The sequence below is a fragment of the Paenibacillus sp. J45TS6 genome (assembly GCF_018403285.1).
Lineage (GTDB): Bacteria > Bacillota > Bacilli > Paenibacillales > Paenibacillaceae > Paenibacillus.
In genome coordinates this window covers 230,685-273,720 of the sequence record NZ_BOSJ01000007.1, presented here as the reverse complement: position 1 = coordinate 273,720, position 43,036 = coordinate 230,685, and the positions used below count along the sequence as shown (strand labels likewise).

Annotated in this window: 41 protein-coding genes; 7 read left to right on the top strand and 34 right to left on the bottom strand. The window is 42.2% G+C overall.

Annotated features, from left to right (window positions below; translation table 11 throughout):
- Positions 1–457: 457 nt before the first annotated feature.
- The 6 genes from KJS58_RS13205 to KJS58_RS13180 all read right to left on the bottom strand — a co-directional run bounded on the left by KJS58_RS13205 (position 458) and on the right by KJS58_RS13180 (position 7,088).
- Positions 458–2,647, bottom strand: coding sequence for an alpha-galactosidase (locus tag KJS58_RS13205; RefSeq protein WP_213532947.1), 2,190 nt, complete (start codon positions 2,645–2,647; stop codon positions 458–460).
- A 236-nt stretch (positions 2,648–2,883) separates the two neighbouring features.
- On the bottom strand, positions 2,884–3,234 hold the full coding sequence (locus tag KJS58_RS13200; protein WP_160032284.1) for a type II toxin-antitoxin system PemK/MazF family toxin: 351 nt from the start codon (positions 3,232–3,234) through the stop codon (positions 2,884–2,886).
- A 3-nt stretch (positions 3,235–3,237) separates the two neighbouring features.
- Positions 3,238–3,519, bottom strand: coding sequence for a CopG family ribbon-helix-helix protein (locus KJS58_RS13195; protein WP_160032285.1), 282 nt, complete (start codon positions 3,517–3,519; stop codon positions 3,238–3,240).
- Positions 3,520–3,739: 220 nt separating this feature from the next.
- Entirely contained in the window at positions 3,740–4,921 is a 1,182-nt protein-coding gene (alr, locus tag KJS58_RS13190) for an alanine racemase (protein ID WP_213532946.1), read from the bottom strand.
- A 247-nt stretch (positions 4,922–5,168) separates the two neighbouring features.
- Positions 5,169–6,350, bottom strand: coding sequence for a LolA family protein (locus tag KJS58_RS13185; RefSeq protein WP_213532956.1), 1,182 nt, complete (start codon positions 6,348–6,350; stop codon positions 5,169–5,171).
- 174 nt (positions 6,351–6,524) lie between these two features.
- Positions 6,525–7,088, bottom strand: a complete 564-nt coding sequence (locus KJS58_RS13180) for a GbsR/MarR family transcriptional regulator (RefSeq protein WP_213532945.1) — start codon at positions 7,086–7,088, stop codon at positions 6,525–6,527.
- Positions 7,089–7,523: 435 nt separating this feature from the next.
- Here KJS58_RS13180 and KJS58_RS13175 point away from each other — a divergent pair, with 435 nt between their 5' ends.
- Both KJS58_RS13175 and KJS58_RS13170 read left to right on the top strand, forming a co-directional pair.
- On the top strand, positions 7,524–8,741 hold the full coding sequence (locus KJS58_RS13175; protein ID WP_213532944.1) for a quaternary amine ABC transporter ATP-binding protein: 1,218 nt from the start codon (positions 7,524–7,526) through the stop codon (positions 8,739–8,741).
- Positions 8,719–10,461 carry a glycine betaine ABC transporter substrate-binding protein gene (locus KJS58_RS13170; protein WP_213532943.1) on the top strand — a complete coding sequence of 581 codons (1,743 nt, stop codon included), beginning with the start codon at positions 8,719–8,721 and terminating at the stop codon, positions 10,459–10,461. The genes KJS58_RS13175 and KJS58_RS13170 overlap by 23 nt, the downstream gene beginning before the upstream one ends.
- Positions 10,462–10,565: 104 nt before the next feature.
- On the opposite strand, the gene KJS58_RS13165 is transcribed toward KJS58_RS13170, so the two are convergent.
- From KJS58_RS13165 to KJS58_RS13155, 3 genes are all read right to left on the bottom strand, one after another.
- The gene (locus KJS58_RS13165) at positions 10,566–10,835 is read right to left on the bottom strand and encodes a phage holin family protein (RefSeq protein WP_213532942.1); all 270 of its coding nucleotides are present in this window, start codon (positions 10,833–10,835) and stop codon (positions 10,566–10,568) included.
- A gap of 150 nt (positions 10,836–10,985) precedes the next feature.
- Positions 10,986–11,579, bottom strand: a complete 594-nt coding sequence (locus tag KJS58_RS13160; RefSeq protein WP_213532941.1) for a nitroreductase family protein — start codon at positions 11,577–11,579, stop codon at positions 10,986–10,988.
- A 253-nt stretch (positions 11,580–11,832) separates the two neighbouring features.
- The gene (locus KJS58_RS13155; RefSeq protein ID WP_213532940.1) at positions 11,833–12,810 is read right to left on the bottom strand and encodes a ring-cleaving dioxygenase; all 978 of its coding nucleotides are present in this window, start codon (positions 12,808–12,810) and stop codon (positions 11,833–11,835) included.
- A gap of 520 nt (positions 12,811–13,330) precedes the next feature.
- Between KJS58_RS13155 and KJS58_RS13150 the strand changes: the two genes are divergently transcribed.
- Complete coding sequence (locus KJS58_RS13150; protein ID WP_213532939.1) at positions 13,331–13,591, top strand: hypothetical protein; 261 nt, start codon at positions 13,331–13,333, stop codon at positions 13,589–13,591.
- Between the two features lie 207 nt (positions 13,592–13,798).
- Here the strand turns inward: KJS58_RS13150 and KJS58_RS13145 are convergent, their stop codons facing one another.
- The 7 genes from KJS58_RS13145 to KJS58_RS13115 all read right to left on the bottom strand — a co-directional run bounded on the left by KJS58_RS13145 (position 13,799) and on the right by KJS58_RS13115 (position 21,903).
- Positions 13,799–15,349 (bottom strand): hydantoinase/oxoprolinase N-terminal domain-containing protein, encoded by a 1,551-nt coding sequence (locus KJS58_RS13145; RefSeq protein ID WP_213532938.1) that lies wholly within the window; start codon positions 15,347–15,349, stop codon positions 13,799–13,801.
- Positions 15,342–16,445: an S-methyl thiohydantoin desulfurase family protein gene (locus tag KJS58_RS13140; RefSeq protein ID WP_213532937.1), complete on the bottom strand. Its 1,104-nt coding sequence runs from the start codon at positions 16,443–16,445 to the stop codon at positions 15,342–15,344. Before KJS58_RS13140 ends, KJS58_RS13145 begins: the two co-directional genes overlap by 8 nt.
- On the bottom strand, positions 16,442–17,710 hold the full coding sequence (locus KJS58_RS13135; RefSeq protein ID WP_213532936.1) for a cytosine permease: 1,269 nt from the start codon (positions 17,708–17,710) through the stop codon (positions 16,442–16,444). The genes KJS58_RS13140 and KJS58_RS13135 overlap by 4 nt, the downstream gene beginning before the upstream one ends.
- A 126-nt stretch (positions 17,711–17,836) precedes the next feature.
- The gene (locus KJS58_RS13130) at positions 17,837–19,423 is read right to left on the bottom strand and encodes a PucR family transcriptional regulator (protein ID WP_249717251.1); all 1,587 of its coding nucleotides are present in this window, start codon (positions 19,421–19,423) and stop codon (positions 17,837–17,839) included.
- Between the two features lie 252 nt (positions 19,424–19,675).
- On the bottom strand, positions 19,676–20,692 hold the full coding sequence (gene moaA, locus KJS58_RS13125; protein WP_213532955.1) for a GTP 3',8-cyclase MoaA: 1,017 nt from the start codon (positions 20,690–20,692) through the stop codon (positions 19,676–19,678).
- A 36-nt stretch (positions 20,693–20,728) separates the two neighbouring features.
- The gene (gene fdhD / locus KJS58_RS13120; RefSeq protein WP_213532934.1) at positions 20,729–21,544 is read right to left on the bottom strand and encodes a formate dehydrogenase accessory sulfurtransferase FdhD; all 816 of its coding nucleotides are present in this window, start codon (positions 21,542–21,544) and stop codon (positions 20,729–20,731) included.
- An 11-nt stretch (positions 21,545–21,555) separates the two neighbouring features.
- The gene (locus tag KJS58_RS13115) at positions 21,556–21,903 is read right to left on the bottom strand and encodes a Na-translocating system protein MpsC family protein (protein ID WP_213532933.1); all 348 of its coding nucleotides are present in this window, start codon (positions 21,901–21,903) and stop codon (positions 21,556–21,558) included.
- A 615-nt stretch (positions 21,904–22,518) separates the two neighbouring features.
- Between KJS58_RS13115 and fdhF the strand changes: the two genes are divergently transcribed.
- Genes fdhF through KJS58_RS13100 form a run of 3 tightly spaced genes read left to right on the top strand, consistent with a single transcriptional unit; the run spans position 22,519 to position 26,994 of the window.
- A complete protein-coding gene (fdhF, locus tag KJS58_RS13110) occupies positions 22,519–25,455 on the top strand; it encodes a formate dehydrogenase subunit alpha (RefSeq protein WP_213532932.1) in 2,937 nt (978 codons plus the stop codon).
- Positions 25,456–25,460: 5 nt separating this feature from the next.
- Positions 25,461–25,937 carry a helical membrane plugin domain-containing protein gene (locus KJS58_RS13105; protein WP_213532931.1) on the top strand — a complete coding sequence of 159 codons (477 nt, stop codon included), beginning with the start codon at positions 25,461–25,463 and terminating at the stop codon, positions 25,935–25,937.
- Positions 25,938–25,953: 16 nt separating this feature from the next.
- Positions 25,954–26,994 carry a P-loop NTPase gene (locus KJS58_RS13100; RefSeq protein ID WP_213532930.1) on the top strand — a complete coding sequence of 347 codons (1,041 nt, stop codon included), beginning with the start codon at positions 25,954–25,956 and terminating at the stop codon, positions 26,992–26,994.
- A 150-nt stretch (positions 26,995–27,144) separates the two neighbouring features.
- On the opposite strand, the gene KJS58_RS13095 is transcribed toward KJS58_RS13100, so the two are convergent.
- The 12 genes from KJS58_RS13095 to KJS58_RS13040 all read right to left on the bottom strand — a co-directional run bounded on the left by KJS58_RS13095 (position 27,145) and on the right by KJS58_RS13040 (position 36,703).
- Complete coding sequence (locus KJS58_RS13095) at positions 27,145–27,762, bottom strand: CPBP family intramembrane glutamic endopeptidase (protein WP_213532929.1); 618 nt, start codon at positions 27,760–27,762, stop codon at positions 27,145–27,147.
- 36 nt (positions 27,763–27,798) lie between these two features.
- Positions 27,799–28,131 carry a hypothetical protein gene (locus tag KJS58_RS13090; protein ID WP_213532928.1) on the bottom strand — a complete coding sequence of 111 codons (333 nt, stop codon included), beginning with the start codon at positions 28,129–28,131 and terminating at the stop codon, positions 27,799–27,801.
- 13 nt (positions 28,132–28,144) lie between these two features.
- Positions 28,145–28,552, bottom strand: coding sequence for a helix-turn-helix domain-containing protein (locus tag KJS58_RS13085; protein ID WP_213532927.1), 408 nt, complete (start codon positions 28,550–28,552; stop codon positions 28,145–28,147).
- Positions 28,553–28,823: 271 nt separating this feature from the next.
- Complete coding sequence (locus tag KJS58_RS13080) at positions 28,824–30,518, bottom strand: oleate hydratase (protein ID WP_213532926.1); 1,695 nt, start codon at positions 30,516–30,518, stop codon at positions 28,824–28,826.
- Between the two features lie 115 nt (positions 30,519–30,633).
- A complete protein-coding gene (locus KJS58_RS13075) occupies positions 30,634–31,209 on the bottom strand; it encodes a TetR-like C-terminal domain-containing protein (protein ID WP_213532925.1) in 576 nt (191 codons plus the stop codon).
- Positions 31,210–31,507: 298 nt separating this feature from the next.
- Complete coding sequence (gene groL, locus KJS58_RS13070; protein ID WP_213532924.1) at positions 31,508–33,142, bottom strand: chaperonin GroEL; 1,635 nt, start codon at positions 33,140–33,142, stop codon at positions 31,508–31,510.
- A 73-nt stretch (positions 33,143–33,215) separates the two neighbouring features.
- Positions 33,216–33,497, bottom strand: coding sequence for a co-chaperone GroES (gene groES, locus KJS58_RS13065; protein WP_191797156.1), 282 nt, complete (start codon positions 33,495–33,497; stop codon positions 33,216–33,218).
- A gap of 215 nt (positions 33,498–33,712) precedes the next feature.
- Positions 33,713–34,492, bottom strand: a complete 780-nt coding sequence (tatC, locus tag KJS58_RS13060; protein WP_213532923.1) for a twin-arginine translocase subunit TatC — start codon at positions 34,490–34,492, stop codon at positions 33,713–33,715.
- 140 nt (positions 34,493–34,632) lie between these two features.
- On the bottom strand, positions 34,633–34,875 hold the full coding sequence (gene tatA, locus KJS58_RS13055; protein WP_213532922.1) for a twin-arginine translocase TatA/TatE family subunit: 243 nt from the start codon (positions 34,873–34,875) through the stop codon (positions 34,633–34,635).
- A gap of 138 nt (positions 34,876–35,013) precedes the next feature.
- On the bottom strand, positions 35,014–35,499 hold the full coding sequence (locus KJS58_RS13050; RefSeq protein ID WP_160032308.1) for a MogA/MoaB family molybdenum cofactor biosynthesis protein: 486 nt from the start codon (positions 35,497–35,499) through the stop codon (positions 35,014–35,016).
- A gap of 16 nt (positions 35,500–35,515) precedes the next feature.
- Complete coding sequence (gene moaC, locus KJS58_RS13045) at positions 35,516–36,022, bottom strand: cyclic pyranopterin monophosphate synthase MoaC (protein ID WP_213532921.1); 507 nt, start codon at positions 36,020–36,022, stop codon at positions 35,516–35,518.
- Positions 36,023–36,028: 6 nt separating this feature from the next.
- Complete coding sequence (locus KJS58_RS13040) at positions 36,029–36,703, bottom strand: 5-formyltetrahydrofolate cyclo-ligase (protein ID WP_213532920.1); 675 nt, start codon at positions 36,701–36,703, stop codon at positions 36,029–36,031.
- Positions 36,704–36,992: 289 nt separating this feature from the next.
- Here KJS58_RS13040 and KJS58_RS13035 point away from each other — a divergent pair, with 289 nt between their 5' ends.
- A complete protein-coding gene (locus KJS58_RS13035; protein WP_213532919.1) occupies positions 36,993–38,939 on the top strand; it encodes an ABC-F family ATP-binding cassette domain-containing protein in 1,947 nt (648 codons plus the stop codon).
- Between the two features lie 467 nt (positions 38,940–39,406).
- Here the strand turns inward: KJS58_RS13035 and tsaD are convergent, their stop codons facing one another.
- The 6 genes from tsaD to KJS58_RS13005 form a co-directional block, all read right to left on the bottom strand.
- A complete protein-coding gene (gene tsaD / locus KJS58_RS13030) occupies positions 39,407–40,447 on the bottom strand; it encodes a tRNA (adenosine(37)-N6)-threonylcarbamoyltransferase complex transferase subunit TsaD (protein ID WP_213532918.1) in 1,041 nt (346 codons plus the stop codon).
- Positions 40,444–40,965: a ribosomal protein S18-alanine N-acetyltransferase gene (rimI, locus tag KJS58_RS13025; RefSeq protein ID WP_213532917.1), complete on the bottom strand. Its 522-nt coding sequence runs from the start codon at positions 40,963–40,965 to the stop codon at positions 40,444–40,446. Before rimI ends, tsaD begins: the two co-directional genes overlap by 4 nt.
- Before the next feature lie 18 nt (positions 40,966–40,983).
- Positions 40,984–41,796: a tRNA (adenosine(37)-N6)-threonylcarbamoyltransferase complex dimerization subunit type 1 TsaB gene (gene tsaB / locus KJS58_RS13020; RefSeq protein ID WP_213532916.1), complete on the bottom strand. Its 813-nt coding sequence runs from the start codon at positions 41,794–41,796 to the stop codon at positions 40,984–40,986.
- Positions 41,793–42,281 carry a tRNA (adenosine(37)-N6)-threonylcarbamoyltransferase complex ATPase subunit type 1 TsaE gene (gene tsaE, locus KJS58_RS13015; protein ID WP_374705809.1) on the bottom strand — a complete coding sequence of 163 codons (489 nt, stop codon included), beginning with the start codon at positions 42,279–42,281 and terminating at the stop codon, positions 41,793–41,795. Before tsaE ends, tsaB begins: the two co-directional genes overlap by 4 nt.
- A gap of 183 nt (positions 42,282–42,464) precedes the next feature.
- Positions 42,465–42,647 (bottom strand): H-type small acid-soluble spore protein, encoded by a 183-nt coding sequence (locus KJS58_RS13010; protein WP_160032316.1) that lies wholly within the window; start codon positions 42,645–42,647, stop codon positions 42,465–42,467.
- 2 nt (positions 42,648–42,649) lie between these two features.
- Complete coding sequence (locus KJS58_RS13005; protein ID WP_213532957.1) at positions 42,650–42,955, bottom strand: hypothetical protein; 306 nt, start codon at positions 42,953–42,955, stop codon at positions 42,650–42,652.
- Between the last annotated feature and the right edge of the window lie 81 nt (positions 42,956–43,036).

Sequence of the window (43,036 nt, the reverse complement as noted above, 5' to 3'; positions counted from 1 at the left end):
AAGATGTGTATAGCTCATGGCGGATTCTCCTTGTAGGTGTTGTGTGGTAACTCCATTCTACACGAATCCGGCCATGGGCCATTTTTTATTTTGAACTAGGTGTCGCACTTCATATTACAATCCGTCTAATAAAAAACATTTTTTAATAAAAAGCACATATTTTTTAGGTTAGTTCGAAGTTGCTTGCAATAACTGCATGCACTTCGATTTCTATTTATTTTTGAATACGCCCCAGAAAAGTATATCGTACACGAAATCTGTCTGTCCCATTCAGCATTTCTCGGGTCCCTATATAATATCACCGCTTAGGCGGGATGTATCTTATTATCACAGAACTTCGGCTCAATTTCCACTTTTGAAGCGCCAATTTACTGTATTTACGGCAAAAAAAGACTGCAGCAGCAGTACCCTAAGGCAGCTTTTGCAGTCTTTCTTGTAAAACAATGACAAAAACGAACTATACGCGTCTGAAACGGTACATCTCGCTATGATAATCTCCCACTTTATTTCCTACGGAAATACCGGCATACATCAGGGCATCCCCGCTGTATACACCTTCTCCATCTACTGCTGCATAGTCACGTTCAGGATCAAGTCCTTTCAGCTTCAGACGCTGCAGCGGAGCATTCGGTTCGGACAGTACACGGAAGTAGAATACGACCACATCTTCACCATCGGGTGAGACAAACATCCATGCCGCTTCGTTTCCTTCAAATGGGTTCAATAGGCGATAGAATACTCCGAATTGTACGGTCTTACGAATCTCTTTGTATAAGGCAACCTGTTCCTGCACTGTTTTCTTATCGTTCTCATCAAATAACGTCAGATCCAGTTCGTATCCAAAATTACCGGACATCGCCACATGACCACGGGTCTCAAGAGAGGTATTCCGGCCAACCTGATGGTTTGGAACTGCTGAAATATGAGAACCCATGGAGCTAATCGGATAAACAAGACTTGTACCATATTGAATCTTCATACGTGATACAGCATCGGTATTATCGCTTGTCCATGTTTGCGGCATGTAGTACAGCATTCCTGGGTCAAATCTGCCTCCGCCACCGGAACAGCTTTCAAACAAAATGTGCGGGAACTTCGAAGTAATTCGCTCCATCACATCATACAAACCGAGCATATAGCGGTGAGCTGTTTCTTTCTGTTTTTTTGGCGGCAATAAAGCGGAACCGACTTCTGTCATGTTTCGATTCATATCCCATTTTACGTACGTGATTGGAGCACTTGCCAAAATATCCGATACCATACGAACGATTTCGTCTTGTACATCTTTACGGGACATATCAAGAACGAGCTGCTCTCTGCCTTCTGTACGGCGGCGATCTGGGATATGCAGGCACCAATCCGGATGATTACGGTAAAGCTCACTATCTGGTGATACCATCTCCGGTTCAAACCACAAGCCAAACTGCATACCGGACTCCGTTACACGCTGAACCAGATTATCTAACCCTTCAGGCAGTTTATTTTTATCAACAAACCAATCCCCTAATGAAGAGTTGTCACTATCCCGATGTCCAAACCAGCCATCATCAAGCACGAACAATTCAATACCAAGTTCTTTCCCTGCGCGAGCAATGTTCTCAATTTTGTCTGCTGTAAAGTTAAAATAAGTTGCTTCCCAGTTATTAACGAGAATCGGACGTTCCTGATCGCGGTGCTGTCCTCTTGCCAGACGCTCCCGGTATAATTTGTGATACGTTTGAGACATTTTGCCAAGGCCTTTGTCAGAGTAAACCATAACTACTTCCGGTGTCTGGAAAGCCTCGCCTGGCTCAAGAATCCAGCCAAATTCAAATGGATTAATACCAAGGGACAAACGTGTCGTTTGGAACTGGTCCACTTCTGCTTGTGCTATAAAATTACCACTGTATACAAGACTGAATCCATAGACTTCACCTGTATCTTCTGTTGCATTCGGACTTAAGAGCGCTGCAAACGGATTTTGCTGATGACTGCTGGAACCTCTGCGACTTTCTACACTTTGATTGCCAAAGGTAAGCGGTTTGCGGACAATATTCCGTTCTCTAATCCAAGCTCCTGAAAGCTGCAGCCACTCGTAGTTCGCATGAGGGAAATCAATACTTGCACTTAAAGCACGTACAATTTCGTTTGTAGCATCCCCTATATTGATAATTCGTGCGGAGCGTGTGATCGCATCATACTCATGAAATGCGGTATAAGTCAGCTCTAATTGGATTCCTGCTACGGAATCTTCAAGTTCCACAATGAGGGTATCCGCTTCGGTATCCTGCTCCGTATACGTCGCTGGCAGTCCCGATAATGCAGGTTTACCGCTTACAATTCGGTGATCTTTGTACAAAAATTCAGTTACCGTCGAACCGTTCGGCTGACGAAGCTGAAAAGCCGGAGAGCGGAAATCGCTCGTGCCATATACCGGATACTCCTGAGGCAAAGTATCAAAAGAGATCGTCCGGTCTTCCGGGACCGGATTCGGGCTGAACGAACAACGCTCCTCACGAACATGAATCCATGCGAAATCGTTATCGCGTAATCTTTTACCATAATATATTTGAGTCAAATGACCTGTAGGTAGTGCACGAAATACATAACTAGCACTCTTGGTTTGCAGGTGGAAAATACGTTTATCTTCGTTATAAAAAATCGCCATGTTGTGATCCACTCCCATGTCTTTTTAATAGCGCTTTCAAAAATCAAATGTAAAAATTGTTAACCCTCTTCACAGTATAGAATTGGTTGATTTTAAATGCAATGTACTATCTTCGTCTTCTGATTGCATCTTCATCTAAAATAAATACAAAAACGTTAAAAGATACACAGATGAGATATCTGAACATAGCAAAAAGAGCGAACAGTACTGCAATACTGTTCGCTCCTTATGCTCACCTAAAAATCAATTAAACCTAGGCTGATCTGTAACGATTCATTAACAAGCTTCATCGTCTCGTCATCCAGATGCGTAATCTTATCTGTAAGACGCTGCTTATCAATGGTCCGTATCTGCTCCAGAAGAACAACAGAATCCCGGTCAAAACCATGCGCTTCGGCATCAATTTCTACGTGGGTCGGCAATTTTGCCTTCTGAATCTGTGCCGTAATGGCAGCTACGATGCAGGTTGGACTAAAACGATTGCCGATATCATTCTGGATCACAAGCACCGGTCTGACTCCCCCTTGCTCGGAACCAACAACGGGTGAAAGATCCGCAAAAAATACGTCGCCGCGTTTTACGATCAATGTTTACACCCCGCTCACTAAGCGGCCCAGAGTGCTGTCTGCATCATCCTCCGCGTGAAAGGCTTCGGAAGCCATGGTCAAATTAATTTTGGCCATTTCCATGTAGCCGCGCTGCATGGTTTCTCTGATGTAACGCTTCTTGCGCTCCATCAAATACAGCTTCATAGCCTGCCTAATAAATTCACTGCGGTTCGAATTTTCCATTGCTACGATCCCATCAACTTCCTGCAAAAGATGATCTGGCAAACTGATCATAATCCGTTTGGTGTTCTGTACATTGGTCAAGTCTCTTCCACCCCCACACAAAACCTACGCCACTGTATACCAGTATAACGTTATTTCAGGAAATTTATACAAGAGGATATATATGCCCCGCGTATATCAAGTATGCATTACTCATTATAAACGGAATGAACGAATACGTACATCATCCATTTTTATAAATATCTACACAATTCGCGGGTTTTAGACGATATCCTCTTTCTTCACAGAAATTTCACGAAACTTAGGATAACAGGGCGTTAACGTGAGCGATGACTTTTCCATCCCGGATATAAATACGCGGGACACGATTTGCAATCATGCACAGAACTTCATAGTTAATCGTATCAATCTTCGATGCCAGCTCGTCGGCAGTAATGATACTGCCCATTTGCTGACCGATGAGAACAACCTCTTCACCAGCTTTAATATCTTCTTTATCCGTTAACGTTTGCAAAGACACCATACACTGATCCATACAAATGGTACCAACGACCGGGACGCGGTGGCCGCGTATTAGAACGTCTGTTTTACCGGTTAGCATCCGGGAATAGCCATCTGCATAACCGATTGGAAGGGTTCCAATCCTTTCTTCATTTGAAGAATAATACTTGGTTCCGTAACTAATGCCCCAATGTTCTGGAACATTTTTTACATAAACAATCTTTGTCTTTAGTGAAAGCACTGGGAGTAATTGCACGCTCTGCTTATCCACTTCATCCGATGGATATAGACCGTACAGGCTAATTCCTACCCGCACCATATTCAGCGAAAGAGACGGAGTATCAATAGCAGCAGCGCTGTTACCCGTATGTATGATCGGGAGCTTGTAACCTGAATCCCGCAGCGCGCTAATCACATCCATGAACCGTTGATATTGCATCAGTGTATAGTCTTTATTTTCTTCATCCGCTTTGGCAAAATGGGTATATGCCCCTTCGAGTTCTACATAGGAAAGACATGATAGGCGGCTTGCTGCCTGCTTTGCGTCTTCTGCTGTAATTATTCCAAGACGCCCCATCCCGCTGTCAATCTTAAGATGCACTTTCAGCTTGCGTATGTCTTCGGAAGGATCAAGGTTTTCGATACTTGTGATCACTTCCTCACTAAATACCGTTACCGTAATATCGTGTTGATATGCAATCTCGATCCCTTCCGGTGGTGTATATCCCAGTATAAGTATCGGTGTGTTTATCCCTGCATTACGCAGTTCTAGGGCTTCGTCAAGAAAAGCAACGTTGAGATAGTCTACTCCTATCCTTTCGAGTTCTTTCGACGTCTCTACAGCACCATGACCGTAAGCATTCGCCTTAACACAAGCACTGAATAACACATCTTTTGGCAAATTCTCGCGAAATACATTTACATTATGTCTTAAATGATCCAAGTTAATTTCAGCTTGGGTCGGGCGATACTGTCCTTCCACCCTAAGTCACCTTCCCTGATTTTAATTCCTACCTAACAATAAACTAATGGTATGCGAGAGAAACACGACTGTCAAATCCCTATAACTAAGGGATTTGATTACTCTAAGGAATAGGAAAATACATTTACTGTTATATTCGCCGCCAAACCCCATTTTGCCTACAATCTGCGGATAAAAAAGAGGCGAACAGCCGTGTAATTTACGAAAAAATACTTCGTAAATATTCGGTATCCGCCTGTCTCACCTATTATTTACCCGATTGGTCCTGCATAGAAGCGGCGATTTGTACCATTTCTGCTACAGGTAAGTTATCGCTTGTAATACGGTATTCCATTCCTTCATCAAACCATGTTAATGTCTGAGGTAATTCTGTGGTCATCATACCAATGGTGAAGCCTAAATCTACAGGTGTTGTGGCAGCATAAGAAGAGGCTCTGTCTTGAGGTCTTGCTTCAATAATGGTGTAATTATATGTTCCTTCGAACCGTAACATGACTGCATAATCATCTTCTGTTTCCATAATGGTCGGCTCGCCTTTCATGTTTACCCCGTTCGGAAGATAAGTAGGTTCAATCACGCCAAAGTCTCCAAGATCACTTGATGCTCCTTCTTCCGTAGTCGCATGATCATCCGGACTTACTTCTCCCCCGACCTCGTCACCTGGCTGCCCTAATTCAGGCTGATCGGAAACGTCCACTCCAGGATCCTGCTCTTGTGGAGCAGATACTTCTGGTGTATTCACATCTTCATTAATCGTAGGGGTGCTGCCTGCTTCAGGAGCCTGTGTCTCTCCATTTCCAGCCGACATGTTCCTCTGCATATCAAATGAATCTTTTTCAAACTTCGTACCAAATTCAAATGTATCAAATTTCACATCAACGACAACGTTAGCATTGGCATCTGATACGGCTACGTGTTTTGGTGAATAATTCTCTTTGTCCAGCCAAATCTTCTGACGAACAAGCGAATGAGTATTGTAATTCGCAGCTACGTCAAACACATAACTGTCTTCTTCGTCTGCGAATTGACGGGCATTATCGCCAATAATACTGCGGACAAGGGTCTCATATAAATAGACTTGACCCTGATCATCCGGCCAGTTGCTTTGGAACCGGAAACTTTTATTCAGGCTCGGTGTTAGAACAAATACGCCATCATCATTACGAAGCACAATTTGTGTGATGTTTTTCTTCGCGTTCGTTAATGCAATACGATAATAAGAAGGTTTTTGATGCGATACTTCTACTTTGTACTCCTGCGGTGTTTCTCCAGAATAAAGTGTCATTACACCCGAACCTTTGTAACTTTCTAGCTCTCCTACGACCTCATTCAGATCTTTTACTACTGACTCTGCATCCTTTGGTCCACAAGCCGTAAGCAGACCTGAAAAGCACAGTACCATGGCAATTATCCATGATATCCGGCGCATGACATCATCCCCTTTAACACTGTTTTCAACTGATTGATACATGTTTATGAGGGACTTGTTCGATTTATGCAGACTGGCCTGACAAGCTGGATAAACAATATTCAAATTGGAATGAACCACACAAAAAAAGCCTCAACCTTCTGCGGTAGAAAGTGAGACTTATCATGATTACATTCACTTATCCAATTCTTCTTTAGGAACAAGCTGAAAAATTTCTTCTGATTCCATGGCATCGATTAAACGGTTCAGCCACTTGTAGTAAGATACGGCTTCTTCCATCTTTTTCTTATCTCTAGAAAGAATCTCGTAAAGTTTTTCATCTTCATGATGCTCTTTTAAAAGCCTATTCAGTTCTTCGATTGCTTTTCTAAACGTAAGAAGATTACTTTCTGCTGCTTGTCTCCATTTAATGGTGAAGTAATCCATAAAGGTCTGATGCCAGTCATACTCCACTTCGTACTGATCCTTACGAGAGCCTTTACTCCATACCTTATTCACCATCTGAAGATCAAGAAGATTACGTACACTCGTGCTCATACTGGTCTTACTCATTTCCATTTCTCTTCCCATATCATCAAGCGTCATGGGTTGATTCGCGAAAAAGAGAAGTCCATATAAATGGCCCGCAGAAGAAGTGAGTCCGTACAATTCCATATTTTTACCCACGGTTTGAATGACACGCTTACGAATATTCATTATCTTTAATTGTTGTTCTTCATTTAATTGGTCCAAGCTCATGCTTGTAACCTCCCATTCTACCCTTAATCCTACTGTATAAAAATGTTCTGTCCAAATGAATAACTGAAATATTCACGGCCCAGGTCCAAATCACCAAATCATAAAAGAATTACATTAAGGACAATCTAAAAATCAAATTGCTAAATCGATGACTTTGATCACAATTTTTGTTAAATGTCATGATCTATTTTAAGAAAAGCAATATCAAAAGTAAAGATGCCTCCTACGTAGCTATTCCTCAATAAAGGAAGAATAGGCAAGAAAATATGCTTATTTTGCTAAAATTCAATTCGTACAGTTTTTACTGTACAAACTAAACATACGGAATGTACAATTGAAAGTATAGAGCCAATTTGTTACAATGGCAAAGGCAAATGTTTAAATTAAGTGAAATAAAGCTTATATCGTTATAGAAAAAGGGGTGTAAAGATAAGCATGACCATACTAGAAGTAAAAAATGTAAGTAAGCTGTTTGGTCCTAATGCTCAAGAGGGGGTTAAGCTTCTTGAACAAGGTTGGGATAAAAAGCGCTTGGCTAAAGAGAAAAATATTACGGTCGGCGTAAATCAAGTCAGTATGGAAATCAAACAGGGAGAAATCTTCGTAATTATGGGGCTCTCTGGTAGTGGTAAATCCACACTTGTACGAATGCTGAACCGCTTGATCGAACCTACTTCGGGAGAAATCCTCGTTCACGGGAAAGATCTTCGTAAAATGAATAAAGAGCAGCTGCGCAAAGTTCGCAGAGAAACCATCAGTATGGTATTTCAAAGCTTTGCTCTTCTGCCTCACCGCACGGTACTCGATAACGTCGAATATGGTTTGGAGATTCAAAAGGTAGATAAAGCGAAACGCAGAGAAAAAGCAAAAGAAGCTCTTGAGCTGGTTGGGCTTAAAGGCTGGGAAGATAAACTTCCAAGCGAACTCAGCGGCGGGATGCAGCAGCGTGTCGGTCTTGCACGTGCCCTTGCTAACGATCCAGAAGTACTGCTTATGGATGAAGCTTTTAGCGCACTTGATCCACTGATTCGCCGTGACATGCAAGATGAGCTGGTAGAGCTGCAAGATCGTATGCAAAAAACGATTATCTTTATTACGCATGACCTGGACGAAGCTCTTCGTATTGGGGACCGAATTGCGCTGATGAAAGATGGTTCTGTTGAACAAATTGGCACACCGGAAGAAATTATGATCCAGCCTGCTAACTCATTTGTTGCTCGTTTCGTCGAGGATGTGGACTTATCTAAAGTACTCACTGCTTCTCACGTTATGCTGCGACCCGAGACCATTACACTCGATCGCGGCCCTCGGGTAGCACTTGAGCTGATGCGTGAACGCGGTATATCTAATCTATTTGTCATCGATCGTACTAAAAAACTGCTCGGTGTTATAACAGCGGAAGATGCTGTTCGGGCCTTTAAAGACGGAAAAACATTACAAGATATTCTCATTACAGACGGACCTCAAGTACCGCCTGAAACGATGATGAATGATCTGTTTGAAATTACAAGCTCTGCCAAAGTTCCTGTAGCCGTAGTAGGCGACAATGGAAGAATCGTAGGCGTTATCGTAAGAGGCGCACTGCTCGGAGCCCTTGGCGGCGAAGTTACAACGAAGGAGGAACCATCTCATGCCGAAGTTACCCATAGCTGAGTGGACAGATGCCGCAGTTAATTGGCTAAATGACTCACTCTCCGGATTCTTCGGCGTCATTTCGACTATTATCGAAAGTGTCGTCGGATTTTTCTCGGGGCTGTTTATGCTGCCCCACCCTTTTCTTTTTATTATCATTTTTGGTGTACTTGCTTATATCCTTGGAAAATGGAAACTTACCGCATTCACGGTAATTGGCTTCCTGCTCATCTATAACCTAGGTTACTGGACGCAGTCCATGGATACACTGGGACTCGTCGTAACGTCAGGGATTGTATCCGTCGTGATCGGTGTACCCCTTGGTATTCTGTCGGCGTACAGCCGCAGCGTGGAAAGAGTGGTTACTCCGATTCTCGATCTAATGCAGACAATGCCTGCGTTCGTATACCTGCTTCCAGCCGTTACTTTCTTTAGTTTGGGTGTTGTACCGGGTGTTATTGCATCCGTTATATTCTCAATCCCGCCAACCATTCGTATGACGCATCTTGGTATCCGCCAAGTGTCTACGGAACTTGTCGAAGCGGCTGACGCTTTTGGTTCAACTTCGGCTCAAAAGCTATTTAAAGTACAGCTTCCGCTAGCCATGCCAACACTAATGAGTGGTGTTAACCAAACCATTATGTTGTCATTATCCATGGTCGTTATCGCGTCAATGATTGGGGCACAAGGTATTGGTGCTGAAGTATACCGTGCAGTAGGACAACTTCAGATTGGTAAAGGATTTGAAGCAGGGCTCGTCGTTGTTGTACTCGCAATTGTGCTCGACCGTTTCTCGCAAAATCTGGTAGGTAAGCCAGGGAAGAAAAAAAGCACCCGCTTTACTTCAAAGCAGCGGATCTGGATGATCTCGGCCGCTACAGCTATTGTACTTATCGCTGGTTTTTCTCAGTATTTTGTAGGTAATAATGCTGCTGATGGTGCTGGCAACGCAGTTGGCCAAGAAGTAAATTATCAGATTGTGGGTATTGACCCTGGTGCCGGTATCATGACTTCTACGAAACAAGCACTGGAAGATTATGATCTGACAGATTGGACGCTTGTGGAAGGTTCCAGTTCTGCGATGACAGCGATGCTGGAGAAAGCACTGAAGAATGAAGATCCTATTATCATAACGGGCTGGACTCCGCACTGGATGTTCAACAAATATGATCTAAAATTCCTTGAAGATCCGCTTAAATCCTATGGAGAAGCCGAAGAAATTCGTACGATTGTCCGTAAAGGACTTAAAGAAGATCATCCGACAGCCTACGAGTTCTTGGATCGCTTCAACTGGACGGCTGAAGAGATGGCTGAAATGATGATTGCTATTCAGGACGGCGCGGATCCACAGCAAGCAGCAAAAGAATGGGCGGAAGCTCATAAAGACAAAGTCGCTGAGTGGACAGAAGGTCTTCGCTCTTCGAATGGTGAGACTTTGAAACTTAGCTATGTATCTTGGGACTCTGAAATCGCAAGTACAAATCTCGCGGAATATGTCCTCGAGAATGAGCTGGGTTACAATGTAACTTCACTCCAAGTAGAAATGGGCCCTATGTGGACTGGTGTCGCAGCAGGCGATGTGGATGCTACCCTTGCAGCATGGATGCCTGTCACTTCCGCAGCATACTACGATCGTTACATTGACAAAGTCGAAGATGTTGGTGTGAATATGGAAGGTGCAAGAACAGGACTTACTGTTCCAGCTTACATGGATATTGACTCCATTGAAGATCTGAAATAATCTGTTCTATTCATAAAAGAGTTTTTCAACAAAAAACCGTAACCCTGCTCTGCTGGGTTACGGTTTTTTATGATTTTACCTCGCTTCGGCATCCGTCCGTGACCCTAGTTTTTTCTTCCAATACTGCGCGTCTGTTTAACCACCTGATGTCCATATACGGAGAAAGAACCGGCCAGAATCCCCTGCACGACTGAATCCGCCGACCATCCCAGCATCCAGATCGTAAGGAGTACAGCAACAATAACAACGACATATACAATGGTCCAATCCGGTATAGCCGGGGTTGATTTAAGAATAAATCCCACGACCCAGCAAGCGGCTACTACCCCAACTAGACGCGGGTCAATAAGCTCCCAGATCACACTCCATTCCACCTCTCCCACTCTCCTCTTTTCTGCATTTTCAGATATAAGGTTATGTATGCAGAATAGTGGACGAACAGTACATGCAGTAGTAATGTTTACACATAAAAAAGCCATCCCTTCATCCGAAGATAAAGGAATGGCTGAGAACTAGGCAGAAACTTAACCGAAGAATTTAATGCGTTCATCCAGCGGTTTGAATTCTTTGTCGCCAGCTGGTTGTGCAATACCACCAAACGGCATTTGAGCGCGAAGTTTCCAAGATTCAGGAACGTTCCACTCGTTAGCAATTCTTTCGTCAACCAGTGGGTTATAGTGTTGCAGAGAAGCGCCGATTCCTTCTGTAGCAAGACCAGTCCATACTGCAAATTGGTGCATACCAGCTGTTTGTTCAGACCAGATAGGGAAGTTATCTGCATAAGCAGGGAATGCTTCTTGTAAGCCGCCTACAACAGCTTGATCTTCAAAGAACAATACGGTACCATAAGCACCTTTAAACATATCCATTTTCTGCTGTGTTCCGGAGAAGTCTGCATCGCCCATAACTGCTTTCAGTACTTCTGTTGTCATGTCCCACAGTTTTTCATGCTCGCCTTTGAAAAGAACAACAACGCGAGTGGTTTGAGAGTTGAATGCGGATGGTACGTGTTTTACTGCATGCTCCACGATTTCTTTAATACGATCGTCGGACACCTTTACTTCTTTGTTAAGTGCATATACGGAACGGCGTGTTTCTACTGCTTCAAAAAAATTCATAATAAATTTCCTCCTATTAATTGAATATAATGTATTTATATTTTTCAAAGGATACCTTTATTATTTCATCGGCTCATTTCGAGTTTGACCGAAATAATAAAGGTTACTGCAAAGTTTTATCAACTCTATTCGAGATTGACCAAATTCTTTGCAGGTACCTGCAAAATTTATATCGATTCTCCAACGATAGAATTTTGCAGGTTACCTTTAATATTTCATCAACTCATTTCGAGTTTGACCGAAATAATAAAGATTACTCCTTATTGAAAACTTTATCGCTACGCATCGTGTCGATCGGGCGAACATCTTGCTCAATCTGCTCACGATGTGGTTCCAAGAATGGCGGCAGAGACAATTTCTCTCCCAGCGTTTCATAAGGTTCATCCCCCATAAAACCAGGGCCATCTGTTGCAAACTCAAACAAAATTTGCGGAGTGACTCTTGCATACAAGGATTCAAAGAAGTGACGATCTACATAACCTGAAGTAGTAAAGCCGAAGCTTTCCATACGAGATGTCCACTCATCAAGTACAGCTCGGTTCTCAACCCGGAATGCAGCATGGTGAACCGTACCGTAACCTTGACGAGCTGGCGGGAGTTCCGTGTTGTCTTCAACGACAACCTGTGCTCCGTTTCCGCCCTCTCCTCCTTCAAACAAATGAAGATTTCCTTCCTGTGCAATTTCTTTGAACAAAAGCACTCTCTCCATCAATTCTTTGAAATAATCAAACTGAGAGAAGCGAACAAAGATAGGACCGAGGCCTGTAATCGCATATTCTAGTGGGATCGGACCTTTTTGCCATGGCGTTCCGGATGGAACCCCTTTGTTCAACTCATCTGAGATCAATTGATATTGCTGATCATCAAAGTCGACAAAAGACAATGTTTTCTTCCCAAATAGCTCTTGTATGCCAGAATGACTTACTCCTAGACGATCAAAACGCTCTTTCCAATAATCAATCGCTTTGTCCGTAGGAACACGGAAAGAAGATTTGTAGATCTCATCATTACCATGGGTCCCTTTCGGAATACCAGGAAAATCAAAAAATGTCATATCTGTACCTGCACTGCCTTTATCATCCGCAAAGAACAAATGATAAGTCTGAATATCATCTTGGTTTACCGTTTTTTTCACAAGTCTCATACCGAGGACATAAGTGAAAAACTCATAATTTTTTTCAGCGTTGCTCGTAATTGCGGTTACGTGGTGAATTCCTTTTAAATGGTTCATTATTTATCCCTGCCTTCTAAATTACCTTTAATTAAAGTATTACAAATTTAAGATATGTAGTTAAAAATCAAATCCCATATGTTCGACGAAGTAATAACGAATGGCTTCTTTATTTTCTAATGAAAATGAGCTGCATTCCATATCTCTAACATTCAGGGATTCTATTCATTCATGCCTTTTGGCAATTCATAGCTTGATGTTTGTAACTTACTTTTTCTCAATCGCTTAACTAAAGTTTATTACTAATCAAGATGAAAGTCAACCTTTTTCGCAAAATAGATCGGGATCATTCCCCTTCTATATGGATCTTTATTTTCTCCCTTCTTATCATTACACCAATCTGAGTCACTTCATTCACTTCCCCATGAATTTGTTTCTATTGATATTTCTTTCATATCACAGCTAATTGATATATTCATAGATTCTCGATGGATTCTCTTCATTTTTAATAGATTCGTCTAGCACACTTCTTCCTCTAGTAGCATTTAATATAGAATACTAGAAGAAAAGAGGTGATTAAATGACTAGTATAAAAGCTACTAGACAACCTGACCTTGTATTAATTACTTGGGCAAGTAACCCTCTATTCCCAGGCTCTCCAAAGAAAATCGTTTCCGTACGTGTCATTGGGAGTACTAAACCTTGTAAACATGGTTTAAAACACAATGCATGGATTGGTACCTCATTAGCTTGTATGTTAGATAAGCATGTCGGCTTCAAGATCATCTTCAAAAAAAGAACATCGGCAATCAGCGGGGTCGTGTTATTGCAACGCTACTAATTTAAGTATATTTGGTAAGAAAGAGAGTAGAGATTTCTTCTGCTCTCTTTTATATGAAACTAGCATTTGTTTTATATTCTCTGAAAAATAAAATGGAAAAAGAAATGTACCCTAAGCAACTTGAACAAAAAGGTCCTGAACAGTGATCGATCACTGTTCAGGACCTTTTACTTTATACCACATCTCTAACTCATTTATATCTCACTTCTAACTCATCTTACCTACTACTTTAACTCTAAGTCTGGTTGCATTCTCTGGATGATAGGCCAGCGGTGTCTCTTCCACTTCAACCAGTTCAATTGTAGCAGGATCAGCCCCTGCGAGTACCGCCTGGTTCACAGCCTTTTCCTTCGCATCTTCAAGCGACTCCTCACGCGGCTCACGAGAGTAAATATAGATTTGTTCGTACTGTCCACTGATTTGGGCGATGGATGCACCAATGGCGTTGGCAACGCCCCCGTTCTCCGTTTTAATGATGCTGGATACACCGGGAATCTGATCCGGGATAATCACACTGCCGCCGCCTACAAGTACAATCTGTACATCTTCGGACGAAGTTTTCATCTTATCGATCGCTTTTTCAATGATTGAAGAAATTTCAACTTGGACTTGTTTTGCAAAATCCTCATCAATGTGACGAACTAAACTCTTATCGCCGAGATCCGCGAGTCCAAGACGAACCGCAATATCAGTAGTAGTTAAGGTATTTCCGCCAAAGACAAGTGCTTCTTCACTAATTCGATAACCCACACTATCAGGTCCAACCGTAATCTTGCCATTATCCGTACGAACGATACTTCCGCCGCCAAGCCCTACAGAGATAATATCCGGCATTCTAAAGTTCGTCCGAATATCCCCTACTTCAACCGCTACTGAGGATTCCCTTGGGAATCCATCTTGCAAGACACCGATATCCGAGGTCGTTCCACCGACATCAATGACCATCGTATCTTTAATATTGGCTAAATAGGAAGCTCCCCGGATACTATTTGTTGGTCCGCATGCAATAGTGAGAATAGGAAAATGTTTAGCGTAATCAATCGACATGAGCGTTCCGTCATTTTGACATAAGTACACTTCTGCCCCTTCAATTCCCTCTTCTTCAAGCGCATGAACAAATCCTGTCGTCGTCACCTCAATCACTTTGCACAAGGCTGCATTTAGTATGGTAGCATTCTCACGTTCAATCAGGCCGACAGATCCGATCAAAGAAGAGCAAGATACGGGATAAGCTTCGCCGTACTCCTCCCAGATCCACTCCCGAACTTTCAGTTCCTGATCATTCTTAATAGAGGAAAAAACGCCAATAATCGCAATCGATTCTACTTTATCTCGCCACTCGTTTAAAAGAGCTTTAACTTCCTGTTCATCCAGCTCACTCAATAATTGTCCATCATATTCATAACCGCCATGAAGTAAAGCGTAGCTACCTGACAGCTTCTCCACCATATCTTTCGGCCAAGCCGTATACGGAGGAACGGAAGCAGTAGCCGGAAATCCTAAACGAATGACGCCGACTTTAGCTAATTTTTTGCGTTCCACGATCGCATTCGTACACTGTGTTGTTCCAAGCATCGCATGCGTAATCTTGGTTTTATCAATGCCTGCACCTTGTAACACGTTCCGCAGCGAGGTTTCTATCCCTGTTTTAATATCAAGAGTAGTTGGAGATTTCACACTATGAACCAGATGATTATGCTCATCCAAAATAATAGCATCTGTATTCGTACCGCCTACATCGATTCCAATTCTATACATGTGCAGCCACCGCCTTACTCACCAGTTCCTCAATGGGAACATAATCATAGTCATATCCGAAATATCTCGGTCCTGCTGTTTCAATTCCTTTTTCTGTTCTCCATTTCGGATGCGCTGGCAGCCCGATAACACGTACACGTTTTCCATATTTCAAACTTTCTGTCGTAACCGGCAATAACGTTTCATAGTCAACCAGACAGATTAAATCAGGGGTAATGGCTACGACCTGACCATTCTTCTCGGCAAGTAGATTTTCATTTTGAAAATGAACCTTCATCTGCTCCTCTTTATGAGCTTCGATCCCTTCCAGATTCATTCTTCCTAAGTTAAAACCACCTTTAGTTTCTCTGATGACGTCGGTAATCTTCCCTTGGAATAGTTCATAACCTGAGGTCAGTTGTAACAGCTGCTCAAGCTTATCTTTGGGATCTCTATTCTTTGATGAAATAATCTCGCCAATTCTTTCAGACAAAGTCACAATATGATGGACACCGCTGTTTTTAAGCTGCGCACCTGTCGTTGGATAGAGGCTTACGAGAGCACTAGCCCCCATCTCGACTGTCGCTGTCCGTGCTAACCTTTCGGTCCATTTATTGTCGATCGTCTCGAAAATACCGACATTTCCTTTTTCATCGGTGATCGCCATCGGTGTAGCTGAAATACCGTCGAGGTTAAACGTCACCATCTGAAGTTCAGGGAATGCCCTGCCCATGCCGTCGCAATCAATCAGCGGTAAGCCGAGCTGCGCCGCAACAACGATAGGAATCATGGAATTGACTCCCCCTGCTTCCATTGGGTACGTTCCTGTTATTTTTTCTCTGCCTACATATTTAGCGAGCTTCTGAAACACCTTAACGAACTCATCGCCTTTTGGAAATTTTTCAACGAGCACGGAAGGTGCACCCATCATCGCAGCAGGAATGAAAAAGTCTTCATCCTCAATTTCATCTACAGAATATAACCTTACGGGTCCGTGTTTCTCGATCGCCGAAAGAGCCATAAGTTTACCGATATAAGGGTCTCCCCCTCCACCTGTTCCTAAAAATGCAGCACCTACCGCAATATGTTCAATCGCGCTTTTATCTAAATATCTCATCTATTTCCCTCCAGTATGGCAGTTTTTGAAGCTGTAAATCGGTAGCCGACTACATATATAACAAATGAAATGATGATACCAAGCAGAGGCTGGTTCGATACCTCAGGCAAACTTGGGAAAAAGGAAAATACGACAGGAATACAAGCAATGATCGAACCAACAAGCCAGGACACTACGCCCAGCATATTAACCCCTTCTGTTTCTTGCCAGCTATTTTTATCCCCTTTGTTCATCACCCAATAGGATGCAATCATGACCCCCGCTACAGGCGGAACCATCGCTGAAAATACCGACATCACCGGTGTGAAAAAATTCAAAATGCCGATGACTGCAAGGATTGTCCCAATTAGTCCAGCAACCCCAACTGTCCATTTTTCTTTATCTTTGGAGACTGAAAATACATTCGTCAGGGCAAATCCCCCAGAGATGGCATTGATCATATTTGTTTTCCATGCGGCTAGAATTAACACCACACCCCCGATAAACGGAGTCGTAATATTCAAAAAGACAGCCGTAACATCACTTGTTTGATAAGCAATCGTTAAAACAGCACCTACACTGATCATGAGTACACCAGATGGGATGATTCCAAAAATGGCCGCTTTTAACACGTCAGAACGCTTCCGTGAAAACTGCGAATAGTCGCCTGCAATTACGGCTCCAAGTGCAAATGAACCGATCGTTACAGCAAGTCCATCCATGAATTTCATTTGTCCTTCAGGCTCATAGTTACTAATGAGCTGCCAAGAGTCCCCTGTGAATGCTTGAACCAATCCCATAATGCAGATTACAACGAGTAAAGGAACGGCAATATAACTAAGTACACGAAGCACTTTGATTCCATACATTGCGGAAATAACCATCACGATACCACTGATTAAAGAGGCTGCTGGAACAGGAATGCTCATTCCAAACTCTCCTAGCAAATTGGCCAGCGCTGCCCCGCATACATTGGCCTGAATCCCAAACCAACCGAGACAGGCAATCGTGAGAATAATAGATAAAATGGTCCTAGAACCTTTTTTACCAAACACTTGTCCTGCGACTTGAACTGTTGTCTTTCCTAAATCCGTACTTTGGATCCCTTGAAGGATCATAATGGCAACAATAATGGCGTAACCAATGAATGCAATCAGCAGGGTTTTCGGTAAGCTCATTCCCGATATGAGCGTATTTCCTACCAAAATACCAGGTATGCTGATCATCGCCCCTGCCCACACCATTGCCAGAGTGAACCAAGATTGCTGTTCTCCATCCTTTCTCATGTAACCTCTCCCCTAACTCGTAAATGATTTTTCTTATTATAGAAGGAACGATGACAGAACGTCTTTTTCAAAAATAAAAAAAAGACCCGTAATTTTTGTCTTTTTCGACAAAAGTTACGGACCATGCTAGCTATGAATTAATCGGTAAATCATACAAGCGATGTACACATCATAAAATTCCGAATGGACGGTTACATCATAGCCGATGAGCTCGCTGATTTTTTTCATGCGATATTTTACTGTGTTTTTATGAACGAACAGCCGTTTTCCGCAGTCATCAAAACTCCCTTTTGAATCAAGCAGAAAGGTCAAGAGAGTCCTCAGCGAGTCAGGATCGCCTAGAATGGGTTCGATGACAGACATCCACTCTTCAATCACTTCTTCTCCTTGTACACTGAGGTCCACAGCCCGCTTTATTGTACGCATCTCTGCTGCCGTATATAATTTACGCTCTTCATAGATGAGGTGGACTTTCTGGCCCACACTGTTTACAAGCTGATACATACGCCGCACGTCCTGCGTGTTTCTCATTCGGGGAGCGTACACCATTTCGGATATATTGGAGGCGAAATGCGCCGTGTCCATGTACTCCGCAGCAATTTCATACTCACTGTAATTGTAAGAGCAGTTTCCCAAGAGGACGATAATACAATGATCGATGATTTGAATGACCGCTGTCTTATAATATTTGAATAAATGCTCTTCAAGTTCTTCGCGAATTTGTTTCTCTGCGGACAGATCCTGGATATACACTAACCACAGCATTTGAATCGCAGAGACATCAATATGGAGGAGATGAGCCAGTCTCCGCATTTTTTCACTCTCATCATTAATAATTGCTTTGACCAAGGCATACTCGCTGACCTCATTATGCTTGTCTCCCCACAAATTCATCGCTACCTGCACAACTTCACTTGTTTTCTCGATGGTCTTTGCGGGTAATTTCGAATTCTCTTTAATCAGAAAAAGATACAGCAACTCTCCATTTTTTTGATGTATACTTTTCCCTTCTACAAAACAGGCAGGATGAAGCTCTGCTTGTCCCTTTACTCCATTCATCAAATAAGGGGCATATTCCTCAATAATTTGGGATACATCCAGCGTTGAATTACGGGGCCACATCACTTGATTTACAATTTCCATATGTGTATTCGTCAACACGATATTCGCTTTCAGCCGATCCGATAAAAATTTCAGTGTAATTTCTACGCTCTGAGAATGTTCTGGCAAAAGTGATACTTTTTCTAATGATTCATTTACAAAATTATCATTGATGGTTTGATTCTGCAGTACAATTGCTTCCATCACTTCATAGATCACTTCGTTATAACGCAGCGTATAGTCATTTTCCGGCATACAAATGATAATGAAATTTTTAGACTCTGCTAATTGCAGCACCTCTTCGGCCACTTCCGGAATAATGATTCCTACATAATATAGAATGAGTCCCACTTCACCCAGATCGTGGAGATACTGAATGGTCTCACACTGTTTTTCCACACTATCTCGAATGGAGAAAAAAGAGCTGATGACAATCTCCTCTGCATAATATTCTTCTTGAATGGCGTTTACGATTTGAGAGGAGTAATCAGCGTTTGCAACTTCAAGTACGGATAAAGAGGAAACCGTACGTTGAAGATTATTTTTGCCAGTCAGCACCTTGGCTCCTCGAAAGGAAGGCAATTGCAGCATATCTTTAACGGTTATCCCCATGTAGATCACCACTTCTTCTCTGTTTTTCTTCGTTGTCTGACGAATATATTTTCACTATTTTATTTCATCTGGGTCTGTTGTGCTATGGAGCCTCCATCCATCCTACCCAGAAAAAGAAAGAAGCCCCTCAAAAGTTCATAGAACTGATCAGGCGCTTCTCCTCGGTTGCTTATAATGAATGAAATATTTATATATAAAATGGTTTCTTGTACAAATATACAAGCTAGCACTAGCTGCTACCTTCCTATTTGTCTAACCACCGATGTGTGACATTTCGATTTTTGAATTTTTCCTTTTATTCATCGTCTCTTCATTTCGTTCATCGGAATAGCGGTCATCTCTATTTTCCCAGACCTTTGAAATAAACTGGGTAATAGCTTCATCATCTTCCCCAGACCGTAACAATTCTCTTACGTTCGTTCCCTCTGTTGCAAATAAACAAGTATATAATTTTCCTTCGGCAGAGATACGAGCACGTGAACAAGTTCCGCAGAAGGAGTCAGTGACAGAAGAAATCACGCCGATTTCACCCTGACCATCTTCATATTGATAACGCGTAGCCACTTCCCCTATATAATTAGGCTCGGTAGGTTTCAAAGGTGAGAACTCGTTAATCCGATCAATGATTTCTTTTTTTGACACCACGTCATCCAGCCGCCAACCATTCGAATTCCCTACATCCATATATTCAATAAACCTAAGGATATGCTGTTTCTCTTTAAAAAACCTCGCCATAGGTACGATATCTTGATCATTTTTTCCTTTTTGAACAACCATATTGATCTTTACTTGTAGTCCTGCCTCTGCTGCTTTTTCTATCCCTTCTAATACCGTTGACACTTTTCCCCGATGACCATTCATCTCAAAAAAGCGGTCCTCATCTAATGAATCCAGACTAACCGAGACTCGTGCTAATCCTGCTTTTGCTAAATCATGTGCGTATTTTTTTAGTAGAGTACCATTGGTTGTTAAGGCAATCTCCTCTACCCCTGAGATATGATGAATACGTTCTATTAACTTAGGCAGATCTTGACGCAGTAAAGGTTCTCCGCCCGTAATACGTACTTTTCTCACCCCTAATGAGACGAAAATTCGGACTAATCTTTCGATTTCTTCAAAACTGAGTATTTTATCAGACGGTAAAAAAGCAAAATCTGGACCAAATACCTCGGCAGGCATACAATACTGACAACGAAAATTACATCGGTCTGTCACTGAAATTCGTAAATCTCTTAGAGGTCTATGTAGTTGGTCTTGTAGATTTGAAATTGTAATCTCCTTCTTTCATTGGTAAGAGTTATTCATTTACAGGTCCGCTTTTGCATCATGCTCAGGTAAAAGAATACGCTCTTTGTGTGTATAAATATTAAGTGAATTCTGACGAATAAAACCTACGGTCGTAATACCGAGTTCCTCTGCCAATTGCAGAGCAAGTTCGGTTGGAGCTGATTTGGACAAGACAATTTCACATCCGATTTTGGATACTTTAAGTAAAATTTCAGATGAAATTCGTCCGCTAAATACGATGATTTTGTCTTTCATGCTAATGTTGTTTCGCAGGCAATATCCATATATTTTATCAAGTGCATTATGGCGTCCAATATCCATTCGACTTAGTATAATCCCATTCACATCACATAGCGATGCATTATGCACGCCACCCGTTTTTTTGAATATCTCAGCTGAATCTTGCATATCTCGCATTAACCGAAAACAATCATTTGCTGTAATACGCACATGTATATCTTCTACTTTTTTAGATACAAGGGCATCATTAGCAAAAACGAAGCCTTGGCGGCTCATCCCACAGCAAGAAGTAATGTATCTTTTATTTTGAATTTTTTGAGAGTAAGGATTGATGCTCTTGGTTTTGACATGCACAAAACCTTCTTTTTCTTGATACCACACTTCTTCAATATCTTTGGAACTCCGAATGATCCGCTCAGAAGCTAAATATCCAACAACCATATCTTCTACATACTCGGGTGTGCAAACCATTGTAACAAATTCCTCTTGATTAATCTTAACAGTGACCGCATGTTCTGTAACCACGAGATCTTCTATTTCTTGGATTTGTTTATCTGCAACATGTATAACCTTTCTTGTTACGGCATTTTCCATAAGGCATCCTCTTATTCACTAATATTATTTTCAAAAACAAATACAGAAATAGCAAAATCCTCTTCAATTTTGATATCTGAAAATAAATGGAGCAATTTCGAACCTACGAGTTCTTCCATGCCTTCTGGAGGCGATTCACTGTACAAATCCTGGATCATACTTGTACGTGCTGCATGAACCATTTTTAATCCTTCAGGAGTACTCGCAATAAATTTTTCGGTAGGTGTGATATTTCCATAGAGTGTGGAAACTGCCATATTCTCGACGAAAACCGTATGAATACGATCTGGTCCTTTTCCAAATTTATCTTTGCGTAGCTTTCGAATCATGTCATTAAATTCATGTATTTTTTTTGACATTTTAACGAATCTCCCATCATAGCAAACTTTTGTTTATTATCATATTTTCATAAGGATAACCCTTATCATTTTGTATGAAATCAGCAGCTTATGCAGTTAAAATAGTACTAGTAAAGGCTTCTCTTGTCCATTTATCTTATTAAATACAAAACATATTTTTTTACTTGATTTCGTTTTCAGAATACAATTGATAATGACTCTCATCAATTAATTTTATTGATATTATTGATCATTTTAATTGAAAAGAGCTATAATAAATGATATACGAATGGTGTTTACGTATTTTGATTCATATATGGTTTTTAAATGTAGTTGGACTGCTTGCCATAATGGATTTTAATATTTGAATTCTATTTGTATACTAAAAATTTTAAATGAAGTAGATTGGATTTATAGCACGGCCTGCTATGAATTTTATCCACCATGAACATTTAGCATGTATAGATCATGCTGTTTCATGGTGGATTTTTTATTTTTCAAACCTAATTTTCACACTGACCCTCGTAATAACCGTTTCATTAAATCTAATCATCAACTCGTTATTTTATTCATTATTCATCCTAAATAGGATCCTGTGAACATATAAGTCTCTTAGAGCAAAAGGAGGAAATCACCTTGACCAAAATTAACATTAATGGCGTACCGTATGATGCAGCAGAAGGAGCAACCATCCTGGATACCATTAATCAAAATGGCATACCCCATCCGCAAATCTGCCATGTACCTTCTGTTGATCCCATCCAAACTTGTGATACATGTATCGTTGAAGTCAATGGCGAACTTGTTCGTTCTTGTTCCACAAAAGCTGTAGACGGTATGAACGTTCAGTTGAATTCCGAAAAGGCGAAAGCTGCACAAACTGAAGCTATGGACCGTATACTCGAAAACCATTTGCTGTACTGCACCGTATGTGACAACAACAACGGGAACTGTAAATTACATAACACGGCAGAACTCATGGAAATTGAACATCAAAAATATCCCTATAAACCAAAAGTGGAACCCCATGAAGTCGATATGTCACATCCATTTTACCGGTACGACCCGAACCAATGTATCGCATGCGGGCAATGCGTAGAAGTATGCCAAAGCCTGCAAGTGAACGAAACGTTATCCATTGACTGGGAAGCGGAAAGACCGCGAGTGATCTGGGATGAAGGCGTTGCGATCAACGATTCTTCCTGTGTAAGCTGCGGACAATGCGTTACCGTTTGTCCATGTAATGCACTTATGGAGAAAACCATGCTTGGCGAAGCCGGTTTTATGACTGGCCTTAAACAAGACATGCTTGATCCGATGATTGATTTGATTAAGGAAGTTGAACCTGGGTACAGCGGTATCTTCGCTGTTTCTGAAGTCGAAGCTGCCATGCGCAGTAAACGCACGAAAAAAACAAAAACGGTATGTACTTTCTGCGGCGTAGGCTGCTCGTTTGAAGTATGGACCAAAGATCGCAAAATCCTAAAAGTCCAACCTTCTGACGGTCCTGTAAATGCAGTATCTACTTGTGTCAAAGGAAAATTTGGCTGGGACTTCGTAAACTCCGAAGAACGGATTACAAAACCACTGATTCGCAAAAACAATGAATTTGTTGAGGCATCTTGGGATGAAGCGCTGGACCTGATCGCATCTAAACTTGGCGGTATTCAAAAAGAATACGGTACAGGTTCTGTCGGATTTATCTCCTCTTCCAAAATTACAAATGAAGAAAACTACTTAATTCAAAAAATGGCTCGTCAATTGTTTGAAACAAACGATGTCGATAACTGTTCACGCTATTGCCAGTCCCCTGCTACAGATGGACTAATGCGTACAGTAGGTATGGGCGGAGATGCAGGAACAATTAAAGATATTGCGAAAGCGGGTCTTGTCATCATTGTTGGGGCAAACCCTGCAGAAGGTCATCCCGTATTAGCGACTCGCGTCAAACGTGCTCATAAATTACACGGTCAAAAATTAATTGTTTCCGATATTCGTAAACATGAGATGGCTGAGCGTTCCGATATTTTCATGCGTCCAAAACAAGGTACAGACCAAGTATGGTTAATGGCGGTTACCAAATACATCATTGATCAAGGCTGGCATGATGAAGCGTTTATTCAAGAGAACGTGAATTTCTATGATGAATTTAAAGCCGTACTTGATAAATACACTCTGGAATATGCAGAACAACAGACAGGGATTTCAAAAGAAACGCTGATTCAAGTGGCCGAAATGATTCGTGATGCAGACGGTACCTGTGTGCTTTGGGGTATGGGTGTTACCCAAAATACGGGCGGTTCCTATACATCCGCAGCGATTTCCAATCTGCTGCTTGCTACCGGTAACTATCGTCGTCCTGGTGCAGGTGCCTACCCTCTTCGCGGTCATAACAATGTACAAGGTGCTTGTGACATGGGTACACTTCCAAATCTGCTGCCAGGTTATCAAAAAGTAACAAACGATGCGGAACGTGAAAAATTTGAAAAAGCCTATGGCGTAAAAATCAAACCAGAACCAGGTCGTACAAACATGCAAATGTTAGATGCGATTATGGAAGGTAAGATGAAAGCTATGTATTTAGTGGGCGAAGATATGGCTCTAGTCGACTGCGATGCAAATCACGTAGATAAGGTTCTCTCACAACTCGACTTTTTTGTTGTACAAGATATCTTCCTATCACGTACAGCGCAGTATGCAGATGTGATTCTGCCTGCAGCACCATCGCTTGAAAAAGAAGGTACTTTTACCAATACAGAACGCCGTGTACAGCGTCTCTATCAAGTACTGCCAACGCTCGGTGAATCAAAAGCCGATTGGGAGATTCTTCAGGCCGTCGCTCGCCGCTTAGGTGCAGATTGGAATTACAGCCATCCAAGTGAAATTTTTGATGAAATGGCCAGCCTGTCTCCGATCTTCGCTGAAGCGAACTATGATGTACTAGCAAATTGGGGCAGTTTCTGTTGGGGCAGCCTGGATGGAAAGGATACACCTCTACTCTATGAAGATGGGTTTAACTTCCCTGATAAAAAAGCACGTTTTGCTTTACATGATTGGGTACAGCCTGTCGAATATGAAGCACAGTATGACTGCCTAATTAACAATGGCCGTATGCTTGAACACTTCCATGAAGGAAACATGACGAATAAATCCAAAGGGATTCAATCGAAAGTACCAGAGATTTTTGTGGAAGTATCACCTGAACTCGCCAAAGAACGCGGCATTGAAGATGGTGCCCTGCTTCGTCTCGTATCACCTTATGGCGCATTGAAACTTAATGCCCTAGTAACCGATCGGGTACAAGGAAATGAATTATTCCTACCAATGAACTCGGTCAGCAAAGATTCAGCAATCAATTTCTTAACCGGACCGGCTGCAGATATCAATACATCTACACCGGCTTACAAACAAACAAAAGTACGCGTGGAAATACTGAAGCCAAAAGGAAAAAATCCGCTTCCTAGAACAAATCCGCGTTATAAAAAACGTCATCCACAAAATGGCGTTGAAGTTGAGCGTAAATGGAACCGTCCTGGATACGTACACTTAACAACGACTAACGAAGGGAAGTGACCCACATGGCTGCGCCAATTACAACGATAAAAAAACAACAAGTGACAGAAGAACAACGGAAGGAAGAAAAGTTAGAGAATTTAAAACAGCTTCTTTCTGAAAATGAAGACATGGTGAATCAAGTCTTTTCGATCATGGCCGATTTGAATGAGATGGGAGCACTAGAAGCAGCGGGAAAACTACTAGAAGCAAAAGAAGATGTTGCAAAAATTGCCCTTGGTCAAATGACTCGTAAACCTGTTACGAATATTATCAATAACTTAATGGGTGCTGCCGGAGCGCTGTCTGAAGTCGAACCGGAAACAACGGCGAAGCTGATTAACAGCTTAACTACAGGCCTAGATGAAGCAAACAAGGCTATTGAATCAGATGAAAAGATTAGTGCCTTCAAACTTTTAAAACTATTAAATGATCCAGATGTCAATCGCTCTTTAAATTTTGGAATCCACTTTTTAAAAGGGCTTGGCAAAGGCTTAAAATAAGAAGGTGGTTTCTTACATGCTGACAAACGAACAAATTTTACAAACACTAAAGAACATTAATGACCCGGAACTCCATCAAAGTATCGTTGACCTTAATATGGTTCGGAATATAAAGGTTGACAGTACGCATGTCTCGCTTGACGTTATTTTAACCATTCAAGGTTGCCCGCTAAAAGCAAAGATTCAGCAGGATATTGAACAAGCATTAAAAGAAATCGGCGCATCCAGTGTTTCGATTACGTTTGGTTCCATGACAGATGAAGAACGCCGGAATTTAACCTCTTCATTAAAAACGCAAAATGCTACGGAACAAGGAATGCCAAAAATGCTTCTGCCTGAGTCGGGTGTTACCTTCATTGCGGTGACCAGCGGTAAAGGCGGTGTCGGTAAGTCTACGGTTACGATTAACCTAGCCGCAGCTCTTGCCCGTCTTGGAAAACGTGTGGGGATTTTAGATGCAGATATTTATGGATTTAGTATTCCTGCGATGATGAAGATCGACCAAAAGCCAACCATGATTGACCAAACGGCGATTCCGGCCGAAAGTCATGGGGTAAAAGTGATGTCGATGGGCTTCTTTGCAAAAGATAACCAGCCTGTCATGTGGCGCGGCCCGATGCTGAACAAATGGATTCGTAATTTCCTTACGAACACCCATTGGGGTGAGCTCGATTATCTTCTGCTCGATTTACCTCCCGGTACAGGAGATGTCGCCATTGATGTGGCAGCTATGATTCCGCAAGCGCAGGAAATTATAGTGACCACTCCTCACTACGCAGCTTCTCATGTCGCTTCTCGTGCGGGAGTCATGGCGCAGCATACCAAACATTCGATTCTTGGTGTGGTTGAAAACATGGCCTACTTTGAATCGAACGGTGAAAAGAACTACCTCTTCGGTCAAGGCGGTGCAGAAAAATTAGCAGAGGAGCTTGGGTCCCATATCATTGCTCAAGTACCTTTTGCCCAGCCTGAGGAAAATACAGGTTCTTCCGTTTATGACGAGGATTCTGTGATCGGTGAAGTATTCACCCATCTTGCAGAAGAACTTATTTATTAATAGTAAAAGAAAGCTATAAACCCCTGGCATTCTGAAGGCTGATCATAACATGTCACGTAGACAACATAAAAAGGTATAACTTATGCGGCAATCTTTTTCCGATATTTATTTGGGGAGAGATTGCCGTATTTGCTATCATATAACCTAATGTTAGAGCAAAAAAGAAAACACAAAGATGGGAGATATTATATTTACCGCGGCATGAATACACCATCCGTATAGGATACTCCCATTTGTCTTCTGCTGTAAAAGCCATCCAAGTGCAAAACCAACTCCACCTGTCAGTAAAAAGACAACAACGATAGCAAATAATCCAGTGCCTGACACAGCTGGGATATGTATTATTCCAAATAGAAACGCTTGTATACTATTTCCAGCTTTCCATCCCCATTTATCCCTTAGCCTCTTACACAAAAATCCTCTAAATAATATTTCCTCTGTCAGCGATGTTTGTACAATTGCCCATATTAAAATGATACAAATAGTTTGGAAGCCCCAACCGGTTTGTTGGAACGACTCAATAGTAAATCCACTGTATGTTATAGTTCCTGAACTATATAACCATAGATATGGTACTGAAATGATAACCAAAAATGTGACGAAGATCATAATCACGTATCTTATTGGTGGCTTTGGAACCAACTTAAATCCAATCCACTGAAAAAATCCTGCAACCTTTCTATTTGTAACTACATACCAAACAAATGGTATAGAAGTAAAGAATAATAGTTGAACAATCGCACTAATAAGTTGATTTAAAAAAATCATTGCTTCATTGATACCTCCTCTCCTGTCTCGTGCCAATCACATTTGTGAAATGAACACAACTACTCCGGTGGCACCCATCGCCAAGAATATCAGTCCAACACCAGCTCTTTTCTTTCTTACCTCAATCTCCATGCGGCTTTCCTCTGACATATGTATGATGGGATATTTTCTTCTAACAATTAGATAAAATAAAAGACCCGGTGAATTATTCCCATTCATCGCAAAAAAACCTAAAACCTTTGAATGTTTTAACTCTCTCGCCGCAGCATCCAACTCTACCATTTTATAAATCTGGTAAGCAGTATTTATGGCTCCTACGATAAAAACAGCAGTACATACCAACATGAATATCATTACGTTTGCATTCATGTTTGTTGCCTCCCTAAATTCTTTTTATGATTTGATAAAGTAATATGGACGAACAGATAATCGCTAATGAAAAAACTCCGACTAAGAAAAAGAGGTGGTTGGGTACCAAACTCGAAAAAATAATCAGCATGACCAAAAGAAAAATATTAGAAATGATTGCAGCAATCAGTTTCTTATTACTTTTTACAATATTTGTACTTTCCGCAAAATGTTCTATCATGTCCTGATCTTCTCTTAATAGTTCATCAAGACTGATCGAGTATAGGTCACTCAACTTTATAACGCTCACTATATCTGGATAAGATTTTTCATTTTCCCAATTAGAGATCGTCTGACGTGACACTTGAATTTCTCCCGCAACAAATTCTTGAGTAAAGCTAGATTTTACACGAGCATCTTTTAGTTTTTTACCTATTTCCATATCGCTCCCTCCTCACATCATCATCTTGCCAAATTTAGGTAAAAATTGTCTATCAAATATCTTGTACATCTATTAAAATGGGATGTCAAAATTATTTTACACGTTGTAATAGAGCAAAAATAGGCCTGATCTCCCTCAAATAGAAAGACTTTGAAGCACCGAATGTAATCACTGAAGATAAAGCAAAAAAACCATTTCTTAAAATTATTAAGAAATGGTTTTGTATTCATTCATACTTATCACTGTGACGGCTTTTTACTTAAAGATTACTTCAGAGGAATTTCGACAATTCGCTCTTTTGCAATAATTTTCCTAATGGAATTTGGTCAAGTGGAAGATGATTTACTCCTAATAATGTTTTAGTAGCTGTTGCCAAAACACGCACGTCATACCATGAGGGATAAACAGGTTCAACTTTTTTCTCAAGGTTCAGCAAACCATATACCGCCATCATCGCTGTTCTAACAGAATATTCTACAGTAAATACACAGTCATCTGGGACTTCTGCAAACTGACCTAGGAATGCAAAATTCTCACTACCTTCTGGAATAACGTCAGGACGGTCGCCTGCAACCCTCGGCATAAATTGTGAAGTGATATAAGGCATCATTGCTGGAATTACATTAATGGTATGCTCCAAAATTTCAGAAATTCGATCCTTAAGTCCCATATGATAAAGAAGCTCTTCAAACATTTCTTGGCCCGTACATTCAGCATAAGTCTTCTTAATATAGTTTCCTGGCACATCAAGCAGTAGCCCATAAGCCCAAAGCACCTTTACGTTTTCAGGTTGATTTCTAAAGTGAGGGTCTTTCGGTACAACCCAGCTTAATAACCAGTTAGAGTCTTTTATCGTCACGAGACCGTTCATGCCAGTCGGATTCTTTTGCAGCTCTTCAAGGTATGGGAATACAATTTCGTCGTCTTTCAAAGTGATTGTAAAGCTCATCCATTTGGTTTTATCAACATCACTACAGAATTTTTCGGGATGACCGAAATTTGGTGATTTTGCAGCTATCTTTTCCCATACAGAAAAACATCCTTTTTCAGTGGAACGATTTAAAATAGCAGGCTCATGTAAACTTCCTCTTGTTGTATTCTGTGTCATTGAGCCGTTTGTGAACATGACGATATCCTGCTCAGATACCTTTTGCTGTACTTCTTTTCCATCTTTTTTATACCAAAATCCTGTAGCTTTCTTGCGGTTATCTGAAATATCAAAATCTATATCGGTTACTTCACATCCTGATTTGAATACCACGCCTTGCTCATCAAGCCATGTAATCAGAGGAAGGATCAGAGAATCATACTGGTTGTATTCGGTATGAAGCAATCCCTCAAGGCGGTTAATACCGCCAATCATATGCATGAAACGCTGCATGTAACGTTTAACCTCTACTACACTATGCCATGGTTCAAAAGCAAACATGGTTTCAAAGAAGTACCAAAAATTAGTTTGCAGGAAATTTTCATCAAAGAAATCTGCAATCGTTGTATGTCCTAAAGCTTCTTCGGTTGTCATAACCAGCTTTCCAAGCCGCATAGCTTGGTCTATGGTAAGTCCCAAGGAAGAAGAATCTGCAACTTTACCCTGGTTTTCTACAAGTCGGCAATTGGACAGGATCGGTTCTTTTTCGTTCAGCTCATAAAATTCATCGAGTACCGTTCTGTCCGGTTCTTTAATAGAAGGAATAAAGCTGAAGAGCTCGGAGAAGCATTCAAAGTGTGGTTCAATTTCACGTCCGCCTCTTGCTGTGTAGCCAGTCTCCCATTCTCCCGCACCATCCATGGAGCCGCCGAGAATATCGGATTGCTCATAGATGTATATATTTTTTCCTGGCATATGTCCATCTCTAATCAGAAACGCTGCTGCCGCCAAGGATCCAATTCCACCGCCTAACAGATAAGCCTGTCTGTTTTCAATCCCATCCGGTTTTCTCGTATGAATCTTTTCATAATTAAACATAAGACACTACCCTTTCTTTTAGATAATAACTTCGCTTGTTACCTTGAGTATATCTAAAAGAAAAGTTACAACAATGAACAGCTTTCTTAAATCGTGTACTACATGTACATATGCCTTAAAGTGTGTTAGCTTCCTTGCTTATTTTGGTTAATGTATACACGACCACTCCGCTTAACATCTGATCGATTTTGCGTGCCATACTCTCCGGTGTTTCAGATAGGTCCTTTTTAAGCCAGGATATAAAGACCCCCATCAATGCATTTGTATAAAAATCCTTACAATTATCCTTTACCTCTTCTGAAAGCTGTAAATCACGAGATATCTCATCTACCACCGAACTAACTACACGAAAAAAAGTTTGATAAAGAAAGCTTTCCAGATGGTCACGTCCGAGAGAATTGAACGTATTCAAACAGATTCGTTTATTTTCATAGGTATAGTTTAGTACAAGGTCAATCCCTTTTTTCCATGAATCTAACGAACAATACAGGTCAATCCCTTCTATTACCTCTCTTTCATAGATCCATTTTAGAAGCTCGTAAATATCATGAAAATGATTATAGAAAGTATGTCTGCTGAGGCTACTTTCATTCGTTATTTCTTTCACATGAATTTGTTTGATTGATTTCGTCATCATCAATTTTTTTAATGAGTTAGCTAATGCTTCTTCAACAACTAAATTGATCGTCATAATATACCTCCTTTTCCACTTTTCTTAGCAGAACAAACGTTTGCTGGCGATTCGCAAATTATATCAAATTTTAAATCATGAAAAAAGAAACCTCTTGGAAATAGAAGATTATATTTTAACTTTAATGAAAAAACTCAGCTATGAATGGACTAAGCAAATTCTAAAAACATAAAAAAGACTACCTCCTGTTGTTAGGAAGTAGTCTTTACTTTAGAAAATAGTTTTTAACATGACCAGTTCTCAATCTGGGCTGAAATAGCCTAGACTAATTCACGATGAGAAGGCTTCACAGCCTATATTACATCATGCCGCCCATTCCACCCATGCCGCCCATTTCTGGACCTGCAGGAGCTGCTGGTTCTGGTTTGTCAGCGATAACTGCTTCCGTAGTGAGGAACATAGCCGCGATAGATGCAGCATGTTGCAATGCGGAACGAGTTACTTTCGCAGGGTCAACGATACCTGCATCGATCATGTTCACCCATTGACCATTAGCAGCGTTAAATCCTACGCCAACTTCTTCGCGTTTCAGACGGTCCACGATTACGGAACCTTCTTCACCAGCGTTAGCAGCGATTGTACGGATTGGAGCTTCCAAAGCGCGAAGTACGATATTCACACCTGTTTGCTCGTCTCCTTCAAGTTTCTCACCTACTGCAGCTACAGCGCCATAAACGTTCACTAGAGCTGTACCACCACCGGATACGATACCTTCTTCTACTGCTGCACGAGTTGCGTTCAGTGCATCTTCGATACGAAGTTTACGTTCTTTCAGCTCAGTTTCAGATGCTGCACCTACTTTGATAACAGCTACGCCGCCAGCAAGTTTAGCAAGACGCTCTTGCAATTTTTCTTTGTCGAACTCGGAAGTAGTTTCTTCGAGTTGGGAACGAATTTGTTTTACGCGAGCATCGATATCTTCTTTGCTTCCAGCACCGTCAACGATGATTGTGTTTTCTTTTGTTACACGTACTTGACGAGCAGTACCCAGTTGATCAATTGTAGCGGATTTCAGATCAAGTCCGAGTTCCTCAGTGATCACTTGGCCGCCAGTCAGAGCAGCGATATCTTGCAGCATTGCTTTACGACGGTCACCGAATCCAGGAGCTTTAACCGCTACTGCATTGAATGTTCCGCGCAGTTTGTTCACGATCAGCATTGCTTGCGCTTCGCCTTCGATATCTTCAGCGATCAACAGAAGCGGTTTGCTTTGTTGAACGATTTTTTCAAGAACAGGCAAGATTTCTTGCGTGTTTGTAATTTTTTTATCAGTGATCAGAATGTATGGGTTGTCTAGGACAGCTTCCATTTTATCTGTATCTGTAATCATGTATGGAGAAATGTATCCGCGGTCGAATTGCATACCTTCAACCACTTCAAGTTCAGTTTCGAATCCACGGGATTCTTCAACAGTGATAACACCGTCGTTACCCACTTTTTCCATTGCCTCAGCGATCAATTCGCCTACTTCTTCGTCAGCTGCGGAAATAGCAGCAACTTGTGCGATGGATTGTTTGTTCTCAACGGGTTTGGAGATTTTGTGAAGTTCTTCAACAGCAGCACGAACCGCTTTGTCGATCCCTTTACGGATACCGATTGGGCTTGCACCTGCAGTTACGTTTTTCAAACCTTCCGTAATGAGGGCTTGAGCAAGAACAGTTGCAGTCGTAGTACCGTCACCAGCAACATCGTTCGTTTTTGTAGCTACTTCTTTAACGAGTTGAGCACCCATGTTCTCGAATGCATCTTCAAGTTCGATTTCTTTTGCAATAGTCACACCATCATTCGTGATGAGGGGGCTGCCAAATTTTTTCTCAAGAACCACGTTACGTCCTTTAGGTCCGAGTGTAACTTTTACTGCGTTTGCCAAAGCGTCCACACCACGAAGCATGGAACGACGTGCGTCTTCACTGAATTTAATATCTTTAGCCATAGTGATAAAACCTCCTAATATATTATGAAATCAACGATTCAATTCATATATTCAAGCTCTTCACGAATGAAGATTAACCCAAGATTGCGTGAATGTCGCTTTCCTTCATAATCAAATATTCTTTACCTTCGTATTTAAGCTCTGTTCCAGCGTATTTGGAGAAAATAACGCGGTCTCCTTCTTTTACTTCCAAAGGAACACGAACGCCATCTTTTAAGCTTCCAGCGCCAACAGCGATAACTTTACCCTCTTGCGGTTTTTCTTTAGCAGAGTCCGGAAGTACAATCCCGAAAGCTGTTGTCTCTTCTTGTTCGATCGGTTCTACCAATACGCGTTCACCTAAAGGTCTGATCATGAAAAATAGCCTCCTTAAATAAGTAAGTTACATATCTTACGGTTGTTGCACTCTTCTATATTAGCACTCGACAGTCGTCAGTGCTAACAACCAATTTCATGATACTGAAATTAGAAGATGATTTCAAGTCCTTTTCAGGATTTTTAGCAGATCTTTTCAGTTATTCATGAAGCCATCTTCCATTCTCTCCAATCCTGTAATAATTATGCTCCATCCTATATCTTCTCCCCTGCATCAACCTTCACATATCTCGATTCGTATTCCTCGGTCTCTTCGAGTTGCTTCCGGTAAACAACAGACGACAGAAAGACACTGAACTCGTAAAGCAGAATCAAAGGAATTGTAACCAAAATATCGGAAATAAAATCAGGCGGGGTCACAAATACAGCGATAAAAACAAGTGCAAAATAGGAGATCCGGCGCATTTTACGTAAACGCAATGGATTGAGAATCCGCAGTTTCGTCAGAAACATAACCACAACAGGCAGTTCAAATAACAGGGATACAGGCAAGATTAGATTAAACATAAACGTAAAATATTGTGCCATCCCATACGTTTCGACAAGACCAAGATTCTGATTAATACTGCTTGTAAAAGAGGTAGCCATCGGCAGTAATATTTTGTAGGAAAAAGCAATTCCTAATAAGAACAACAAAAAGACAAAAGGAATATAACGTATAGTCGCTTTTTGCTCACTCTGCGTCAGACCTGGACTCACAAATTTCCAAATCTGATAGGCAGTAAAAGGCAACGTAATAACGAGGGAAAAAATCAGGGCAATCTTCATATACATCCCAAGTCCATCCCATAGCGTGAGGGCATGCAGTTCAATACCCGGAAGAGGCCCGTATGCTGTCAAATATTGATAGATCGGGTCACTGATAAATAGACCGCCAATCAGTCCGAGCAGAAGAACGACCAGTACAGCGACAAGACGTCTTCGCAGTTCCCCCAAGTGATTCACCAGCGTCATGCCTTCTTCATGTTCAGACATCGTAACACTCCCTCTCTCTGCTCATCAGCTAGAAGAAAAAAACAAAACCCTTCTTACAAAGAAGGGATCCTTATTTTGCTTGAAACAAGCACTTAGCAAGGCACCCTGACTTAAAGCGCGCATGCATAAGATATATAGAATTACTCTGGCAGGCGCTTATCCTCTGTTTTCTGAACCGTCGTTGCTTCAGCTGATTTTACTTCACTTGCTGAAGATCCTTTACGGGATGAAGATTCATCTGACATGATCTCTTGAGCACCATTCTTAAATTCACGGAACGTTCTACCGACAGCTCGTCCCAGTTCAGGAAGCTTGTTAGGTCCGAATAACAACAAGGCAACAATGACAAGCAGAATAAAGCCCGTTCCTCCGATATTTGGCATGTATACCCCTCCTTCTTGTTGTACTATACATATGGATTACCATCCATAATCATCCATCTACATGAAATCATACCACAAATGTAATCACATACATAGCCGTATTTACAAGAAAAAGGAAGGAATACACAGCCATCATGTTTACTGTCTAAATTGTCCTGTAACCATCAAAAGTGCCTCAGGGAGCTGGTCCATTATAGCTGCGAGATTCTCGTGCACACCCTTAGGAGTTCCCGGTAAATTTACAATTAGTGTTCTTCCGCGAATACCGCAGATTCCTCTAAAGAGCATAGCTCCCCGGTTCTTCTGCAGCACCGTCATCCGCATGGCCTCTGCCATACCGGGTACTTCACGGTCAATGACTCTGCGCGTAGCTTCTGGTGTTACATCTCGAATCGCAAGTTCAGTCCCGCCTGTGGTAAGAACAAGATCCGCATGAAAATAATCCGTCATTTCGATCAACGCAGCAATGATCTCGTCTGGTTCATCAGGCACAATGCGGTATTCAATAATTTCACCGCCCAGTTCTTCTTCGACAAGTTCACGGATGACCTGCGCACTCGTGTCTTCCCGCTCTCCTCTCGCTCCCTTATCACTTGCTGTAAGGATCGCTGTTTTCCACAACATAAGATCACCCATCCCTCTATTTGAATTTATAGTCCCCACTTTTACCGCCTGTTTTGGAACTCAGCAGTGTCGGACCTATTATCATATCTTTCTGCATCGCCTTACACATATCGTAAATGGTGAGTGCAGTTGCCGATGCAGCTGTTAGAGCTTCCATCTCTACTCCTGTTTTTCCTTCTGTCTTAACGGACACTTCAATATACAGTTCGCGCTCTCCGTTATCTGTAAAAGTAATGTTAACACCGGTAAGCGGCAGCGGGTGACACATCGGAATCCAATCGGAAGTACGCTTGGCAGCCTGAATTCCGGCCACTTGTGCAACGGCCAGTACATCCCCTTTTCCTACCGTACCTGCCTTAATCGCCTGAAGCGTTGCTTCATTCATTGTGATCTTTGACTGTGCGACCGCGGTACGAACCGTAACCTCTTTACCCGAGATATCCACCATTCTCGCACGTCCCTGCTCATTAAAATGAGTCAGTTGCTGTCTTTCATTCTGTCCGCTTTGTGACTTCGCATCCATGTTCCATCACGTTCCTTTTATTTGAGTATGTAAAACACCCTTCTCTGTAAAAAGAAGGTTCAGTCTAAAATCCTGCGGTTCCATAGGAATATCATTCGGTGGAAGCAGTTGTCCGGGAAGGACAAGCCCTGCATATAGGGGTAAGGTTACATTTTGGCCTTCGATCTGCTTTTTCTGAACTTCCATATACATCTTTTCGGCAAAGCGGTCGTAATACCCTCCACCGTATCCAATTCTTCCTCCGCTAAGGTCATAGGCAAGTCCTGGAACAATGACAAGATCCATCTCCGGCCATCTCTCTACAGGATAAACCGGGGTATGATCTGTCGGCTCAGGAATATTCCAGGTTCCCGGCTCCACGTCTGTCATCTGCCTGATTTCTCGAAGCTCCATAAGCCTCGAATCTTTTCTTACCTTGGGCACGAGTACCGTGTCTCCTTGGGCCAGTGCCTTCGTCAATAGCATAAAAGTATCGGCTTCACTACCAAAAGTCATATATAGAAAAAGAGTTAGATTCTTCTGCCCAAGCTTGCTGCGCAAAAGGTCCATCTCCTGAGTGGCATACTTACATATCTGCCTTGATGCTTCTGAACGCTGATCAGGCGGCAGTGCTTCGCGCACCGCAAGCATTCTTCTTCGAAGTTGCTTTTTTAACTGGAGCTTGTCCGGATGTACTTCCATCCACTATCCCTCCGTTTTATCCGTCGTGCGAATAGTGGTTATTCACAACCTGTTTGCTAGCATTCATCACCACTTGCTGACGTTCACTAATGTGAATCACAATTCGGCTTTTTCTAACTTTAAGTTTATCACCTATTTCATGAAAAGACTATAAGCGAGACAAAGTTCAAACCTTTTTATCAAGGGCGGACGGGTAACTTCGGTTATAACTTGTTCTAAGCGGTGCAAAGCCTCTCTTTTTCATGTAAACTAGGACTAGTTTATTGCTTTCTAGACAGGAGGAAATATCATGCTTTTTCAAGCATCTGGAATTATAAAACGATATGGCATAGACAGCATTCTTGAAGGTGTCAGCCTGCAGATATTAGAACGTGAACGGATTGGACTTGTAGGGGTCAATGGTGCAGGAAAATCTACTCTACTCAAAATTTTGGCTGGTGAAATGTCCTATGACGGCGGTCAGATCTTTAAAGCCAAAGAAACAACTATAGGGTACCTCGCCCAAAACAGCGGACTGGAATCGGATGGAACCATCTGGGAAGAGATGCTGAAAGTTTTTGCTCACCTTACGGAAGCTGAAGCGGAACTGCGACTGATGGAACAGCGAATTGCTGATCCAAAAGAAATGAATGATGAGAAAAAATATGCCGATCTGCTGGAGCGTTACGCCGTTCGTCAAGACTGGTTCAAAGATCATGGCGGCTATGAGATCGAAACACGGATTCGAAGTGTCCTTCACGGGATGGGATTCGGTGAATTTCCTGTGGATACGAAGATTTCTACTCTCAGCGGTGGACAAAAGACAAGACTTGCTCTTGCCCGAATTCTCCTGCAAGCTCCTGATGTGCTTATGCTGGATGAGCCGACGAACCATCTAGATATTGAAACACTGACTTGGCTGGAGGATTATCTTCGTGGATATTCAGGCGCCATCTTAGTCGTTTCTCATGACCGGTATTTCCTTGACCGGCTTGTTACTGGAATTGTGGAAATTGAGCGGCATCGTTCCCGCAAGTATACGGGGAATTACAGCCGCTATATGGAGATCAAAGCAGCAGAGTACGAAGCTCAGATGAAACAATATGAGAAACAGCAAGATGAAATCTCCAAGATGGAAGAATTTATTCAGCGGAACATTGTGCGTGCTTCCACTACCAAACGCGCCCAAAGCCGGCGCAAAGCACTGGATAAAATGGAAGTGATGGACCGGCCGCAAGGCGATCTGAAACGGGCCCATTTTTCTTTTGATATTGCTTATATGTCTGGAAAAGAAGTACTGCATGTGCGGGACTTATCTGTCGCTTTTGATAAAGAAAGCCAGCCGCTCTTTGAACATGCCGATATGGATCTGCGCAGAGGAGAAACGGTTGCTCTCATTGGACCGAACGGAATCGGAAAATCCACACTGCTGAAATGCCTGACAGGGCAGATGACCCCGCGCTCAGGTCAGATCGATTGGGGTACCAAGATTAAACTTGGATACTATGATCAGGAACAGACGAATCTCAATGATAAAAACACCGTACTCGAAGAATTGTGGAGTGAATATCCACATATGGAAGAAGCGCGTATTCGTACGGTACTCGGTAACTTCCTCTTCAGCGGAGATGATGTACAGAAGCGAATCAGTGCGCTGAGCGGCGGGGAAAAAGCCCGTGTATCGTTAGCGAAGCTCATGCTGCAAGAATCCAATGTACTTATACTCGATGAGCCGACCAACCATCTGGACTTATTCAGTAAAGAAGTGCTTGAATCTGCACTGATCGATTACGAAGGAACCCTGCTCTTCATTTCACATGACCGCTATTTCCTTAACAAAATGGCAGAACGCATTGTCGAACTGCATCCAAAAGGAACACAGCATTTCCTAGGAAATTATGATGACTATGTGGCGAAGAAACAGGAACTTGAAGAAATCGAGCAGGAACGTAAAGAACTAAAGGCAGCAACAACGAAACAGAGCTCGGCATCTTCTACTGCTGAGAAATCTGGAGCTGATCTTTTTCAAGCCGAGAAGCAGGCAAAGCGGGAAGAGCGGAACAGACAGCGCAAGCTGGAGAGTCTTGAAGAACAAATTGCGGATATCGAGAGTAAAATTGAAGAAGAGCAAGCAGAAATGGCGAAGCCGGAGATCTATCAAGACTACATGAAACTACAAGAAATTCAGCAGTCCATCGAAACTTGGAAGAACAAGCTCAGCGAAGTCTATGCAGAGTGGGAAGAACTCGCGGAATAGCAAAAAATAAATCTTTAAATTGACATATTTACAGTATGAAGAAGTAATTAACAATTTTATCCACAGAAAAAGTGGATAACAAATCCAATTTAACAGCCCTTTGGGCTGTTTTTTTGGCTTTATAAAGCCATTTTCATAGAAAACCCAATATTATCCACTATTCTATCCACATTATCCACAAATTACCTTACATATGGATGTTAAGATTTTTCGTTATTTTCATTTATTTGCGAAAACGTAATATTGCTCACTTTTTTGGGTTTATCCCCATTTTCTTCCGGATATGTGGATAACTTTGTTAACAACTTGACAGATTTACCTTTTTATAGTTAATCGCTTTGATCCTGCTTATTGGTTTCCACACAAAAAGAAAAGTCGATCATCTATAGAAGATGTCGACTTTTTGATCTTTATGTTCTTTATCTTATTCTTTGTGTTTTTTTATCTTATTTTTCGTGTTTTCTATCTTACTCTACAGACCAATTCTCCAAAGATAAGCCTGGTTCTGCTTGCATCTTCAGATCGGAAAACATGCCGCGTTCCCATTTCAGGTAGGCTGCTGCTCCAATCATCGCCGCATTGTCAGTACAGTATTCCATCGGCGGAATGAGAAGCTTGATGTTTTCTTTGGCGCAGCGTTCCTCGAGTGCCTTGCGCAGACCTTTATTCGCAGCAACCCCTCCGCTTAGCAGAAGCTGCTTGGAACCATACGCGCGAACCGCACGAACGGCTTTCTCGACAAGCACTTCAACGACTGATTCCTGAAAACCGCGCGCCACACTGCTGCGATCAAGGGTCTCGCCTTTCATCGATGCCTGATTAACAATATTCAGTACGGCGGACTTTAGACCACTGAAGCTGAAATCATAAGAATCCGGTTCAAGCCATACCCGAGGAAGCGGCGTTACCGTCTTCGCCTCATGTGCCATCCGGTCCACATGCGGCCCGCCCGGATAAGGACAACCGAGTGCACGTGCGACTTTATCATAAGCTTCACCTACTGCATCATCCCGCGTACGTCCAATCACTTCAAACTTTCCTTCCGAAGGGATATGAGTAAGCTCTGTATGTCCGCCGGATACAACCAGTGCCATCGCTGGATATTCAATCTCTTCCACCAAACGGTTTGCATAGATATGACCGGCAATATGATGGGTTCCAATCAGCGGCTTATCAAGAGCCATCGCCAGTGTTTTGGCAGCAACGATACCAACAAGCAAAGCACCTACAAGACCAGGTCCCTGCGTAACGGCAATCGCGGATAGATCCTTTGGCTGGATACCCGATGCTTCAATAGCCTGTTCCATAACGAGCGTAATGACCTCAACATGCTTACGTGAAGCAACTTCCGGTACAACCCCGCCAAAAGCTTTATGTGTCTCAATCTGACTTGCAATCAGGTTCACCAATACTTCGCGTCCATTTTTAATTACAGAAACGGACGTTTCATCACAGCTTGTCTCTACTGCGAGTATATAACTTGTATTTTGTAAGGACGATTGTGTCATGAATCTCTTAGACTTCCTTCCTCTGTTCCTTCCGTACCCAGGTGCACGCTTGCGGGTAAATCAGCCCACATAATCATTGCATCTTCATTATTATCTGAATAATATCCTTTACGAAGTCCGGAAGGTCTGAATCCTTTTTTCTCATATAAACCTTGTGCTACCGTATTCGAGACTCTGACTTCCAGTGTCATTCGTGTCATTCCGAGATAGGCTGCTGTCTTCATCAGTTCCGTAAGCAGCTTCTCTCCGAGCTTTCTGCCACGGTATGCTTCCAGTACGGCAATATTCGTAATATGGGCTTCATCAATGATCGTCCACATTCCTGCATATCCAATCGGTTTACCGTCTAGTTCCATTATCATGTATTTCGCAAAATGGTTATGTGTAAGTTCATTCACGAACGCACTTTCCGTCCATGGCAATGTAAAACAATCCTGTTCAATCCTGAGGACATCCGGTATATCTTGCATCGTCATCATCCGGAAAACGAGCTGTCCCTTCTCTTCCTTACGATCCATGCAGCTCTACGACTCCCTTCATTTGCGCAGAAGATTTGCTTCCGCTTCTGCAAGTTGGGTGTAATTCGGCAGTAAGGTATGAATATCTTCCTGCTCCCCTTGAAGCAGTTTCACTGCTCCGAGCTTGCCAACATAACGCCCTTCCATCTCATAAGATCGAAGATGAATCTGTACTTCAGGCTGCATCGTCTGAAGTTTCTCAAGCGTCTGCCTGTGAGGCTCTACATCTCCTACAAAAAGTATTCCGTCCGGTGCATCCGAAGAAGGAAGTTCACTCAGCAGCGATGCAATCGCGTCTACCCAGCTATCAACCAGCCTTATGGCATCAGGCTCCATTCGGTGCAGTTCAGAACTTCCCCCTTCTCCTTCGAATAACGCAGTATAAGCTTGACCTCTCCGTGCATCCATCAGCGGTACAACCCAGTAGCGGCTGCCAGACTTCTCCAGTGACCCTTGAGGATTTTCCACCAAACTAATATCGTTCACATAAGTACGCAGCCCGCCTAAAGCAAGCGCTGCAAGACTAGATACAGCGGCTACAGGTACGCCCCAAGCCCACGCTAATGTTTTGGCCGCCGTAACTGCGATGCGGACCCCTGTATAAGAACCTGGTCCAATGCCGACAGCGATGCCAGCTATATCTTCTTTTGTTATTTGACTATTCTCCATCAGATCCTTCAAAGCCTGCACCACATGCACGGCATGATTACGATCTGCTCTTGTATTACTTTCAGCTACTAGTGACTCTTCTGACATCACCGCTGCGGCAAGCACAGCTGTCGATGTATCAAGCACCAAAAACCGCTGACGCGGCTGATGTTCTTCGTTCATCCCTTATCGACTCCACTTCTGCTTAATTCCTGACACCATGCAGCATAAGGTGCTCCGTAACCATCTAAACGAATCACTCGTTCTTCCGCTCCCGTTACTTCCATCTGAATATGCAGATGAGCTTCCGGCAGTAATTCAGGGATAATGCTGGACCATTCTACCAGACTTACACCATCTCCGTAGAAATATTCATCAAGACCTAGTCCTTCGGCTTCATCTAGAGAAATGCGGTACACATCCATATGATATAGTGCAAGTCTTCCCTTATATTCTTTAATCAGTGTAAACGTAGGGCTGTTCACAACCCCTTCTACACCGAGATGTCTTGCAAAGCTTTGAGAAAATGCTGTCTTTCCCGCACCCAAATCTCCATCAAGTGCAATGACGGTTCCAGGAGCCGCTAACTTCGCAAGGACAGCCGCCAGTTTGTCTGTATCTTGTACACCTTTAGAGTGAAACACCCATTCCTGATGTTCTTGTACCAATGTGCCAACCTTCTTTCGGTCCATTATCCTTCTTAAGGATAACAAAATACTTCATCTCATTATATAGTTCCATACTATCACTCGCAAGGCGAAAGACAAGTCAAAGAACCCGAAGGAACTTACCTCTCCCCCGAGTTCTCCTAACCTTCTGCTCTTTATGGCATTCTCATGTAATTATAACTGTTAACCTTCTACAAGTCGCTCTACATTCACGGTATGCGTATCGAGCGGATTATTTCCGATTTGTACTGTTGCCATTTTATTATCTAGATCTACATGCTCGATCCATACCGGTTTTTCTCCATCTAATTTTACAGCATAATTTTCTTTCGCATCAAAGATCGCTTTTGCGCGAGTTGCTTCCATCCCTATTCCTCCCCTTTCTTCTCATTCACTTGAAATTCACTTTCATCAAATAAAGCATCACTCGTACTGTCTCCAATATATCCGTTATCCCGCGTAACTTCGCCACCGCCAAGCCCTTCATTCACCATTCGATCAACATCAAATGCGGTATTCTCGAACGATTCCTCTACTTCATCTTCAGGAGAAGTAACAGCTTCCCAGTTCACCAAGTCGACAGTAATCATATCCGGTCCTCCAAACTCAGAAGGAAGATCCCATCCATCTTTCCCATCTCTTCCTTCATGCGAATCCGAATCATCCCATGTCATCTTTTAGCTTCCCCCTTTAGTAATGATTTAATGTACTATGCCCGCTATAAAAGAAGATCATGCGTCAGAAATCAGGATAGA

What these genes read in the sequence shown, in the direction of transcription:
- KJS58_RS13205 (WP_213532947.1), bottom strand. Translation starts at nt 2,647, where the DNA reads ATGGCGATTTTTTATAACGAAGATAAACGTATTTTCCACCTGCAAACC.
- KJS58_RS13185 (WP_213532956.1), bottom strand. Translation starts at nt 6,350, where the DNA reads ATGCGCCGGATATCATGGATAATTGCCATGGTACTGTGCTTTTCAGGT.
- KJS58_RS13180 (WP_213532945.1), bottom strand. Translation starts at nt 7,088, where the DNA reads ATGAGCTTGGACCAATTAAATGAAGAACAACAATTAAAGATAATGAAT.
- KJS58_RS13175 (WP_213532944.1), top strand. Translation starts at nt 7,524, where the DNA reads ATGACCATACTAGAAGTAAAAAATGTAAGTAAGCTGTTTGGTCCTAAT.
- KJS58_RS13170 (WP_213532943.1), top strand. Translation starts at nt 8,719, where the DNA reads ATGCCGAAGTTACCCATAGCTGAGTGGACAGATGCCGCAGTTAATTGG.
- KJS58_RS13160 (WP_213532941.1), bottom strand. Translation starts at nt 11,579, where the DNA reads ATGAATTTTTTTGAAGCAGTAGAAACACGCCGTTCCGTATATGCACTT.
- KJS58_RS13155 (WP_213532940.1), bottom strand. Translation starts at nt 12,810, where the DNA reads ATGAACCATTTAAAAGGAATTCACCACGTAACCGCAATTACGAGCAAC.
- KJS58_RS13150 (WP_213532939.1), top strand. Translation starts at nt 13,331, where the DNA reads ATGACTAGTATAAAAGCTACTAGACAACCTGACCTTGTATTAATTACT.
- KJS58_RS13145 (WP_213532938.1), bottom strand. Translation starts at nt 15,349, where the DNA reads ATGTATAGAATTGGAATCGATGTAGGCGGTACGAATACAGATGCTATT.
- KJS58_RS13140 (WP_213532937.1), bottom strand. Translation starts at nt 16,445, where the DNA reads ATGAGATATTTAGATAAAAGCGCGATTGAACATATTGCGGTAGGTGCT.
- KJS58_RS13135 (WP_213532936.1), bottom strand. Translation starts at nt 17,710, where the DNA reads ATGAGAAAGGATGGAGAACAGCAATCTTGGTTCACTCTGGCAATGGTG.
- KJS58_RS13130 (WP_249717251.1), bottom strand. Translation starts at nt 19,423, where the DNA reads ATGGGGATAACCGTTAAAGATATGCTGCAATTGCCTTCCTTTCGAGGA.
- fdhD (WP_213532934.1), bottom strand. Translation starts at nt 21,544, where the DNA reads ATGGAAAATGCCGTAACAAGAAAGGTTATACATGTTGCAGATAAACAA.
- KJS58_RS13115 (WP_213532933.1), bottom strand. Translation starts at nt 21,903, where the DNA reads ATGTCAAAAAAAATACATGAATTTAATGACATGATTCGAAAGCTACGC.
- KJS58_RS13105 (WP_213532931.1), top strand. Translation starts at nt 25,461, where the DNA reads ATGGCTGCGCCAATTACAACGATAAAAAAACAACAAGTGACAGAAGAA.
- KJS58_RS13100 (WP_213532930.1), top strand. Translation starts at nt 25,954, where the DNA reads ATGCTGACAAACGAACAAATTTTACAAACACTAAAGAACATTAATGAC.
- KJS58_RS13095 (WP_213532929.1), bottom strand. Translation starts at nt 27,762, where the DNA reads ATGATTTTTTTAAATCAACTTATTAGTGCGATTGTTCAACTATTATTC.
- KJS58_RS13090 (WP_213532928.1), bottom strand. Translation starts at nt 28,131, where the DNA reads ATGAATGCAAACGTAATGATATTCATGTTGGTATGTACTGCTGTTTTT.
- KJS58_RS13085 (WP_213532927.1), bottom strand. Translation starts at nt 28,552, where the DNA reads ATGGAAATAGGTAAAAAACTAAAAGATGCTCGTGTAAAATCTAGCTTT.
- KJS58_RS13080 (WP_213532926.1), bottom strand. Translation starts at nt 30,518, where the DNA reads ATGTTTAATTATGAAAAGATTCATACGAGAAAACCGGATGGGATTGAA.
- KJS58_RS13075 (WP_213532925.1), bottom strand. Translation starts at nt 31,209, where the DNA reads ATGACGATCAATTTAGTTGTTGAAGAAGCATTAGCTAACTCATTAAAA.
- groL (WP_213532924.1), bottom strand. Translation starts at nt 33,142, where the DNA reads ATGGCTAAAGATATTAAATTCAGTGAAGACGCACGTCGTTCCATGCTT.
- groES (WP_191797156.1), bottom strand. Translation starts at nt 33,497, where the DNA reads ATGATCAGACCTTTAGGTGAACGCGTATTGGTAGAACCGATCGAACAA.
- tatC (WP_213532923.1), bottom strand. Translation starts at nt 34,492, where the DNA reads ATGTCTGAACATGAAGAAGGCATGACGCTGGTGAATCACTTGGGGGAA.
- tatA (WP_213532922.1), bottom strand. Translation starts at nt 34,875, where the DNA reads ATGCCAAATATCGGAGGAACGGGCTTTATTCTGCTTGTCATTGTTGCC.
- KJS58_RS13050 (WP_160032308.1), bottom strand. Translation starts at nt 35,499, where the DNA reads ATGTTGTGGAAAACAGCGATCCTTACAGCAAGTGATAAGGGAGCGAGA.
- moaC (WP_213532921.1), bottom strand. Translation starts at nt 36,022, where the DNA reads ATGGATGCGAAGTCACAAAGCGGACAGAATGAAAGACAGCAACTGACT.
- KJS58_RS13040 (WP_213532920.1), bottom strand. Translation starts at nt 36,703, where the DNA reads ATGGAAGTACATCCGGACAAGCTCCAGTTAAAAAAGCAACTTCGAAGA.
- KJS58_RS13035 (WP_213532919.1), top strand. Translation starts at nt 36,993, where the DNA reads ATGCTTTTTCAAGCATCTGGAATTATAAAACGATATGGCATAGACAGC.
- tsaD (WP_213532918.1), bottom strand. Translation starts at nt 40,447, where the DNA reads ATGACACAATCGTCCTTACAAAATACAAGTTATATACTCGCAGTAGAG.
- rimI (WP_213532917.1), bottom strand. Translation starts at nt 40,965, where the DNA reads ATGGATCGTAAGGAAGAGAAGGGACAGCTCGTTTTCCGGATGATGACG.
- tsaB (WP_213532916.1), bottom strand. Translation starts at nt 41,796, where the DNA reads ATGAACGAAGAACATCAGCCGCGTCAGCGGTTTTTGGTGCTTGATACA.
- KJS58_RS13010 (WP_160032316.1), bottom strand. Translation starts at nt 42,647, where the DNA reads ATGGAAGCAACTCGCGCAAAAGCGATCTTTGATGCGAAAGAAAATTAT.
- KJS58_RS13005 (WP_213532957.1), bottom strand. Translation starts at nt 42,955, where the DNA reads ATGACATGGGATGATTCGGATTCGCATGAAGGAAGAGATGGGAAAGAT.